The sequence below is a fragment of the Mesorhizobium sp. B263B2A genome, assembly GCF_020165775.1.
In the GTDB taxonomy this organism is placed as follows: domain Bacteria; phylum Pseudomonadota; class Alphaproteobacteria; order Rhizobiales; family Rhizobiaceae; genus Mesorhizobium; species Mesorhizobium opportunistum.
Genome location: NZ_JAIUIU010000006.1, coordinates 109,437 through 163,746, shown reverse-complemented (window position 1 = coordinate 163,746; position 54,310 = coordinate 109,437). Strand labels below are relative to the sequence as shown.

65 protein-coding genes (2 of these 65 only partly in view) are annotated in these 54,310 nt (G+C 62.8%); 36 read left to right on the top strand and 29 right to left on the bottom strand.

Going from position 1 to position 54,310, the window contains the following annotated elements; translation table 11 throughout:
* The 7 genes from sufB to sufA form a co-directional block, all read left to right on the top strand.
* Positions 1–445, top strand: partial view of a Fe-S cluster assembly protein SufB gene (gene sufB, locus LB568_RS13295; RefSeq protein WP_023776296.1) — the 3' end only. 1,073 nt of this gene lie to the left of the window's left edge; only the last 445 of its 1,518 coding nucleotides appear in the window; its start codon lies beyond the left edge, outside the window; the stop codon is at positions 443–445.
* 4 nt (positions 446–449) lie between these two features.
* Positions 450–740: a hypothetical protein gene (locus LB568_RS13290; RefSeq protein WP_224730373.1), complete on the top strand. Its 291-nt coding sequence runs from the start codon at positions 450–452 to the stop codon at positions 738–740.
* The gene (gene sufC / locus LB568_RS13285; protein ID WP_224730407.1) at positions 733–1,488 is read left to right on the top strand and encodes a Fe-S cluster assembly ATPase SufC; all 756 of its coding nucleotides are present in this window, start codon (positions 733–735) and stop codon (positions 1,486–1,488) included. The genes LB568_RS13290 and sufC overlap by 8 nt, the downstream gene beginning before the upstream one ends.
* 25 nt (positions 1,489–1,513) lie before the next feature.
* Positions 1,514–2,782 carry a Fe-S cluster assembly protein SufD gene (gene sufD / locus LB568_RS13280; RefSeq protein ID WP_224730372.1) on the top strand — a complete coding sequence of 423 codons (1,269 nt, stop codon included), beginning with the start codon at positions 1,514–1,516 and terminating at the stop codon, positions 2,780–2,782.
* A 5-nt stretch (positions 2,783–2,787) separates the two neighbouring features.
* A complete protein-coding gene (locus LB568_RS13275; RefSeq protein ID WP_224730371.1) occupies positions 2,788–4,032 on the top strand; it encodes a cysteine desulfurase in 1,245 nt (414 codons plus the stop codon).
* Between the two features lie 5 nt (positions 4,033–4,037).
* Positions 4,038–4,430, top strand: coding sequence for an SUF system Fe-S cluster assembly protein (locus LB568_RS13270; protein WP_023764153.1), 393 nt, complete (start codon positions 4,038–4,040; stop codon positions 4,428–4,430).
* 104 nt (positions 4,431–4,534) lie between these two features.
* The gene (gene sufA / locus LB568_RS13265) at positions 4,535–4,915 is read left to right on the top strand and encodes a Fe-S cluster assembly scaffold SufA (protein WP_140573411.1); all 381 of its coding nucleotides are present in this window, start codon (positions 4,535–4,537) and stop codon (positions 4,913–4,915) included.
* A gap of 134 nt (positions 4,916–5,049) precedes the next feature.
* Here the strand turns inward: sufA and LB568_RS13260 are convergent, their stop codons facing one another.
* Positions 5,050–5,547 (bottom strand): GFA family protein, encoded by a 498-nt coding sequence (locus tag LB568_RS13260; protein ID WP_140573412.1) that lies wholly within the window; start codon positions 5,545–5,547, stop codon positions 5,050–5,052.
* Between the two features lie 92 nt (positions 5,548–5,639).
* Between LB568_RS13260 and LB568_RS13255 the strand changes: the two genes are divergently transcribed.
* Positions 5,640–5,963 (top strand): TfoX/Sxy family protein, encoded by a 324-nt coding sequence (locus LB568_RS13255; protein ID WP_224730370.1) that lies wholly within the window; start codon positions 5,640–5,642, stop codon positions 5,961–5,963.
* A gap of 207 nt (positions 5,964–6,170) precedes the next feature.
* On the opposite strand, the gene LB568_RS13250 is transcribed toward LB568_RS13255, so the two are convergent.
* Both LB568_RS13250 and LB568_RS13245 read right to left on the bottom strand, forming a co-directional pair.
* Positions 6,171–7,088, bottom strand: a complete 918-nt coding sequence (locus tag LB568_RS13250) for a pseudouridine-5'-phosphate glycosidase (protein ID WP_224730369.1) — start codon at positions 7,086–7,088, stop codon at positions 6,171–6,173.
* Positions 7,089–7,161: 73 nt separating this feature from the next.
* Positions 7,162–8,106: a carbohydrate kinase family protein gene (locus LB568_RS13245; RefSeq protein ID WP_224730368.1), complete on the bottom strand. Its 945-nt coding sequence runs from the start codon at positions 8,104–8,106 to the stop codon at positions 7,162–7,164.
* Between the two features lie 280 nt (positions 8,107–8,386).
* On the opposite strand from LB568_RS13245, the gene recA reads away from it, so the two are divergent.
* Both recA and alaS read left to right on the top strand, forming a co-directional pair.
* Positions 8,387–9,487, top strand: a complete 1,101-nt coding sequence (recA, locus tag LB568_RS13240) for a recombinase RecA (RefSeq protein ID WP_013895892.1) — start codon at positions 8,387–8,389, stop codon at positions 9,485–9,487.
* A 275-nt stretch (positions 9,488–9,762) separates the two neighbouring features.
* Positions 9,763–12,429: an alanine--tRNA ligase gene (gene alaS, locus LB568_RS13235; RefSeq protein WP_224730367.1), complete on the top strand. Its 2,667-nt coding sequence runs from the start codon at positions 9,763–9,765 to the stop codon at positions 12,427–12,429.
* Positions 12,430–12,662: 233 nt separating this feature from the next.
* On the opposite strand, the gene LB568_RS13230 is transcribed toward alaS, so the two are convergent.
* On the bottom strand, positions 12,663–13,289 hold the full coding sequence (locus LB568_RS13230; RefSeq protein WP_224730366.1) for a glutathione S-transferase family protein: 627 nt from the start codon (positions 13,287–13,289) through the stop codon (positions 12,663–12,665).
* A 70-nt stretch (positions 13,290–13,359) separates the two neighbouring features.
* Positions 13,360–14,571, bottom strand: coding sequence for an NADP-dependent isocitrate dehydrogenase (locus LB568_RS13225; protein WP_013895889.1), 1,212 nt, complete (start codon positions 14,569–14,571; stop codon positions 13,360–13,362).
* Positions 14,572–14,784: 213 nt separating this feature from the next.
* Here LB568_RS13225 and LB568_RS13220 point away from each other — a divergent pair, with 213 nt between their 5' ends.
* The gene (locus LB568_RS13220; RefSeq protein ID WP_224730365.1) at positions 14,785–15,705 is read left to right on the top strand and encodes an RNA methyltransferase; all 921 of its coding nucleotides are present in this window, start codon (positions 14,785–14,787) and stop codon (positions 15,703–15,705) included.
* Positions 15,698–16,525 (top strand): glutamate racemase, encoded by an 828-nt coding sequence (gene murI, locus LB568_RS13215; RefSeq protein WP_013895887.1) that lies wholly within the window; start codon positions 15,698–15,700, stop codon positions 16,523–16,525. The genes LB568_RS13220 and murI overlap by 8 nt, the downstream gene beginning before the upstream one ends.
* On the opposite strand, the gene LB568_RS13210 is transcribed toward murI, so the two are convergent.
* Positions 16,495–17,874 carry an RNB domain-containing ribonuclease gene (locus LB568_RS13210; RefSeq protein ID WP_224730364.1) on the bottom strand — a complete coding sequence of 460 codons (1,380 nt, stop codon included), beginning with the start codon at positions 17,872–17,874 and terminating at the stop codon, positions 16,495–16,497. The genes murI and LB568_RS13210 overlap by 31 nt on opposite strands.
* Positions 17,875–17,988: 114 nt before the next feature.
* Between LB568_RS13210 and LB568_RS13205 the strand changes: the two genes are divergently transcribed.
* Complete coding sequence (locus tag LB568_RS13205; protein WP_224730363.1) at positions 17,989–18,177, top strand: DUF3008 family protein; 189 nt, start codon at positions 17,989–17,991, stop codon at positions 18,175–18,177.
* A 77-nt stretch (positions 18,178–18,254) separates the two neighbouring features.
* Here the strand turns inward: LB568_RS13205 and LB568_RS13200 are convergent, their stop codons facing one another.
* Positions 18,255–18,452: a hypothetical protein gene (locus LB568_RS13200; protein WP_013895884.1), complete on the bottom strand. Its 198-nt coding sequence runs from the start codon at positions 18,450–18,452 to the stop codon at positions 18,255–18,257.
* Positions 18,453–18,828: 376 nt separating this feature from the next.
* Between LB568_RS13200 and rpsD the strand changes: the two genes are divergently transcribed.
* The 5 genes from rpsD to LB568_RS13175 all read left to right on the top strand — a co-directional run bounded on the left by rpsD (position 18,829) and on the right by LB568_RS13175 (position 22,260).
* Positions 18,829–19,446, top strand: a complete 618-nt coding sequence (gene rpsD, locus LB568_RS13195; RefSeq protein WP_013895883.1) for a 30S ribosomal protein S4 — start codon at positions 18,829–18,831, stop codon at positions 19,444–19,446.
* Between the two features lie 133 nt (positions 19,447–19,579).
* Positions 19,580–20,455, top strand: a complete 876-nt coding sequence (gene ttcA / locus LB568_RS13190; protein ID WP_224730362.1) for a tRNA 2-thiocytidine(32) synthetase TtcA — start codon at positions 19,580–19,582, stop codon at positions 20,453–20,455.
* On the top strand, positions 20,445–21,272 hold the full coding sequence (locus LB568_RS13185) for an inositol monophosphatase family protein (protein ID WP_224730361.1): 828 nt from the start codon (positions 20,445–20,447) through the stop codon (positions 21,270–21,272). The genes ttcA and LB568_RS13185 overlap by 11 nt, the downstream gene beginning before the upstream one ends.
* A gap of 100 nt (positions 21,273–21,372) precedes the next feature.
* A complete protein-coding gene (locus LB568_RS13180; protein ID WP_224730360.1) occupies positions 21,373–21,756 on the top strand; it encodes a hypothetical protein in 384 nt (127 codons plus the stop codon).
* A 66-nt stretch (positions 21,757–21,822) separates the two neighbouring features.
* Positions 21,823–22,260 (top strand): VOC family protein, encoded by a 438-nt coding sequence (locus LB568_RS13175; protein ID WP_013895879.1) that lies wholly within the window; start codon positions 21,823–21,825, stop codon positions 22,258–22,260.
* Between the two features lie 63 nt (positions 22,261–22,323).
* Here LB568_RS13175 and LB568_RS13170 read toward each other — a convergent pair whose 3' ends face one another.
* The 5 genes from LB568_RS13170 to purL form a co-directional block, all read right to left on the bottom strand.
* A complete protein-coding gene (locus tag LB568_RS13170) occupies positions 22,324–23,592 on the bottom strand; it encodes a multidrug effflux MFS transporter (RefSeq protein WP_083833394.1) in 1,269 nt (422 codons plus the stop codon).
* A 207-nt stretch (positions 23,593–23,799) separates the two neighbouring features.
* On the bottom strand, positions 23,800–24,135 hold the full coding sequence (gene grxD, locus LB568_RS13165) for a Grx4 family monothiol glutaredoxin (protein WP_013895877.1): 336 nt from the start codon (positions 24,133–24,135) through the stop codon (positions 23,800–23,802).
* 152 nt (positions 24,136–24,287) lie between these two features.
* Positions 24,288–24,521, bottom strand: coding sequence for a BolA/IbaG family iron-sulfur metabolism protein (locus tag LB568_RS13160; protein ID WP_010909092.1), 234 nt, complete (start codon positions 24,519–24,521; stop codon positions 24,288–24,290).
* Between the two features lie 124 nt (positions 24,522–24,645).
* Positions 24,646–25,170 carry a hypothetical protein gene (locus LB568_RS13155; protein WP_224730359.1) on the bottom strand — a complete coding sequence of 175 codons (525 nt, stop codon included), beginning with the start codon at positions 25,168–25,170 and terminating at the stop codon, positions 24,646–24,648.
* Positions 25,167–27,398, bottom strand: coding sequence for a phosphoribosylformylglycinamidine synthase subunit PurL (gene purL / locus LB568_RS13150; protein WP_224730358.1), 2,232 nt, complete (start codon positions 27,396–27,398; stop codon positions 25,167–25,169). Before purL ends, LB568_RS13155 begins: the two co-directional genes overlap by 4 nt.
* A gap of 162 nt (positions 27,399–27,560) precedes the next feature.
* Here purL and LB568_RS13145 point away from each other — a divergent pair, with 162 nt between their 5' ends.
* The gene (locus LB568_RS13145) at positions 27,561–27,725 is read left to right on the top strand and encodes a hypothetical protein (protein ID WP_013895873.1); all 165 of its coding nucleotides are present in this window, start codon (positions 27,561–27,563) and stop codon (positions 27,723–27,725) included.
* A 57-nt stretch (positions 27,726–27,782) separates the two neighbouring features.
* Here the strand turns inward: LB568_RS13145 and LB568_RS13140 are convergent, their stop codons facing one another.
* A complete protein-coding gene (locus tag LB568_RS13140; protein ID WP_224730357.1) occupies positions 27,783–29,201 on the bottom strand; it encodes a PLP-dependent aminotransferase family protein in 1,419 nt (472 codons plus the stop codon).
* Positions 29,202–29,294: 93 nt separating this feature from the next.
* Here LB568_RS13140 and LB568_RS13135 point away from each other — a divergent pair, with 93 nt between their 5' ends.
* Positions 29,295–29,540, top strand: coding sequence for a DUF1127 domain-containing protein (locus tag LB568_RS13135; RefSeq protein WP_224730356.1), 246 nt, complete (start codon positions 29,295–29,297; stop codon positions 29,538–29,540).
* Between the two features lie 5 nt (positions 29,541–29,545).
* Here LB568_RS13135 and LB568_RS13130 read toward each other — a convergent pair whose 3' ends face one another.
* The 4 genes from LB568_RS13130 to purQ all read right to left on the bottom strand — a co-directional run bounded on the left by LB568_RS13130 (position 29,546) and on the right by purQ (position 31,998).
* The gene (locus LB568_RS13130) at positions 29,546–30,187 is read right to left on the bottom strand and encodes a Pr6Pr family membrane protein (protein WP_224730355.1); all 642 of its coding nucleotides are present in this window, start codon (positions 30,185–30,187) and stop codon (positions 29,546–29,548) included.
* Positions 30,188–30,189: 2 nt separating this feature from the next.
* The gene (locus tag LB568_RS13125) at positions 30,190–30,597 is read right to left on the bottom strand and encodes a hypothetical protein (RefSeq protein WP_023776274.1); all 408 of its coding nucleotides are present in this window, start codon (positions 30,595–30,597) and stop codon (positions 30,190–30,192) included.
* Complete coding sequence (locus LB568_RS13120) at positions 30,594–31,259, bottom strand: glutathione S-transferase family protein (protein WP_224730354.1); 666 nt, start codon at positions 31,257–31,259, stop codon at positions 30,594–30,596. The genes LB568_RS13125 and LB568_RS13120 overlap by 4 nt, the downstream gene beginning before the upstream one ends.
* A 70-nt stretch (positions 31,260–31,329) precedes the next feature.
* A complete protein-coding gene (purQ, locus tag LB568_RS13115; RefSeq protein ID WP_140573431.1) occupies positions 31,330–31,998 on the bottom strand; it encodes a phosphoribosylformylglycinamidine synthase subunit PurQ in 669 nt (222 codons plus the stop codon).
* Positions 31,999–32,117: 119 nt separating this feature from the next.
* On the opposite strand from purQ, the gene LB568_RS13110 reads away from it, so the two are divergent.
* Positions 32,118–32,858 (top strand): hypothetical protein, encoded by a 741-nt coding sequence (locus LB568_RS13110; protein ID WP_224730353.1) that lies wholly within the window; start codon positions 32,118–32,120, stop codon positions 32,856–32,858.
* On the opposite strand, the gene LB568_RS13105 is transcribed toward LB568_RS13110, so the two are convergent.
* From LB568_RS13105 to purC, 3 genes are read right to left on the bottom strand one after another with little or no spacing between them, the layout of a single operon-like run.
* Positions 32,841–33,062 carry a hypothetical protein gene (locus LB568_RS13105; protein ID WP_224730352.1) on the bottom strand — a complete coding sequence of 74 codons (222 nt, stop codon included), beginning with the start codon at positions 33,060–33,062 and terminating at the stop codon, positions 32,841–32,843. The genes LB568_RS13110 and LB568_RS13105 overlap by 18 nt on opposite strands.
* Positions 33,063–33,081: 19 nt before the next feature.
* Complete coding sequence (gene purS, locus LB568_RS13100; protein WP_013895864.1) at positions 33,082–33,324, bottom strand: phosphoribosylformylglycinamidine synthase subunit PurS; 243 nt, start codon at positions 33,322–33,324, stop codon at positions 33,082–33,084.
* Positions 33,325–33,353: 29 nt separating this feature from the next.
* Positions 33,354–34,148, bottom strand: coding sequence for a phosphoribosylaminoimidazolesuccinocarboxamide synthase (gene purC / locus LB568_RS13095; RefSeq protein WP_013532127.1), 795 nt, complete (start codon positions 34,146–34,148; stop codon positions 33,354–33,356).
* 276 nt (positions 34,149–34,424) lie between these two features.
* Between purC and LB568_RS13090 the strand changes: the two genes are divergently transcribed.
* On the top strand, positions 34,425–34,745 hold the full coding sequence (locus tag LB568_RS13090; RefSeq protein ID WP_013895863.1) for a DUF1476 domain-containing protein: 321 nt from the start codon (positions 34,425–34,427) through the stop codon (positions 34,743–34,745).
* A gap of 160 nt (positions 34,746–34,905) precedes the next feature.
* A complete protein-coding gene (locus tag LB568_RS13085; RefSeq protein ID WP_224730351.1) occupies positions 34,906–35,679 on the top strand; it encodes an HpcH/HpaI aldolase family protein in 774 nt (257 codons plus the stop codon).
* A 31-nt stretch (positions 35,680–35,710) separates the two neighbouring features.
* Here LB568_RS13085 and LB568_RS13080 read toward each other — a convergent pair whose 3' ends face one another.
* Positions 35,711–35,890, bottom strand: coding sequence for a hypothetical protein (locus tag LB568_RS13080; RefSeq protein ID WP_174324783.1), 180 nt, complete (start codon positions 35,888–35,890; stop codon positions 35,711–35,713).
* A gap of 142 nt (positions 35,891–36,032) precedes the next feature.
* Entirely contained in the window at positions 36,033–36,581 is a 549-nt protein-coding gene (locus tag LB568_RS13075) for an RBBP9/YdeN family alpha/beta hydrolase (protein WP_013895860.1), read from the bottom strand.
* 239 nt (positions 36,582–36,820) lie between these two features.
* On the opposite strand from LB568_RS13075, the gene LB568_RS13070 reads away from it, so the two are divergent.
* On the top strand, positions 36,821–37,633 hold the full coding sequence (locus tag LB568_RS13070) for a VOC family protein (RefSeq protein WP_224730350.1): 813 nt from the start codon (positions 36,821–36,823) through the stop codon (positions 37,631–37,633).
* Between the two features lie 197 nt (positions 37,634–37,830).
* Here the strand turns inward: LB568_RS13070 and purB are convergent, their stop codons facing one another.
* Genes purB through LB568_RS13055 form a run of 3 tightly spaced genes read right to left on the bottom strand, consistent with a single transcriptional unit; the run spans position 37,831 to position 40,432 of the window.
* A complete protein-coding gene (gene purB, locus LB568_RS13065) occupies positions 37,831–39,138 on the bottom strand; it encodes an adenylosuccinate lyase (protein ID WP_224730349.1) in 1,308 nt (435 codons plus the stop codon).
* 59 nt (positions 39,139–39,197) lie between these two features.
* Complete coding sequence (locus LB568_RS13060) at positions 39,198–39,710, bottom strand: hypothetical protein (protein ID WP_224730348.1); 513 nt, start codon at positions 39,708–39,710, stop codon at positions 39,198–39,200.
* Positions 39,707–40,432, bottom strand: a complete 726-nt coding sequence (locus LB568_RS13055) for a DUF2259 domain-containing protein (protein WP_224730347.1) — start codon at positions 40,430–40,432, stop codon at positions 39,707–39,709. The genes LB568_RS13060 and LB568_RS13055 overlap by 4 nt, the downstream gene beginning before the upstream one ends.
* A 134-nt stretch (positions 40,433–40,566) precedes the next feature.
* On the opposite strand from LB568_RS13055, the gene LB568_RS13050 reads away from it, so the two are divergent.
* The gene (locus tag LB568_RS13050) at positions 40,567–40,821 is read left to right on the top strand and encodes a DUF2171 domain-containing protein (RefSeq protein ID WP_224730346.1); all 255 of its coding nucleotides are present in this window, start codon (positions 40,567–40,569) and stop codon (positions 40,819–40,821) included.
* 9 nt (positions 40,822–40,830) lie between these two features.
* Here LB568_RS13050 and LB568_RS13045 read toward each other — a convergent pair whose 3' ends face one another.
* The gene (locus tag LB568_RS13045; protein WP_224730345.1) at positions 40,831–41,856 is read right to left on the bottom strand and encodes a P1 family peptidase; all 1,026 of its coding nucleotides are present in this window, start codon (positions 41,854–41,856) and stop codon (positions 40,831–40,833) included.
* Positions 41,856–42,923, bottom strand: coding sequence for a branched-chain amino acid ABC transporter substrate-binding protein (locus LB568_RS13040; protein ID WP_224730344.1), 1,068 nt, complete (start codon positions 42,921–42,923; stop codon positions 41,856–41,858). The genes LB568_RS13045 and LB568_RS13040 overlap by 1 nt, the downstream gene beginning before the upstream one ends.
* 180 nt (positions 42,924–43,103) lie before the next feature.
* Here LB568_RS13040 and LB568_RS13035 point away from each other — a divergent pair, with 180 nt between their 5' ends.
* The 7 genes from LB568_RS13035 (at position 43,104) to LB568_RS13005 (ending at position 49,594) form a co-directional block, all read left to right on the top strand.
* On the top strand, positions 43,104–43,631 hold the full coding sequence (locus tag LB568_RS13035; RefSeq protein ID WP_224730343.1) for a flavin reductase: 528 nt from the start codon (positions 43,104–43,106) through the stop codon (positions 43,629–43,631).
* A complete protein-coding gene (locus tag LB568_RS13030) occupies positions 43,628–44,557 on the top strand; it encodes an AAA family ATPase (protein WP_013895852.1) in 930 nt (309 codons plus the stop codon). Before LB568_RS13035 ends, LB568_RS13030 begins: the two co-directional genes overlap by 4 nt.
* Positions 44,558–44,560: 3 nt before the next feature.
* A complete protein-coding gene (locus LB568_RS13025) occupies positions 44,561–45,805 on the top strand; it encodes a vWA domain-containing protein (protein WP_224730342.1) in 1,245 nt (414 codons plus the stop codon).
* A gap of 50 nt (positions 45,806–45,855) precedes the next feature.
* Entirely contained in the window at positions 45,856–46,194 is a 339-nt protein-coding gene (locus LB568_RS13020) for an XdhC family protein (protein ID WP_023764193.1), read from the top strand.
* Between the two features lie 6 nt (positions 46,195–46,200).
* The gene (locus LB568_RS13015) at positions 46,201–46,905 is read left to right on the top strand and encodes an XdhC family protein (RefSeq protein ID WP_013895849.1); all 705 of its coding nucleotides are present in this window, start codon (positions 46,201–46,203) and stop codon (positions 46,903–46,905) included.
* The gene (locus tag LB568_RS13010) at positions 46,902–48,512 is read left to right on the top strand and encodes an NTP transferase domain-containing protein (protein ID WP_013895848.1); all 1,611 of its coding nucleotides are present in this window, start codon (positions 46,902–46,904) and stop codon (positions 48,510–48,512) included. The genes LB568_RS13015 and LB568_RS13010 overlap by 4 nt, the downstream gene beginning before the upstream one ends.
* 230 nt (positions 48,513–48,742) lie before the next feature.
* The gene (locus tag LB568_RS13005; protein WP_224730341.1) at positions 48,743–49,594 is read left to right on the top strand and encodes an alpha/beta hydrolase family protein; all 852 of its coding nucleotides are present in this window, start codon (positions 48,743–48,745) and stop codon (positions 49,592–49,594) included.
* A 29-nt stretch (positions 49,595–49,623) separates the two neighbouring features.
* Here the strand turns inward: LB568_RS13005 and LB568_RS13000 are convergent, their stop codons facing one another.
* On the bottom strand, positions 49,624–50,676 hold the full coding sequence (locus tag LB568_RS13000; RefSeq protein WP_224730340.1) for a DUF1176 domain-containing protein: 1,053 nt from the start codon (positions 50,674–50,676) through the stop codon (positions 49,624–49,626).
* A gap of 140 nt (positions 50,677–50,816) precedes the next feature.
* On the opposite strand from LB568_RS13000, the gene LB568_RS12995 reads away from it, so the two are divergent.
* A complete protein-coding gene (locus LB568_RS12995; RefSeq protein WP_224730339.1) occupies positions 50,817–51,323 on the top strand; it encodes a DUF1993 family protein in 507 nt (168 codons plus the stop codon).
* 54 nt (positions 51,324–51,377) lie between these two features.
* On the opposite strand, the gene LB568_RS12990 is transcribed toward LB568_RS12995, so the two are convergent.
* Complete coding sequence (locus tag LB568_RS12990; protein ID WP_013895844.1) at positions 51,378–51,542, bottom strand: hypothetical protein; 165 nt, start codon at positions 51,540–51,542, stop codon at positions 51,378–51,380.
* A gap of 395 nt (positions 51,543–51,937) precedes the next feature.
* Here LB568_RS12990 and LB568_RS12985 point away from each other — a divergent pair, with 395 nt between their 5' ends.
* The 3 genes from LB568_RS12985 to LB568_RS12975 all read left to right on the top strand — a co-directional run.
* Positions 51,938–52,405 (top strand): hypothetical protein, encoded by a 468-nt coding sequence (locus LB568_RS12985; RefSeq protein WP_049802390.1) that lies wholly within the window; start codon positions 51,938–51,940, stop codon positions 52,403–52,405.
* A gap of 121 nt (positions 52,406–52,526) precedes the next feature.
* Positions 52,527–53,594 carry an aldo/keto reductase gene (locus tag LB568_RS12980; protein WP_224730338.1) on the top strand — a complete coding sequence of 356 codons (1,068 nt, stop codon included), beginning with the start codon at positions 52,527–52,529 and terminating at the stop codon, positions 53,592–53,594.
* Between the two features lie 48 nt (positions 53,595–53,642).
* On the top strand, positions 53,643–54,310 hold the 5' portion of the coding sequence (locus LB568_RS12975; protein WP_224730337.1) for a cysteine desulfurase-like protein. It continues 601 nt past the right edge of the window; only the first 668 of its 1,269 coding nucleotides appear in the window; it begins with the start codon at positions 53,643–53,645; its stop codon lies beyond the right edge, outside the window.

Genomic DNA, 54,310 nt, shown 5'->3' with positions numbered 1-54,310 from the left:
GTCGAACGGCTACCAGCAGGTCGACTCTGGCACCAAGATGATCCATCTCGGCAAGAACACGTCGAGCCGCATCATCTCGAAGGGCATCGCAGCCGGCTTCTCGCAGAACACCTATCGCGGCCAGGTTTCGGCGCACCGCAAGGCGACCAATGCCCGCAACTTCACCAACTGCGACTCGCTGCTGATCGGCGACCAGTGCGGCGCGCACACCGTGCCCTACATGGAAGCCAAGAACTCGACGGCGCAGTTCGAGCACGAAGCGACGACCTCGAAGATTTCCGAGGACCAGAAATTCTACGTCATGCAGCGCGGCATTCCGGAGGAAGAGGCGATCGCACTGATCGTCAACGGCTTCGTCAAGGACGTCATCCAGCAACTGCCGATGGAATTCGCGGTCGAGGCGCAGAAGCTGATCGGCATCTCGCTCGAGGGGAGCGTGGGGTAGTTAGATGGAACGGCGCTCCTGGAAATTCTTCGAGCTAGTCGAGAGCGCGATTTTCATCGTTCTGATGCTCTCGCTGACGCTGGCTATTGGAGGTGCCGTAGTGGCTCTGATAGGCGCAATGCTTGGCTTGAGTTCGGTCAAGAATATTGGTGGTTCGATTGCGGGCCTAGGCACGGTGGGATTTTTCGGCTGGATCCTCGCTACTGGCAAGCTTGCAGGCGTGCTTTTAGGGAGATCACGTCGAGGCCTAAGCGTCGAGAACAACAAAAGCACGAAAGTAGAAAATGATGCTTGAGATCAAGAACCTGCACGCCCGCATCGTCGATGACGGCACCGAAATCATCCGCGGCCTGAACCTGACGGTGAAAGCCGGCGAGGTCGCCGCGATCATGGGACCGAATGGTTCGGGCAAATCGACGCTGTCCTACATCCTCGCCGGCCGTGAGGACTATGAGGTGACCGAGGGCGACATCCTCTACAACGGCCAGTCGATCCTCGAGATGGATCCGTCCGAGCGCGCCACGTCGGGCATCTTCCTCGCCTTCCAGTATCCGATGGAAATACCGGGCGTCGCGACCATGGAATTCCTGAAGGTGGCGATGAACGAGCAGCGCAAGGCGCGTGGCGAGGAACCGCTGAAGATCCCTGAATTCCTGAAGCGGGTGAAGGAAGCGGCAGCCTCGCTCAACATGGACATGGCGATGCTGAAGCGGCCGCTCAATGTCGGCTTCTCCGGCGGCGAGAAGAAGCGTGCCGAGATCCTGCAGATGAAGCTCCTGGAGCCGAAGCTCTGCGTGCTCGACGAGACCGATTCCGGCCTCGACATCGATGCGCTGAAGATCGTTTCCGACGGCGTCAACGCGCTGCGCGCGCCGGACCGGGCGTTCCTGGTCATCACTCATTACCAGCGCCTGCTCGAACACATCGTGCCCGATAGCGTGCACGTGCTCTACAAGGGCCAGGTCATCAAGTCCGGCGACAAATCGCTGGCGCTCGACCTCGAAGCCAACGGCTATGCCGGCGTAATCGGGCAAGCCGCGTGAGATGCCAGAAGGCAAGGTCAAACTGATGAATATTCACACACAACCCCAGCGGACACCGGCCGAGACGGCGTTGATCGACGCCTTCGGCGACCGGCTGTCGCTGCTGCCGGGCGACGGCGCGGTGATGCTGAAGCGCGACGACGCCATCGAAGCGATCAAGCACGGCCTGCCGACGCGGCGCATCGAATCCTGGCACTACACGGACCTTCGGCGGCTGCTGAACGCTGTGCCGGACTTCGATCCGGCTGCCGCCCCCAAGGCCGTCGCGCCGATCGTCGAAGGCTCGGCCGTATTGGCGATCCTGAACGGCAAGTCCGACGCGAAGGTGCCGGCGGTGGACGGCGTCACCGTTGAGCGCCTGTCGGAAAAGCTGACCAACGGCAGCATCGCGGCGGGCCTTGATCCCTATGGCAGCGACGATGCCATCGGGGCGCTGAACACGGCTTTCGTCGCCGATGGCTATTTTGTCGACATCGCCGACGGTGCCGAACTGGAAAAGCCGCTCGAATTGCAGAATTTGCAGGCCGGCGGCCAGACGCATGTACGCCTGCCGGTGCGTGTCGGCGCCGGCGCCAAGGCGGTCATCGTCGAACGCCAGGCCGGCGAGGGCGCGGCGTTGACCAGTTCGGTCAGCCAACTCGTGCTCGGCGAGGGCGCCGAGGTGACTTGGCTGATCGTCCAGGAACAGCCGGAAACGGCGACGCATCTGGCGCAGTTCAAGGCCCATATCGGCAAGGACGCGAAGCTGACCCTGTTCGTCATGAATGCCGGCGGCAGACTGGTGCGCCAGGAGATCGTGGTCAGGACGACCGGCGAAGGCGCCGATTTCAAGCTGCGCGGCATCAATCTGCTGGCTGGCGACACCCACACCGACGTGACCATGGTTCTCGACCACGCCGTGCCGCATACGACCTCGACCGAAATCGTTCGCAACGTGGTGACGGGCAAGGCGCGCGGCGTCTTCCAGGGCCGCATCAACGTCCATCAATATGCGCAGAAGACCAACGCCAAGATGGCCTGCAACACGCTGCTGTTGTCGGACGATGGCGAGTTCTCGACCAAGCCCGAGCTCGAAATCTTCGCCGACGACGTCGTCTGCGGCCACGGCGCGACCGTCACCGAGATCGACCACGACCATCTGTTTTACCTGATGGCGCGCGGTGTCGACGAGAAGAGTGCCCGGGGCCTTCTGGTCAAGGCATTCGTCGCCGAGGTGATCGAGGAACTGGATGACGAAGCGATCGTCGACGCGCTGGAAGCGCGGCTCGACAGCTGGTTCGTGGCACACGGGTGATCCTGATGAACGCTCCAGGCAAGATTGGAGATTTCTACGACGTCGAGGCGATCCGCCGCGATTTCCCGATCCTGTCGCGGGAAGTCTATGGCAAGCCGCTGGTCTATCTCGACAACGGCGCCTCGGCGCAGAAGCCGCAGGTGGTGCTGGATACAATCCAGCATGCCTATTCCCAGGAATATGCCAACGTCCATCGCGGCCTGCATTTCCTGTCCAATGCGGCCACCGACGCCTATGAGAAGGCGCGGGAAACGGTGCGTCGCTTCCTCAACGCACCGAGCACCGACAACATCGTCTTCACCTCCAACACGACGTCGGCCATCAACACGGTCGCCTATGGCTATGGGATGCCCAACATCGGCGAGGGCGACGAGATCGTGCTGTCGATCATGGAGCATCACTCCAACATCGTGCCCTGGCATTTCATCCGTGAGCGGCAGGGGGCCAAGCTGGTCTGGGTGCCGGTCGACGATCTCGGCGTCTTCCACATCGAGGAATTCGAGAAGCGCCTGACCGATCGCACCAAACTGGTCGCCATCACCCAGATGTCGAACGCGCTGGGCACGGTGACGCCGATCAAGGAAATCGTGCGCATTGCGCATGCGCGTGGAATTCCGGTGCTGGTCGATGGCAGCCAGAGCGCTGTCCATATGCCCATCGACGTCCAGGATCTCGACTGCGACTTCTTCGTCTTCACCGGCCACAAGGTCTATGGGCCCTCGGGCATCGGCGTGCTCTATGGCAAGAAGGACATTCTCCAGGGCATGCGCCCCTTCATGGGCGGCGGCGAGATGATCGAGGAGGTGACGGAAGACGTCGTCACCTACAACGAGCCGCCCCACCGCTTCGAGGCCGGCACACCACCGATCGTGCAGGCGATCGGGCTCGGTGCCGCGCTGGAGTATATGGAAAAGATCGGCCGCGAACGCATTGCCGCGCATGAGGAAGACCTCAAGATCTATGCTCATGAACGGCTGCGCGCCATCAATTCGCTGCGCATTTTCGGCGACGCGCCGGGCAAGGGCGCAATCATCTCCTTCGAACTGCAGGGTATTCATGCCCATGACGTGTCGATGGTGATAGACAGGCAAGGTGTCGCTGTCCGCGCCGGCACCCATTGCGCCCAGCCGCTGTTGAAACGCTTCGGCGTAACCTCCACATGCAGGGCATCGTTCGGCATGTATAATACCAGGGCCGAAGTCGACGCTTTGGCCGAGGCGCTTGAAAAAGCGCGCAAGTTCTTCGGATGACGATGATGGATGACGCGAGCACCACTGCCGAGACCACCGCGGAAACCGCCGCCAACGCCGTGGTTTCGGCGTCCACCATTCCCGCCGACGAACTGGCGCGGTTGACCGACGACATCGTTTCGGCGCTGAAGACGGTCTACGACCCGGAAATCCCCGCCGACATTTACGAGCTCGGCCTCGTCTACAAGATCGACATCGAGGACGACCGCTCGGTCAAGATCGACATGACGCTGACCGCCCCCGGCTGCCCGGTGGCCGGCGAAATGCCCGGCTGGGTCGAAAATGCTGTCGGCGCCGTCGAAGGCGTTTCCGGCGTCGAGGTCAACATGACCTTCGACCCGCCCTGGTCGCCCGACCGCATGTCGGAAGAGGCACAGGTGGCGGTGGGCTGGTATTAAGTGCAAGCGGAAGGCGCACTTGCGCCAGCGGTAAAACTTCACCATTTTAGGTGAGGAATCATTCGGCAGGCCTTGAACCTGCATGGAATGGAGAAGGAAAAAGAATGGGACGCTTTGCCGTCATCACCATGACCGAAAGGGCCGCCGACCGGGTGCGCGAGATCGTCGCCACGCGTGAGAACGCGCATGGCATCCGCCTCGGCATCAAGAAGGGCGGCTGCGCCGGCATGGAATACACGGTCGACCTGGTGACCGAGCCCAACACCAAGGACGACCACATCGAGCGCGACGGCGCCCATGTCTATGTGGCACCGGAGGCTGCGCTGTTCCTGTTCGGCACCGAGATGGATTTCGAGCAGACGACGCTGCGCACCGGCTTCACCTTCCACAACCCGAACCAGAGTTCGGCCTGCGGCTGCGGCGAATCCGTCGAGCTGAAGCCGGCCGACCTGAAGGCGCTGGCCGAGGCACGCGCTTCGGCCTGATCTTCCTTCGCCCCGTTCACGGGGAGAAGGTGGCCCGAAGGGCCGGATGAGGGGCCGCGCCAGCCTCTCCAGAGTTAGCTCCGCCCCTCATCTGCCTGCCGGCATCTTCTCCCCGTAAAACGGGGAGAAGGAACTCACTCCACCCACATCCCCGTCCGCTTGTGCCAGTCGGCGATCGATTCCTCGGGATAGACGTCAAAAGTCTTGTCGCCTTTGCCGACATCCGGCTCGACCCAGTTCGCCTTGTATTTCAGCATCAGATGCACCTTTTCAGGCGGTTTCGGCAGGTCGCTGTCGATCGCCGAGGCGAAGGGATGCACCAGCTCCGGCCAGGTCGGGTCGTAGAGCCAAAGTGCTGATCCACATTTCTTGCAGAAATTGCGCTCGCCGGTCGAGACTTCGCAATGCGGATGCTCGTCGTCCTCGATCTCCGCCCTGTAGACGCCAAGGCTTCGCTTGCCCCTTATGTTCAAGGTCTCGTTGTCGGCGCCGAGATTGATGGCGAAACCGCCGCCGCCCTGCTGCTTGCGGCAGATCGAGCAGTAGCACAGCATGAACGGCACCGGTGTGTGGCTTTCCACCTCGAAACGGATGGCATTGCAACGGCACGAGCCTTTGAGCAGGGCAGGCATGGCGGGAAACTCCGATCGATCCTCTTTCAACCTGTCAGCATGATTTTGGTTGCGGCGATGACAAGGCCTGACGCCGATGACATGATCGCGGCATGGACAACGAACGCATCGCCGAACTCTTCGAGGGCCTCGGCCCGGTCAGCATCCGCAAGCTGTTCGGCGGCAAGGGCATCTATTTCGATGGCGTCATCGTTGCCATCGTGCTGCGCGGCGAATTGCTGCTGAAGGCCGACGAACAAAGCGCGCCCGATTTCGAAGCCGCCGGCTGCAAGCAATGGACCTACACCGGCTCTCGCCACGGCAAGCTGGTCGCCATGCCCTATTGGAGCATTCCAGACAGTGCTTTCGATGATCCCGACGAGATGACGATGTGGGCACGCCGCGCGTATGAGGCGGGGCGAAGAGCTGGGAAGTGATGCCAACTTGCGGACGTTGCGGGACAGCCCCCCCTCTGGCCTGCCGGCCATCTCCCCCGCAAGGGGGGGAGATTGCTTGTCACTCCGGCCTTCGCCAATCGCAGACGTTGAAAGCGAGAGCCGGCAGGTGAGCTGCCAATCTCCCCCCTTGCGGGGGAGATGTCCGGCAGGACAGAGGGGGGTGCTGTCCCGCCGACATTGGCCGCCCTACAGCGCCTTCGCGATCCTCGCCGCCAGCCGCGCATTGTTCTCAACCAGCGCGATGTTGGTCTTCAAACTGCGGCCGCCGGTCAGTTCGAGGATTTTCGACAACAGGAACGGCGTCACCGCCTTGCCGGTGACGTTGAGGGCTTCGGCGGCCTTCTGAGCCGCCTCGATATAGCCGGCCATCTCCTCAGCCGGGATTTCGTGGTTTTCCGGTACTGGATTGGCGATCAGCATGCCGCCCTGCAAGCCCAGTGCAGCCCTGGTCCGGAAGAAATGCGCGATCTCTTCCGGCTTGTGCAGGGTCAGCGGCGCGCGGAAGGGCGACTGCCGCGACCAGAAGGCCGGCATCGTTTCGCAGCCGGCGCCGACGACCGGCACGCCGCGCGTCTCCAGCACCTCCAGCGTCTTTTCGATGTCGAGGATCGCCTTGGCGCCGGCCGAGACGACGATGACCGGCGTGCGCGCCAGTTCGTCGAGGTCGGCCGAGATATCGAAACTCTTTTCCGCCCCCTTATGCACGCCGCCGATGCCGCCGGTGGCGAACACTTTTATGCCGACCATGTGCGCCGCGATCATCGTGGCGGCGACCGTGGTGCCGCCGGTGCGCCCTTGGGCGACGGCGAAGCCGAGATCGGCGCGCGACAGCTTCATGGCATCGCCCGTCATGGCCAGCGATTCCCGCTCTCCATCCGAGAGGCCGATCTTGATGCGGCCGCCGACCACGGCGATCGTCGCCGGCACGGCGCCGCTGTCGCTGATGATCTTTTCCACGTCCGCCGCCATGGAACCATTGTCGGGGTAGGGCATGCCATGGGTGATGATGGTGCTTTCCAGCGCCACCACCGGTTGGCCGGCGGCGAGGGCCCGCGCCACCGGCGCGTGGACGTCGATGAAGGGGTGGGCGGTTTCCGGGTTCATCTGGATCTCCAAGCTGAAGCGCCCGCGTCTATCTCGACGCTGGCCGGCGCTGCGGACCATGAATTTGCCGATCTCATGCCATTTCCTGCGCATCCGGCACAAGGGCCAGTGCTTGCACGAAGGATGCCACGCTGAAATCGGGAACGGCATCGGCGCTTTCGATGGCCAGCGTCGCCGCCGCGACGCCGTCGCGCAAGGCCTCGCGAAAAGGCAGACCGCGCAGCAAGGCCGCGATCGTTGCGCCCGCCAATGCGTCGCCGGCTCCTGTGACATCGGCGATTTTTCTCGGGGCGGGCGGCAAGATCGAAAAGGCGCCTGCTTGGTCGAAACCCAGCACCGCGCCGCCACCTGCCGTGACCACACCGCTTCTGAGACCGCTGCAGCGCAGCCCGTCGACGACATCCTTATTCGTGGCATTTGCGTTGACGCCCGCCAGCACGATGGCCTCGCTCCGGTTCATGAAGACCAGCGCCAGCGCGCCGAGCACCGGCATCAGCCGCACCACCTTGGCCGGCGAAATGGCAATCGCGTACACCGGCTTGCCCGCGGCGAGTGCGACGAGCCGCTCCAGCGCCGAGGACGGCAAATTGGCGTCGCACAAGATAGCATCGGCGGCAGCGACCACCTCCCGCACCTTGGAACGCCTGATCTGTTTGGGAAACGCCAGGTCGTAGAGAGCCATGTCGGCAAAGCCGACGATCAGTTCGCCCTCGCGGTCGATCAGCGCCGTGTAGCTCGGCGTGGTTCGGTCGAGGAACACCGCCGACAGATCGGCGATGCCAGCTTCCGCTATGGCGCGCGAAACGGTGTCGCCCGCCGCATCGCCACCGCGCATCGACATCAGGGAGGCCGACACGCCGCGCCGCACTGTGCTGCGCAATGCATTGAAGACGCCGCCGCCGACATCCTCGCGCATCGTGCCGGGATTGGACGCGGCGGGCACATAGGCGCCGGACACCTGGCCACGCCGGTCGATATGGGCGCCGCCCACGGCCAGTATCTTTGCGGATTTCACCATGCCGGCGATATGCCCTTTGTTATTCCTGCCGCACAAGCGCTAGGCTGCGGATGGAGTTTCGCACGCAAGGCAGCGATTCGGCGAACCGAAACAATCGAGCTGTCTGGCCCAATGCGAGGTGCATTGCTGTTCGATCCCTTGGTACGAAAAAAGAACAAATCCGGATATCACTTGTTTTTCAGATATTTGATCCCTCTTGCCAAACGAGAACAAAAAAGGTACAAAATGGTAGGGATTACGGATTGTCCGGCCTTCATTGACGACCAAGGGGTGATGTATCATGGCTCAGAATTCTTTGCGGCTTGTAGAGGATAAGGCAGTGGACAAATCAAAGGCTCTGGATGCGGCGCTGTCGCAAATCGAGCGGGCTTTCGGCAAGGGCTCGATCATGCGGCTCGGCGCGAACGAGCAGGTCGTCGAGATCGAGACGGTGCCAACGGGCTCGCTCGGCCTCGACATCGCGCTTGGCGTCGGTGGCCTGCCGCGCGGCCGCATCATCGAGATCTACGGGCCGGAAAGCTCGGGCAAGACGACGCTGGCGCTGCACACGGTGGCGGAAGCCCAGAAGAAGGGCGGCATCTGCGCCTTCGTCGATGCCGAGCATGCGCTCGATCCGGTCTACGCTCGTAAGCTTGGCGTCGATCTCGAAAACCTCCTGATCTCGCAGCCCGACACCGGTGAGCAGGCGCTGGAAATCTGCGACACGCTGGTGCGTTCCGGCGCCATCGACGTGCTGGTGGTCGATTCGGTCGCGGCGCTGACGCCACGCGCCGAAATCGAAGGCGAGATGGGCGATTCGCTGCCCGGTCTACAGGCGCGTCTGATGAGCCAGGCGCTGCGCAAGCTCACCGCCTCGATCTCGCGCTCCAACACCATGGTCATCTTCATCAACCAGATCCGCATGAAGATCGGCGTCATGTTCGGCTCGCCCGAAACCACCACTGGCGGCAATGCGCTGAAGTTCTACGCTTCGGTGCGCCTCGACATCCGCCGCATCGGTTCGGTCAAGGACCGTGACGAGGTCGTCGGCAACCAGACACGCGTCAAGGTGGTCAAGAACAAGCTGGCGCCGCCCTTCAAGGTGGTCGAGTTCGACATCATGTACGGTGAAGGCGTGTCCAAAACCGGCGAACTGGTCGATCTCGGCGTCAAGGCCGGCGTGGTCGAGAAATCGGGCGCCTGGTTCTCCTACAATTCGCAGCGTCTCGGCCAGGGCCGCGAAAATGCAAAACTGTTCCTGCGCGACAATCCCGATACGGCGCGTGAGATCGAACTGGCGCTGCGGCAGAATGCCGGGCTGATCGCCGAGAAATTCCTCGAAAATGGCGGCTCTGAGGGCAATGGGGACGACGGTTTCGAGGATGAAGCCGGCGCAATGTAGGCCAATGGCCGGAGTTCGGCCATAATTCCTGCCTATGATCCAATGCTTATGTAATCGAGTTCTTTAGTACCGCGTCCAAAACCGCCGGCCTTCGAGCCGGCGGTTTTTGTTTTTGGGCTGCCGGCAAGCTGGTGGATTGACCCAATTCCGTGTTTCTGGACAGGGTGAAGCGTGCCCGCTAAAAGGCCCAATCTATCTCTGGAATCTATCTCTGCAAAAAGCAGAGCCCATTTCCGCCGGGTCGCCGGCGGTTTTCGCGAAAAAAGGCAGCAGTCATGAGTGGCGTGAACGAAATCCGGTCGACATTCCTCGACTATTTCCGCAGGGAGGGCCACGAGGTCGTCGCTTCGAGCCCGCTCGTGCCGCGCAACGACCCGACATTGATGTTCACCAACGCCGGCATGGTGCAGTTCAAGAACGTCTTCACCGGCCTGGAGAAGCGGCCCTATTCGCGCGCCACGACTGCTCAGAAGAGCGTTCGCGCCGGCGGCAAGCACAACGACCTCGACAATGTCGGCTATACCGCGCGCCACCTGACCTTCTTCGAGATGCTCGGCAATTTCTCCTTCGGCGATTACTTCAAGGAACGCGCCATCGAACTTGCCTGGAACCTGATCACCAAGGAGTTCGGGCTGAAGAAGGACAAGCTGCTGGTCACCGTCTATCACACCGACGATGAGGCCGCCGGCTTCTGGAAGAAGATCGCCGGTTTTTCGGACGACCGCATCATCCGCATCCCGACCTCGGACAATTTCTGGGCGATGGGCGACACCGGTCCTTGCGGCCCGTGCTCGGAAATCTTCATCGATCGTGGCGAGCACATCTGGGGTGGTCCTCCCGGCAGTCCCGAAGAGGATGGCGACCGTTTCCTCGAATTCTGGAACCTGGTGTTCATGCAGTATGAACAGGTGACGAAGGAGGAGCGGATCGACCTGCCGCGCCCGTCGATCGACACCGGCATGGGCCTGGAGCGTATGGCGTCCATCCTGCAGGGGGTGGAAAGCGTCTTTGAGACCGACCTGTTTCGGCACCTGATCGACGTGGCGTCCTCCGCACTCGGGCGCGCTCCCGATGCGGAAACCGTGGCGTCCTACCGCGTCATCGCCGATCACCTGCGCTCGTCCTCCTTCCTGGTCGCCGATGGCGTGCTGCCGTCGAACGAAGGCCGCGGCTATGTGTTGCGCCGCATCATGCGCCGTGCCATGCGCCATGCGCAGTTGCTCGGCGCGAACGAGCCGCTGATGTGGAAGCTGGTGCCGGCATTGGTGCGTGAGATGGGCCAGGCCTATCCCGAACTGCTGCGCGGCGAACAGTTGATCACGGAGACGCTGAAGCTCGAGGAGACGCGCTTCCGCAAAACGCTGGTGCGCGGCCTCGGCCTGCTCTCGGAGGCGACGGAAACACTCACGGCCGGCGACATGCTGGACGGCGAGACAGCCTTCAAGCTCTACGACACCTACGGCTTCCCGCTCGACCTGACGCAGGACGCGCTCCGCCAGCGCAGCATCTCGGTCGACCTTGCCGGCTTCACCAATGCGATGGAGCAGCAGAAGGCCGAGGCGCGCAAGCATTGGACCGGATCCGGCGAGGCCGCCACCGAGACGGTCTGGTTCTCCGTGCGTGAAAAGACCGGCGCCACCGAGTTCCTCGGCTACGAGACCGAGCAGGCGGAAGGCCTCGTCCAGGCGCTGGTCAAGGACGGCAAGACCGTCGACAGCGCCGGCAAGGGCGACGCCGTTGCGGTGGTCGTCAACCAGACGCCGTTCTATGGCGAGTCCGGCGGCCAGATGGGTGACACCGGCATCATCTCGGGCGAAGGGTTTTCGATCGAGATCTCCGACACGCAGAAAAAGGCCGACGGGCTGTTCGTGCATCTCGGCAAGGTGGCAAGCGGCACGGTCAAGATCGGCGCCGCCGTTGAACTCAAGGTGGATCACGCACGCCGCACTCGACTGCGAGCGAACCACTCCGCGACGCATCTGATCCACGAGGCGCTGCGCGAGGTGCTGGGCACCCATGTCGCGCAGAAGGGCTCGCTGGTCGCGCCCGAGCGCCTGCGTTTCGACATCTCGCACAACAAGCCGATCTCACCGGAGGACCTCGAAGAGGTCGAGCGCATGGCCAATGAGATCGTCGTCCAGAACGGCCCGGTGACCACGCGCCTGATGTCCGTCGACGACGCCATCGCCGAGGGCGCCATGGCGCTGTTCGGCGAGAAATACGGTGACGAGGTGCGCGTCGTCTCGATGGGCACCGGTGTGCACGGCGCCAAGGCCAACCGGCCCTATTCGGTCGAACTCTGCGGCGGCACCCATGTCCGGGCGACCGGCGATATTGGTTTGGTGCGTGTCGTGTCGGACAGCGCCGTCGCCGCCGGCGTGCGCCGCATCGAGGCATTGACGGGCGAAGCCGCGCGCAGACATCTCGACGAGCAAGACAGGCGTTTGAAGGCGACGGCAGCCGTGTTGAAGATTTCGCCGGCCGATGTGCCGGCGCGCGTCGAGACGCTGCTCGAAGAGCGCAAGAAGCTCGAGAAGGAATTGACCGAGGCGCGCAAGAAGCTGGCGCTGGGCGGCGGTGCCGCTGCCGGCGCGCCCTCTGAAAATGAAACGGTCGCGGGTGTAGGCTTCCTCGGCAAGACGGTCTCCGGTGTGTCGCCGAAGGACCTGAAGCCGCTGGCCGATGCCGGCAAGACGTCGCTCGGCTCCGGCGTCGTCGTCTTCGTCGGTGCTGGCGAAGACAACAAGGCGAGCGTCGTGGTCGCCGTCACCGACGATCTCGTCGGCCGTTTCAGCGCCGTCGACCTGGTCCGCGTCGCCTCGGCCGCGTTGGGCGGGCAGGGCGGTGGCGGACGGCCGGACATGGCCCAAGCCGGAGGCCCGGATGCTTCCAAGGCCGGTGATGCGATTGCGGCTGTGAAGGCGGCGCTCGAGGCGGTGTAGGCAAGTGGGCTGAATTTATTGCAATGGTTGGAAGGACAGCGCCCCCCTCTGTCCTGCCGGACATCTCCCCCACGAGTGGGGAGATCGGACGTCGCATCGGCTTTCGCCAATCTCCCACGTGGAAACACCGCGCCGGAATAGGCGCGCCAGCGGACGCTGCCAATCTCTCCCAAGTTGGGGAGATGTCCGGCAGGACAGAGGGGGGCACTGTCCCGCAGACGTCTCAACACTTGTCAGCCGACTTTTTCAGTCCGAACGAAGCTCGGCCACGCCGCAATGCGCGCATACCAGTCCCGGATATCCGCGAACCGCGCCAGCAGCTTTTGCCCCTCGCTGACCTTGACGAAATAGGCAATGATCGGCGCAGCATGCAGGTCGGCCAGTGTCAGCCGCTCGCCGAGCAACCATGGTCCCTCTGTCTTCAAAGAGGTCAGCACTTTCAACACCGTCTCCGCTTGCCGCAGCCCGCCGGCGATCAACGCCTCATCCGGCGCTTCCTTCTCCAGCCGCTCGACGGCGACGTCCCAGACCATCGCCCGGTAGCCATAGGCGTCGAGCATGCCGATGATCTGGTTCATCTGCGCCCGGCCGCGCGGATCCGTCGGTTGCAGCGACGGCCCGTCAAACGCCTCGTCGACGTAGCGGGCGATCGCGCTCGTCTCGAAAAGGCGGACCCCGTCCTGCTCGAAAGCCGGGATGCGGCCGAAAGGATGGTGCTCGAGATACCAGGCTGGGATGCCCTCGGCGGCGAAGATATCGACCGGCACGAGTTCGTAATCGACGCCTTTCTCCTCCAGCACCATCCGGGCGATGCGCACATAGACGCTGTAATCCGCGCCGTAGAGGATTGGCTTGGTCATGTTTTCGCTCTCGGTGGCCTAAAAAGCGAAAGCTCCTTTCGGAGCCTTCGCATCTAGAACTGCCGGTGTTTTACGCCATGGCCTTCTGCAAATTCTCGTCGATCTTGTCGAGGAAGCCGGTGGTCGAGAGCCAGGGCTGGTCGGGGCCGATCAAGAGCGACAGGTCCTTGGTCATGAAGCCGCTCTCGACGGTCTGGATGCAGACCTTCTCCAGCGTGTCGGCAAACCGCTTCAATTCTGCATTGTCGTCGAGCTTGGCGCGGTGGGCGAGGCCACGCGTCCAGGCGAAGATCGAGGCGATCGAGTTGGTCGAGGTTTCCTCGCCCTTCTGGTGCTGGCGATAGTGGCGGGTGACGGTGCCGTGCGCGGCTTCCGCTTCCACCGTCTTGCCGTCCGGCGTCATCAGCACCGAGGTCATCAGGCCGAGCGAACCGAAGCCCTGCGCCACCGTGTCGGACTGGACGTCGCCATCGTAGTTCTTGCAGGCCCAGACATAGCCGCCCGACCATTTCAGGGCGGAGGCCACCATGTCGTCGATCAGGCGGTGTTCGTACCACAGCTTCTTCGACTTGAACTCGGCCTCGAATTCGGCCTCGTAGACTTCCTGGAAAATGTCCTTGAAGCGGCCGTCATAGGCCTTGAGGATGGTGTTCTTGGTCGACAGGTAGACCGGATAGTTGCGCAGCAGGCCGTAGTTCAGCGAGGCGCGGGCGAACTCGCGGATGGATTCGTCGAGATTGTACATGGCCATGGCGACACCGGCGCCGGGCGCATCGTAGACATCGTGCTCGATCACCTGGCCGTCCTCGCCGACGAACTTGATGGTCAGCTTGCCCTTGCCGGGGAAGCGAAAATCGGTAGCGCGGTACTGGTCGCCGAAGGCGTGACGGCCGACGATGATCGGCTTGGTCCAGCCGGGCACCAAGCGCGGTACGTTCTTCATGATGATCGGCTCGCGGAAGATCGTGCCGCCGAGGATATTGCGGATGGTGCCGTTCGGCGACTTCCACATCTTCTTCAGCTTGAATTCCTCGACGCGCTGCTCGTCGGGCGTGATCGTCGCGCATTTCACGCCGACACCGTATTTCTTGATGGCGTTGGCCGAATCGATCGTCACCTGGTCGTTGGTAGCGTCGCGATGCTCGACGCCGAGGTCGTAATATTCAAGCTTGAGGTCGAGATAAGGGTGGATCAGCTTGTCCTTGATGAACTGCCAGATGATGCGGGTCATCTCGTCGCCGTCGAGTTCGACGACCGGGTTCGCCACCTTGATCTTCGCCATGGAAAGAATGCCTCGTTGCTGGGAATGGGACGGCCTTGCCCGCGTGGCGTTCGGCCGGGGATGCGCTCGTATATCAAAGCGTTTTTGGCCGCGCAAACGGCGATCGGTCACGAATGTGAGGCTGCCGCCGCGATCATTTGCGAATGCTTCATTTTCGCGGCCGAATATGGCAGGGGACGCTGAAATGCCGCAAACAGCAGTTCATTGACAATCATGCCCATCACCAAAGATCCCGACAACGCTTCAGCCGCCGGTCCGGCCATCATCCTCGTCGAGCCGCAGCTTGGCGAGAACATCGGCATGGTCGCGCGCGCCATGGCCAATTTCGGCCTGGCGGAGTTGCGCCTGGTCAACCCGCGCGATGGCTGGCCGAGCGAAAAGGCACGCGCGGCCGCCAGCCGTGCCGATCACGTCATCGATGCGGTCAAGGTGTTCGACGATCTCGCCTCGGCGCTTGCCGACCTGAATTTCGTTTTCGCCACCACGGCAAGGCAACGCGATGGCTTCAAGACCGTGCACGGCCCAGTCGAAGCGGGCAGGGTGCTGCGGGCCCGTCACGGAATGGGTCAGCGCACCGGCATCCTGTTCGGCCGCGAGCGCTTCGGCCTCTACAATGACGAGGTCGGCCTCGCCGACGAGATCGTCACCTTCCCGGTCGACCCCGATTTCTCCTCGCTCAACATCGCCCAGGCAGCGCTTCTGATGTCCTATGAGTGGATGAAGTCGGGCCTCGAGGACGAGACCAGGACGAATTTCTCCGGTCCGGACATGAAGCCGGCCAGCAAGGAAGAGTTGCACGGCCTGTTCGCCTATCTCGAAGGCGCGCTCGAGGCGCGCGGCTATTTCCGGCCGGCGCCGAAGAAGCCGAAGATGGTCGACAATCTGCGCGCCGTGTTGACGCGCGCCGGCTTTGCCGAGCCGGAGCTGAAAGTGCTGCGCGGCATCATCTCGTCACTCGACAGGTTCTCACCGGCAATGCCGCGCGGCGATGGTTCGCCGGGCGACGATCCACGGCGGTTGCCCGCGGCAGCCGCGCGTGCCCGCAAGGCGGATACGGCTGGCCAGGCACCGGACGCCAACGGCGATGACACGGACACGCCGCCGCTCGGCGGCAAGGGAACCGACAATGACTGACCAGCCGATCCTGATGTTCGATTCCGGCGTTGGCGGCCTGACCGTGTTGCGCGAGGCGCGCGTGCTGATGCCGGACCGCCGCTTCGTCTATGTTGCCGACGATGCGGCCTTTCCTTTCGGCGCCTGGGAAGAACCGGCGCTGCGCACCCATATATTGGAGCTGTTCGCCAGGCTGCTCGACCGGTTTTCGCCGGTCATTTCGGTCATCGCCTGCAACACTGCCTCGACGCTGGTCATCGATGCGCTGCGCGACAGATTTCCCGGCCATCCCTTTGTCGGCACTGTTCCGGCGGTCAAGCCGGCGGCCGAGCGCACGCGCTCGGGCCTGGTCTCGGTGCTGGCGACGCCGGGCACGGTCAAGCGGCAATACACGCGCGACCTGATCAGCAAGTGGGCGCAGAAATGCCATGTCCGCCTGGTCGGCAGCGACAGGTTGGCGGGGCTTGCCGAAGCCTATATGCGCGAGGGCTTCGTCGACGAGGAGGCCGTGCGCGCCGAGATCACCCCCTGTTTCATGGAGCATGACGGGCGCAGGACCGACATCGTCGTGCTGGCTTGCACCCATTATCCATTCCTGGTCAATCGCATGCGCAAGACCGCGCCCTGGCCAGTCGACTGGATCGATCCGGCCGAAGCGATCGCGCGGCGGGCGCTTTCCCTTCTGCCGCCTGTCGATGGGGCGCTGCCGCAAGGCGAGCCTGATATCGCCGTCTTCACGTCTGGCAAGGCGGATTTCGCCGTCAGCCGGCTGATGCAGGGCTTTGGACTGGTGGCGGAAGCGTCCGCTGTTCAGGCAGGTTCGAACACGATTCGGCGTTGATCCGGATCGGCCAGGACCAGCCTTAGCGTTAGGCCGTCACCCTGTCTGACCCCGGTCGCGTTCAGGTTGGAAACGATAGGCATGTCGGCAAGCTGGACGCGCACCCCATGGTTGACGTCGGTCACGACGGCCTTGAACGTCTCTCCCTCGCGTCCCCTGAGCATGACCGCCTCGGCAAGGTCGATGGCCGCATGGTTGATCTGCGAAGCGCGGGCACCCGCCCGTCCCATCACTTTCGGCAATCTGGTGAACGCATCGGTGACGGCCTGCGGTGCGGGCTGGCCGTTGGCGATTGCCAGCACGCAGCGCACGACGTAGCGATCTGCCAGTCGCCTGAGCGGCGCGGTTGCATGGGCATAGGTCGCCGCCATCGCCTCATGCCAGGGGACGACACCTTCCTGATAGGGTTGGTAAGACGCGCCGGGGCTCGCATGGCGGATTTCCAGCATCAGCGCCGCCTGTTGCGGATCGGCCGGGTCAAGGGTTCGCTGGTAGTCGTGCAAGCTGGTGGAGGCCGGCCAGGACAGCCCCAGAGCCAGTGCCGCGTTGCGCAGTCTTTGCACCTTGGAAGCATCCGGCTCCGACATCACACGGAACAACCCGGTATGGTGCGCAAGCATGCCGTCGGCAATCGCCATGTTGGCGGCCAGGGAAAGCGCGGCGTTGTCTTGCTCGGATTGCAGCAGCGGCCTGAACGAAAGCCGGAACGTGCCGTCGGCGAGCCTTTCCACCTCCTGCTCGGGCGGGTCGACGCGGGACGCGCCACGCCGCTTCTCGTTCATCGCCATGCGCCGTGCCATTTCGGCGAAGCCGGCCGGAAGATCGGAGGCCTGCACGCTGTCATAGGCGAGCTTGGCGCGGCTTTGAATGATTGCCCGCTCCGCGCCGTCCAATTTCACCAGACCATCGTCGGCGACCCGGACGGTGAAGACGACCGCCGGTCGCGGTCCATCCGGCAGCAGGCTCGCTGCGCCTTCGGCGAGTGCCGGCGGGTAGAGCCCGGCCTTGCCGTCCGGGAGGTAAAGCGTCTCGCCCCGCGTCCAAGCCTCGAGATCGATCGCGTCGCCGTCCTCGACGAACCAGGCTACGTCGGCAATGGCATAATGCAGCAGCAGATCGCCGCCGCTCGCCTCGATTGAAAACGCCTGATCAAGATCGGTGGAGCTTGCCGGATCGAGCGTGACGAAGGGCATCGCTGTTCGATCGGTGTGCTGGCTGGGCACGCGTTTGGCCGCCACCTCAGCGGCGGCCATTACGACTGCCGGAAATCCATCCGGCACGTGGAATTCGGTGCGGATTTTCGTCAAGCCCGTGGAGAGTGCTTGTGAGGGATCGGTCAGTGATTTCATGCCGCAGTCCTACACTGGCGCTCCGGACACGGGAAGGCGGGAACTGGGCGCCGCTGGCGACGGAACCGCCGCCGAGGCGCGGGCGTTTCTCCTGACAGCAAAGGAGTAACGGCCATGCCATCCACCTCGAAAGCCCAGCAGAAAGCCGCCGGCGCTGCCCTGTCGGCCAAACGCGGCGAGACGAAAAAGAGCGAACTCCAGGGCGCTTCCAAGGGCATGTATGAATCGATGAGCGAAAAGCAGCTTGAGGAATTCGCCGAGACGAAGCGCAAGGGACTGCCGGAGAAAAAATCCAAGGATTGAGCGCTTCGAGCCAGCCTGACTATTGAATGAAAAGGCCAGCGACGGTTCGCTGGCCTTGGATTGTTGCATTGGGCAGCTTACCAGCGGTGGCAGCGCCTCACCCTCTGTACGATCACCCGGCGATGGCCGTGCCGCCATACCACCCTTTTCTTGACGATAACGCGGCAGACCTGCTTGTGCCCGTGCCAATGACGGGCCATCGCCGGCTCCGGCGCAACCGCCATCGACCCGGCCAATACCGCGGCACCGGCCAAGGTAAGGAAGAACTTCTTCATGCTCATTGGACTCCTCTAGCTCCAGTCGCTTCCTGGTGCCGTTGGCGCAAACCTCCCGCCACAACCGGCATCGCATCTACGTCCCGGACGGTATAAGGTTGTGTTACGCCGCGCCACTCACAAGCTTGACATCGGTTAAATCTCGGTTTAACCAGCCGCCAACGCCGGGCAGCGATGTCCGGTGTTTGTTTTGTATGCGCAAGGTCGGCGACCCTGGTTGTTTCTGGTCTTGTTTGAACTGACGTGTCCCGTGGGCTTTCCGCCGCGTTGCGTGGGAAAACCCTGTCAGGCCTCGAAAACGGAGGCCAGAGGAGGGCGCGTTTCCTTCACCCGGACCATGAGGTGCCGGGTGTGTTGTTTTTGAAAAGGGAATGCGATGAGCAAGCGCGAATCTGCGAAATACAAGATCGACCGCCGTCTCGGCGAAAATATCTGGGGCCGCCCGAAGTCCCCGGTCAACAAGCGTGAATACGGCCCCGGCCAGCACGGCCAGCGCCGCAAGGGCAAGCTTTCCGACTTCGGCCTGCAGCTGCGCGCCAAGCAGAAGCTGAAGGGTCACTATGGCGACGTTTCGGAAAAGCAGTTCCGCAAGGTCTATGAAGAGGCGGACCGCCGCAAGGGCGACACCTCGGAGAACCTGATCGGCCTGCTCGAGTCGCGTCTCGACGCGGTCGTCTACCGCGCCAAGTTCGTGCCGACCATTTTCGCCGCCCGTCAGTTCGTCAACCACGGCCACGTCAACGTCAACGGCAAGCGCGTCAACATCGGTTCGTACCGCTGCAAGCCGGGCGACGTCGTGGAAGTGCGTGAAAAGTCGAAGCAGCTGGTGATCGTCCTGGAATCGGTCGGTCTCGCCGAGCGCGACGTTCCGGACTACATCGAAGCCGATCACAACAAGATGGTCGCGACCTTCTCGCGCATCCCCGGCCTGGCGGACGTTCCGTTCGCCGTGCAGATGGAGCCGAACCTGGTCGTCGAATTCTATTCGCGCTAAGCGAACGCTTTTTTGCGATATCGGAAAGGCCGCCCTCGAGGCGGCCTTTTTGTTTCGTGCATCCGCTTTGCCGTTTCGGTTTTCCGGCCGATGCGCTAATCCGGTCGGTAGTCACATACGGGGCCGTCGCGCCATGAACATGCAGCCAGACATCGAAACGCTTGAACGGATCGCCGAAGGCGGTTTCCACCCGCTGTTTACCGATGTGCCGTCCTCGGTCGAGTTCAACAAGCTGCGCAAGCGGCTGCTGCGGCTGACCCGCCAGGCGATCGAGGATTTCTCCATGGTCAGGCCCGGCGAGCGCTGGCTGGTCGCGCTGTCGGGCGGCAAGGATTCCTACGGCCTGCTTGCCGTGCTGCTGGATCTCAAATGGCGCGGGCTGCTGCAGGTCGACTTGCTGGCTTGCAATCTCGACCAGGGCCAGCCGAATTTTCCCAAGCACATCCTGCCGGATTATCTCAACGCCAACGGCATCGCGCATCGGATCGAATACCAGGACACCTATTCGGTCGTCACCGACAAGCTGCCGCAGGGCAGCACCTATTGCTCGCTGTGCTCGCGGCTGCGCCGCGGCCATCTCTACCGGATCGCGCGCGAGGAGGGGTGTTCGGCCCTGGTGCTTGGCCACCACCGCGAGGATATCCTCGAGACCTTCTTCATGAACCTGTTCCACGGCGGCCGCCTCGCCGCCATGCCGCCAAAGCTGCTCAACGACGACGGCGACGTCATGGTTTTGCGGCCGTTGAGCTACTGCGCCGAGATCGACCTCGAAAAATTCGCTGCCGCCATGCGGTTCCCGATCATTCCCTGCGACCTCTGCGGCAGCCAGGAGGGCCTCCAGCGCAATGCCATGAAGGCGATGCTGGACGACATCGAAAAGCGTATGCCTGGCCGCAAGGACAGCATGCTGCGTGCGCTGTCCAACACCAGGCCGTCGCATCTGCTGGACCGGAAACTGTTCGATTTTGCTGCCCTCAACGAAACCCACAGGCAAGCCGATGACATTTGACGATACCGCGATCGACTGGCTGGCCGGCCTGCTGGCTGAAGCAGCCGACACCGAAATCATGCCCCGCTTTCGCCGGCTGGGCGATGGCGACGTCAGGCAGAAGACTTCCGCCGCCGACCTGGTGACGGAAGCGGACGTCAATGCCGAACGGCTGATCACCGCCAGGCTTCGCCAACGCTATCCCGGCGCCATGGTCGTCGGCGAGGAGGCCTGTTCCGACAATCCGGCGCTGCTCGACGGTCTGGGCGACGCCGATCTTGCTTTCGTCATCGACCCGGTCGACGGCACCTTCAACTTCGCTTCCGGCGTGCCGCTGTTCGGCGTCATGCTTGGCGTGGTGGTCAAGGGCGAGACGGTCGCCGGCATCATCCACGATCCGGTCGGCAAGGACTGGCTGATCGGCGCCAGGGGGGCCGGCAGCCATATCCGTCATGCGCATGGCACGCTGGAGACAGTGCGGGTTGCCGCGAGCGTACCGATCTCTGAGATGACCGGCGCGGTCTCCTGGCAATACATGGCCGAGCCCGACCGCACGCGGCTGGCCTGCAACCAGACCAAAACGCTGTCGCAGTTCAATTACCGCTGTGCCGCCCACGAATATCGCTTGCTGGCCAGCGGCCACGGCCATTTCGTCGTCTACAACAAGCTGATGCCCTGGGATCATCTGGCCGGCGTGCTGATCCATGCCGAGGCCGGCGGCCATGCCGCGCGGTTTGACGGCACACCCTATCTGCCGTCGCATGTCGGCGGCGGTCTGCTGGTCGCGCCGGACCGGGAAAGCTGGCAGGAATTGCGCCGCGAACTGTGGTCGCAATAGAGGCAGATTTTCCGCAGGCGGCGACCGGGCCGCCGGCTTTTACCGGCGAAGACTGATGCGACCACCTGCAAACCCAAAGACCCGGCGAATATTGTGTGCGATGGTCGTGGCGGCCATCGCCTTGTTTGCGGGCTCCAATGAGGCCGGGGCAGGGCAACGCGGCTGCCGCAGCCCTGATCCCATCGACACCATCGAGGAAATGTCCGAGGCTATCTTCGCGTGTTGGAAGCCGCCGGCTGGAACCGCCGGCATGTCCCTGACATTGCAATTCTCGCTTCGCCGAAACGGCACACTGATAGGCAAGCCTCGGGCCACCTATTCCGATCTCGGGGCTGACGCCCAGCTTAGCCGGGCCTTCGTGGCTTCCATCCTCAAGGCTCTCGATGATGCCTTGCCATTGCCCTTTTCGGACAGCATGGGCGGGGCAATCGCCGGGCGTATGCTGACCCCTCGCTTCACGGCAACTCTTGAAGATGCATCCTAAGGTACGCGGCGGTTTTGGGGCAGTTTTATGAGTTGCGGCCTCGACGGTACCTTGTAGATTGGACGCATGGCGCTCAAGCGGATGGACAACATAGGAATCGTCGTCGATGACCTCGAAGAGACGATCGATTTCTTTCGCGAGCTCGGCCTTGAGCTCGAAGGGCGGGCCGCGATCGAAGGAGAATGGGCCGGGCGTGTCACTGGACTGGGCGATCAGCATGTCGAAATCGCCATGATGCGCACGCCGGACGGCCATAGCCGGCTCGAACTTTCCCGCTTCCTCGCGCCGCCTGTCGTCGCGGATCACCGCAACGCCCCGGTCAACGCCCTGGGCTACCTCCGCGCCATGTTCGCCGTGGACGACCTCGACGAGACGCTTGAAAGGCTCCGCAAGCACGGCGCGCGGCTCGTAGGCGAAGTCGTCCAGTATAAGGACGTGTATCGGCTCTGCTACATCCGCGGGCCTGGAGGGCTTCTCATCGGACTCGCCCAGGAACTCGGCTGAGCGCAATACGACGACGATAGCGAAGGCCGACCAATGTCAGCGTCCCACCAAGGTTGGACCAGGCTAATGCAGGTCGGTAACGTGCCCTGAAACCGGCGGGTTGTGCGGCTGGAACATCTTGCCGCGCTCGGCGATGAGGATCATCAGCAGCGCTGCGACCGAAACGCTGCAGAAGCCGGCGGCAAGCGGCGTTACCGTGCCGTTGAAGGCCTGGCCGATCAACGTGCCGAGAATGCCGCCGAGAAAAGTCTGCATGAAACCCAGGATCGATGACGCCGTGCCGGCCAGTTGCCCGAGCGGCTCCATGGCCAACGCATTGAAATTGGCGCCGAGCGCACCGAACGGCAGCATGGCGGCGGCAAAGAAGGTGACGAACAGCCACAGCGGCATCTTCAATTCCAGCGACACGACCAGCCATGCGAGACTGATGGTCAAGAATAGCAGCAGCGCGCTTTGCGAGAGGCGGCGCATGCCGATGCGGCCGACGAGGCGCGAGTTCAGGAAGTTCGAGAACGCGAGCACGCCCGCAACCCCGGCGAAGATGAGCGGGAACATCTCGCCGACGTTGAATATGTCGACATAGATCTGCTGCGCCGAGGCGATGAAGCCGAACATGGCGGCGAAGATGAAGGTGCTGGCGAAGGCATAGCAGAGCGCGACGCGGTTGGTGAGCACGATGCGGAAGCCGCCAAGGATGGATGATGCCGTCAGCGGCCTGCGATGTTCGGGACGCAGCGTTTCAGGCAGGCGCAGCAGTGACCACGCCGACACCAGCAGCGCCCCGACGGCCATGGTGATGAAGATCCAATGCCAGGTGGCAAACAGCATGATGAACTGGCCGATCCCCGGCGCAATGACCGGTATCGCCATGAACACCATGAAGATCAACGACATCACCTCGGCCATGCGTCGGCCTTCGAATGTATCGCGCACGATCGAGACGGCGATAACGCGGGTAGCCGCGGCCCCGACGCCTTGCACGACGCGGCATAGCAAAAGTGTTTCAAAGCTGGGTGCGATGGCTGCCGCGCCCGCCGCCGCCACGTAGATGATCAAGCCGGCGACCAATGGCGCGCGACGCCCGAACCGGTCCGAGATCGGCCCGAAGAAAAGTTGGCCGCCGCCGAAGCCGAGCATATAGGCGACCACGACATATTGCCGGTGGTTTTCGTTCTCGACGCCGAGCGAGGCGCCGATCTGCTGCAGCGCGGGCAGCATGATGTCGATGGCCAGCGAATTCAGCGCCATCAGCGCCGCGCACAGCGCGATGAATTCCCAGCGCGGAATAGACAGTTTGCTTGCCGATTGCGGCGCTATCGATTGCTGGTCCACGGCAAGTCCGATCTCTAAAAACGAAAACGCGCCGGCGGGCCGGCGCATTGGCTCGTCCTGGTCCCGATATCAGGGGGTCCCGATATCAGGGGGTCCCGATATCAGGGGGGCCCGACATCAGGGACGTAAAATTGCCGAGGTGGGGCCGCCCCGGTGCCCACAAACAGAAGTCAGGCATGTCGACAGCGACATGCCCAAAGACTGGAATCAGGCGGCGCCTTTGACGCTCACGCCTTTTTCGACCAGGAAGGTCTGCAACTCGCCGGCCTGGAACATCTCGCGGATGATGTCGCAGCCGCCGACGAACTCGCCCTTGACGTAGAGCTGCGGGATGGTCGGCCAGTTGGAATAGTCCTTGATGCCCTGGCGCAGTTCGGCCGAGTCCAGAACATTCACGCCTTTGTAGTCGGCGCCGATATAGTCGAGGATCTGGACGACCTGGCCGGAAAACCCGCACTGCGGGAAACCGGGCGTGCCCTTCATGAAAAGGACGACGTCGTTGCCCTTCACTTCGTTGTCAATGTAGTCGTTGATACCGCTCATGGAATATCCTTTCACGCCTGTGGGAGTCAGGCTCGAAGCATGCCTTTCAAATAAACCCATAGGTTGCCCGAAACAAGAGTTTAGCCAAGCCATCGGCCAAATGGCGCAAAGGATGGGGCGTTTTGGGCCAAGCGGGTCTGAGGCTGTATGCCTCAGTCGGGAACGCTGGTCTGCAGCGCAAGTGCGTGCAGCACCCCGCCCATATTGCCCTTCAGCGCGTCATAGACCATCTGATGCTGCTGGACGCGGCTCTTTCCCCGAAAGCTTTCGGCCACGACCTCGGCCGCGTAGTGGTCGCCGTCGCCGGCGAGGTCGCGGATCGTCACCTTTGCATCCGGAATGCCGTCCTTGATCAGTTTTTCGATGTCGTGGGCGTCCATTGCCATGAAAGAAATTCCTGTTTTCGGGCGGGCGGCGACGTGGCTGCCGGTGCGATGAGAGTCGGGATAAACCTAGAGCCTTTCCGGCCGGGATTGAAGCCGTTCCGTCCAGCACCGTCGCGATTGTGGCCTACGGCGCATTCTCATCCGGATGGACCGCATCGGCTGGAGGATCGTCCTCGCGCATCGAGAAGGTGCGGCCGAGGCCGAAGACCAGCACATAAAGCGGGATATTGATCGCCAGGTTGGCAATCGGCAGATAGCTGGTCATCCGCCAGGCGGGCGAGAAGAACGGCTGGCCGTAGCCATCGCAGACAAGCGAAGAGCCGTACTCCCACAGCGCCCCCAGGATGGCCGCCACGGCGAAAAGCTTGATGCAGGTGACGATGTGCCTGGTCCGCGCCTGGTCCGGCAAGAGCCGGCTCCACAGCACCAGGCAGATGAGCGGAACCGCATAGATGAGGTTCTGCAGCACCAGCATCGGAAGCGTGCCATTGGCCGCGGCGAGGAACTCGGCGCGCGTTTCCAGCCTGGGGCAAACCTCGCTGGAGGTCGTCGACAGCAGGAAGAAGACGAACGGCCCGAGGCACCAGAAGAAGAACAGCGACGGCCAGAAAACGACTGCGAGCAGCGCCCGGGCAGCCAGTCTGCTCAACTGGCCTGATCCATGAAGCGCGGGAACCAGCCTTCGTGAGCGGCGGTCAGATCGCTGACCGGGATCGCCCTGGCGTCGCCGAGTTTCAGCGTCTTGCCGCCTGTCGAGCCGATCCACGGCGCGAAGATGCCGAGTTCGCCCTGTTGCTTGCGGATCGCATCCCATTCATCGCCATGCGGATCGATCGACAGCGTCAGGAGGTAGCGCCCTTGATCCTCGCCGAACCAGACGGGAATGGGATCGGTGCCGACGAGGCCGGGAACGGTCGCGCCGATGCCCGACGCCATCGCCATCTCGGCCAAGGCGACAGCGATGCCACCGTCCGAAACGTCATGCGCCGCGGTGACGATGCCGGACGCGATCAGCGAGCGCACATGGTCGCCGACGCGCTTCTCGTGCTCGAGGTCGACCGGCGGCGGTGGACCGTCGGAACGGCCGTGGATGTCCCTGAGATAGACCGACTGGCCAAGATGCGTTCCCCAGGAAGCGGGTGCGCCGACCAGAAGGATCATCTGAGATTCGGCGTCAAAGCCGGTTCGCACCATTTTCGACCAATCGGCGATCAGGCCGACGCCGCCAATGGTCGGTGTCGGCAGGATGCCCCGGCCGTTGGTCTCGTTGTAGAGCGAGACATTGCCCGACACGATCGGGAAGCCGAGCGCGCGGCAGGCATCGCCGATGCCTTTCACCGCGCCGACCAGCTGGCCCATGATCTCGGGCCGTTCCGGATTGCCGAAATTGAGATTGTCGGTGGCGGCGAGCGGCAAGGCGCCTGTGGCGGTCAGGTTACGCCAGCATTCGGCCACCGCCTGCTTGCCGCCTTCATAAGGGTCGGCCTCGCAATAGCGCGGCGTGACATCGGAGGAGAAGGCGAGTGCCTTGGTCGGATGGCCCTCGACGCGCACCACGCCGGCATCGCCGCCGGGAAGCTGCAGCGAGTTGCCCTGGATCAGCGTGTCGTATTGCTCCCACACCCAGCGGCGCGAGGAGAGATCCGGTCCGCCGAGCAGCTTCAGCAGCGCATCGGCGACATCGGCCTGCGGAACGTCGTCGGCGGCAAGCGGCGCCGGCTTGTTCGGCTCGACCCACGGCCGGTCGTACTCCGGAGCCTTGTCGCCGAGATCCTTGATCGGCAGGTCGGCGACCTGGTCGCCCTGGTGCAGCACACGGAAGCGCAGGTCGTCGGTGGTCTTGCCGACGATGGCGAAGTCGAGCCCCCATTTGTGGAAGATCGCCTCGGCTTCCTTTTCCTTCTCGGGGCGCAGCACCATCAGCATGCGCTCCTGGCTTTCCGACAGCATCATCTCGTAGGCGCTCATGCGCTCCTCGCGCACCGGCACCTTGTCGAGATCGAGCTCGATGCCGAGGTCGCCCTTGGCGCCCATCTCGACCGCCGAGCAGGTGAGGCCGGCCGCGCCCATGTCCTGGATGGCGATGACCGCGCCGGAAGCCATCAGTTCAAGGCTAGCCTCCAGCAGACATTTCTCGGTGAAGGGATCGCCGACCTGCACGGTCGGGCGCTTCTCGTCGATCTTGTCGTCGAATTCGGCCGAGGCCATGGTGGCGCCGCCGACGCCGTCGCGGCCGGTCTTGGCGCCGAGATAGACGACCGGCAGGCCGACGCCCTTGGCCTCCGACAGGAAGATCGCATCGGTCTTGGCCAGGCCCGCGGCAAAGGCGTTGACCAGGATGTTGCCGTTGTAGCGGGCGTCGAAATTGACCTCACCGCCGACCGTCGGCACGCCGAAGGCGTTGCCGTAGCCGCCGACGCCGGAAACCACGCCTGAGACGAGGTGCCTGGTCTTGGGATGGTCGGGTGCGCCGAAGCGCAGCGCGTTCATTGCCGCGATCGGACGCGCGCCCATGGTGAAGACGTCGCGCAAGATGCCGCCGACGCCGGTCGCCGCACCCTGGTAGGGCTCGATGTAGGAGGGGTGGTTGTGACTCTCCATCTTGAAGACGACGCAGTCGCCGTCACCAATGTCGACCACGCCGGCGTTTTCGCCTGGGCCCTGGATGACCTGCGGCCCGGTGGTCGGCAGCGTGCGCAGCCATTTCTTCGAGGATTTGTACGAACAATGCTCGTTCCACATCGCCGAGAAGATGCCGAGCTCCGTAAAGCTCGGCTCGCGTCCGACAAGATCGAGGATGCGCTGATACTCGTCGGGCTTTAGCCCATGCGCGGCAATGAGCTCTGGGGTGATCGGCACGGAATTGGAAATGGTCATGGGCGGCGGTTGATGTCCATGGGAGCGGGGATTTTGAGTCCCCTCTTATCGCAAGCTTTGCGGCCGATACACCCGTCGATCGAGGAAAAAGACAGAAAGCAACCTTGGGAACGCTAAGGGTGTCCCGCCGTTAGGGTCTCAACCACTGAGGAGACTCGCACCATGGCTGACAAGCAAGGCAAGAACGACAATCGCCTCTCGGACAAGGAGGCCATCCATATCGCGGAGACCACCGACGTTTCGCCCCGGCAAGCCAAGGAACTGGCTGAGAAGCACGGCAAGGAGAAGGCCAAGAAGGAAGCCAAGAACTTCAAGGCGGAGGGCTGACCCGAGATCAGGCTTCCGAGCGGCAGTTTCGCAAGCCGGCCTGCGTGGTGCAACGGCTCAGGAGAAACTGTCGTAGCCGGCGCGGCCCTCGTCGAGGAGACGCCGGATAACCGCAACGCCGTCGGCGACGTCCCCGCGCTGTCTCGGCTGTGAAACGCCGAAGCGGATGCCGTGGAAAACCTGCTCGGAGCGCCCGGCCTTGAACTGGTCCTCATCATTGATCAGCACGCCGTGCTCAAGGCAGGCATTCTTGAAGGTGCCGGAAAGCCACGGGTCTGGCAGTGTAAGCCAGACAAAGGGCACCTTCTCGTGCGACTTGAACGCGAAGCCGCCCAAAGTCTCGCGCACGATGGCGATGCGGGCGCTAATTTCAGCGATGCTGCGCTTGCGGATATCGCTGGCCTGACCGGAAAGCACCAGCCGCGCATTCACCTCCGCCAGAAGGAAGGGCATGCCGCCGGTCATCATCTTGTGGGCGACACGGATGCGGTGGCGATAGGCAGGCGGACAGGAGAGCCAGCCGCCGCGAACGCCGGCCGCGACCGACTTCGACAGGCCGCCAGCGACAATGGTGCGTTCAGGGGCATATTCAGCGAGCAACGGTGTCGGATCGTCGGTCAGATGACCATAAAGATCGTCCTCGATCAGGATGACATTGTATTCGCGCGCAACCCGCGCGATCGCCTCGCGACGCGCCGCCGACAAGGTCGCCAGCGTCGGGTTCTGCACCGTCGGCATCAGGAAGATCATCTTGGGATGTTTTTGCGCGCAGACGCGCTCGAAATCATCGGGGTCGAGGCCTTCATCGTCCGATGCCACCAACGCCGTCCGTCGGCCGATCAGGCTGGCGCTGCGGGAAATCTGTGAATAGGTGAGGTGCTCGAAGGCGACATAATCGCCAGGGGTGGTCAGCGCGGCGATCGCTGACATCACCGCGGCAAGCGTGCCGAGCGTCGGGACAACGGCGTCGGCATTTGGGTGGAAAGAATTGCGTGACAGCCAGCGGGCACCGGCCTCGTACCAGCGGTCGGGAAAATCGCGCGTGTAGCTTGATATCTCATGGGGATGGTCCTGCGCCACGCGCGACAGGACATCGGCGACATCAGCGCCCTGGCCGATGTCGGGCGCCGCCATGCTGTCGAAACGCAGTTCGCCGCGCGGCGCGTCGATAGTGCGTGTGCCTTCACCACCGACGTCCGGAGCCAGGAAGTCCGGTTTTGCGCCATCGGCGCGCTGGCCGACCACATAGGTTCCGCGCCCGACTTCGCCGCTCACCAGCCCCCGTTCGCGCAACAATTGATACGCCCGGCCGACCGTGCCAACCGTTGTGCCGATGTCATAGGCGAGGTCGCGCTGTGGCGGCAGTTTTGCGCCAGCATCGATCACGCCACGGTCGATGTCCATTTCGATGGAATCCGCAAGCCTTTGGTATAGCGGGCCCGAGCCGGCGGTCAGGTCTGGAAGCCAATTTGTCATGGTGACAATTTTCTATATTGCACCGAATTATGAGTCAATACATATCAGCCATGCGCTAAAAAAGGTGCAATTTAGACCATTGGCAGAAAGAAAATGGATACAATCGCGACAATACGTCATTCGAGAACCGAGGGCCAGATCATGCGCCCGTCCGGCCGGCGCGGTTTCGTCGGCCGTCTGGCGCGGGTGGCCAGGTCGCTGGCGAGGTGGATCGACTATCTGCTGGATCGCCGGCGCAGCCGACTGGCATTGCTGGAAATGACAGACGACCAACTCAAGGATATCGGCATCTCCCGCTGCGACGCCCATCGCGAGGGCATCAGGCCGATCTGGGAATAGACGCCCTAGCGGGCGGTTTTGGTCCGCAGGCGAGCAACTCCCTGGTCTGCGAGAACGGCGACGACGCATATCACCAGGAACAGCCCGGTGATGGCCAAAGACGCCATGGCGACGCTGCCCCAGCCGTTCTTGGCGACATCGAGGAACGAGTAGGGCACCTCGCCGGCGAGCGGCGCCCGCGCCAGTGCATAAATCAGATAGGCGATGGGGTAGAGCACCCACCAGGAGATGTCGCTCCAACGCGTCCTGCCGTCGGCGCCCGACATCAGCCACCACAGCACGAACAGCACCGGCGTCACATAGTGCAGCAGGATATCGCAGAGCAGGAACAGGCCCTGCGGCTGCCAGAGGTGTGCCAGCACCGTGGCATAGACGATCAAGACCAGGGCGATCGAAACGGCGACACCCGCACGCATCCGTCGCCCGGCGAAGGCGGGCAGCCATGCGTAGCCGGTGGGCGACAGCAGCGAGGCGTGCACCAGCACCGCGCCGATGTTGGTCAGGATGGTGAAGAAGCTTAGATAGAAGATGACCGAGCCGAGCAGGCCACGGCCAGCCCCCATCGACGCCGGGACGGTGATGCAGAACTGCAGGACAAGTCCGGCCAGACCGATGATCAGACCGGCGACCTGCAGAAAGCGCCCCATGGTCAGGCGGTTGCTCCGCAGGCCGTATTGCCTGTCTGCCAGCGGGCAATGTCCGAACCGATGCGCGCGCCGAGCGGATCGTTCATCAGCGGTCCGAAGACGTCGACGCGGCTCGAATTGCCTTGCGCCTGCACGACCAGCAGGGGCTTGCCGCCATAATGCTTGGCTGGCACCAAAAGGAAACGCGGCGTGCCGCTGAACGAATTCAGTTCATTGGCCATCTGATATTGCTTGAAGGCCGGATCCTTGCTGGCGATCCAGCATTTGTGGGCTGCTATCGCCACTTGCTCCATGGCCAGCAGCGCGGCACTCTTGCCGGAAGGAACAGGCGTGCTCTTGGGGGTGGATTGGCAGGAAGCAAGGGCGAAGCCTGCCGCCGCAACCAGGGCGATCGTCCTGTTTTTGATCAAGCGGCACCCATCTCGAGTTCGGACAAAAAGAGCTCCAGGCCATCGGTCATCTCGCCCCATACCCGCGACAACGCCGGATGCTGCAGCGCGATCTGCTCATAAGCATCGAATTTGGGATAGGCGTCGAGCAGGTTGTTGCGGCCTGTCATGGCGCGGAAATTGTTGAAGATGAACCGCGTTGGAGTCAGCCAGGCATCGGCGAAGCTGATGTCGTTGCCGAGCGCGAAGGGGCCTTGCGCCATGCGCGCCTCGATCGCCGCCAGCCCATGGTGCAGGCGGGCGAATTGGGCGTCGATCTCGGCGCTGTTGCGCTTCGGCACGGAATGCAGTTCGAAAAGCTTCATCATCGGCGTCAGCACGTCGAGATCGGTGATGCGCGCGAACATGCGCACCAGTGCGCGGTCCTTGGAATCGGGTGGCAGCAGCGCCGGCTCCGGAAAGCGCTCCTCGAGATATTCGGCGATGACGACCGATTCGACGATCGTTTCACCCGAGCCGGTGATCAGCACCGGTATCCGGTTCATCGGCGAGATGGCGCGAAATCCTTCAGGGATCGGAAAACCCGGCGGCGGCGCGATGATCTTGATCGGTACGTCCTTGACGTAGGCGAGCGCCCGCACGATCGACGAGTAGGGCGACAACGGCCGCGAATAGAGTTTCATGACCGTCTCTCTCCCCGGAGCAATGGACTTGATGTCCTTGTAAACTTTAGCGCATTCTCGGCTGAAATCGTCAAGCGGCGATGCCGAGCGCGCTCTCGAACAGCGCGCGGCCGTCGCTGCCGCCATGGGCGGCTTCGATCAGGTTTTCAGGATGCGGCATCAGGCCGAGCACATTGCCCCGGTCGTTGACGATGCCGGCGATGTCGTTGATCGAACCGTTGGGATTGGTGCCCTCGGCATAACGGAACACCACCTGTCCTTCGCCTTCGAGGCGCGCAAGTGTGCCGGCATCGGCAAAATAGTTGCCGTCATGATGCGCTACCGGCGAGCGGATGATCTGGCCCGGTTTGTAGCGGCTTGTGAACATGGTGTTGGCATTGGTGATTTCGAGCTTCACCTGCCGGCAGACGAATTTCAGCGAGGTGTTGCGCATCAAGGCGCCAGGCAAGAGACCGGCCTCGACCAGGATCTGGAAACCGTTGCAAACGCCGATGACCGTCACGCCCTTGGCCGCCTTTTCGGCGACCGCCCGCATGACCGGCATGCGCGCCGCGATCGCGCCGCAACGCAGATAGTCACCGAACGAGAAGCCGCCGGGGATGGCGATCAGGTCGACATCGGGGATTTCAGTGTCGGTCTGCCAGACCGTAACCGGCGGTTTTCCCGAAATCTTGGTCAGCGCCGCGATCATGTCGCGGTCGCGGTTAAGGCCGGGAAGGAGGACGACGGCTGATTTCATGACATGTCCAACTGATTCAAGAGGCATATCCGGAACTGGCGTATCGGCAGCGTATTTGCGGGTCAAGCGCCAGTTAAGGCTTTTAAGCTATTTTGCGGTTGCAAACTGGGCAGGCAAATTTGAAGAGCGGCTGGGAACTCAAATTCGAAGACCAACGTTGGGCATCTGGCGTTTCCGGTGCGACGGTGCTGCTTTTGTCGGCATTCATTTATGCGTTTTTCTCTCAGGCCGACGCCAATTTCGCTACGGCGTTTTCGAGAATTTTTTCGCTTAAAGTCGATCTTGGACTTTGCTCTTCATCCTTTGCCAATTTAATCATGGCCCAGATTGCCTATGCGCTGGCGATTTGCCTCGTCCTGCTAGGATTTGTATTCGCCCTTGGCGTCGCAGCCATTGCTGATGCTACAAGCAGGATGCGGTATCTCAAGCTTGCGCTAGGAACGTTAGTATTGCTGCTCATCTTTCTGGCGTTGGCCATGAAGGATGACGGCCTTTGGCTTGACTCCACCACCCGTAGGTCTATTTCGGCACATTTAAGTATAGTGGATGCATGCACGCAAAGTCACAGTACCGATTTCCTTCGCGTCTACGTCATGAGCGCGTGGCTTTTTGTTGGATCATGGATAGCCATCATCATATTCTTTAAAATTATATACTTTAAGAGAAACTACAGCGATCTACCGAAGGATCCAGCGTTTCGTGCCGAAATATTGGCGATCCACGCCAAATACGGTGCCGTTCATCGGCCGATACAAAAGCCGCCATGGACATTTTCCCTGATGGCTTTTGTAGGTTTCTTGCTATTCATAGCGGTGCATAGCCTATACAAGTTGGCCGCCGTTTTAGGCGTCATCCTTTAGGCGGAATTCGATGCGCTCAAGCCGGGCATCCCGACGAGCCAGCACGCCATAGATATTCTTCATGTCGCTCTCGGTGGCGATGAGATGACCGCGAATGGAGCTAAGCTCGGACTTCACGTCGGAAAAGTCCTGGCAAAGCTCACCGAGTCGATGATCTAGGCGCTTCAGAAGCTCGTACATCAGTTCATTCGTGACTTCAGGCATTCGTGCCTCCGGCACAACCTTAGGTAAGCGTCACACTATAATTCTCAATCACCGTGTTCGCCAGCAGCTTGTCGCACATGGCTTTCAGGTCTGCCTCGGCCTTGGCCTTGTCGCTTTCCGCCAGCTCGACGTCGAACACCTTGCCCTGCCGCACTGCGCCTACGCCATCAAAGCCCAGTCCGGACAGCGCGTGTTCGATCGCCTTGCCTTGCGGGTCGAGCACGCCATTCTTGAGGGTAACGGTAATGCGGGCCTTGATCACGCTGGACATGCTCCTGTTCGAACTCTTGGTTAGTGCGGCTTGCCTTTGAGGCCGTCGGTCGAGGCGACAAGCACCGGGCCGGTCGGGCGCGGCGGTTCGTTCTCGTTCATAATGCCGAGGCGGCGGGCGACTTCCTGGTAGGCTTCGACCAGGCCGCCCATGTCGCGGCGGAAACGGTCTTTGTCGAGCTTGTCTTGCGTTGCCACGTCCCACAGGCGGCAGGAGTCCGGCGAAATCTCGTCGGCGACGACGATGCGCATCATGTCGCCTTCGAACAGGCGCCCGCATTCGATCTTGAAGTCGACGAGCTGGATGCCGACACCCATGAACAGGCCGGAGAGGAAGTCGTTGACGCGGATGGCCAGCGCCATCACGTCGTCGATCTCCTGCGGGCTTGCCCAGCCGAACGCCGTGATGTGCTCTTCCGACACCATCGGATCGTCGAGCGCATCGGCCTTGTAATAGAATTCGATGATCGAGCGCGGCAGAACGGTGCCTTCCTCGATGCCGAGGCGCTTGGACAGCGAGCCGGCGGCGACATTGCGCACGACCACTTCCAGCGGAATGATCTCGACTTCCTTGATCAGCTGCTCGCGCATGTTGAGCCGGCGGATGAAGTGGGTCGGAATGCCCATGCGGTTCAGGTGATTGAAGATATATTCGGAAATGCGGTTGTTGAGCACGCCCTTGCCGTCGATGACCTCGTGCTTCTTCTTGTTGAACGCGGTTGCATCGTCCTTGAAGAACTGGATCAGCGTGCCCGGCTCGGGTCCCTCATAGAGGATCTTGGCCTTGCCTTCATAAATGCGGCGGCGATTTTTCATCTGAATTTTTCTCTGGATTTGCGGGCAGGCGGCAAGCGACCAGTTCCTGTCCGTCTGCCTAAATTAGTGTGGCGACGGTTGGGTTCAATGCCGGGTCTATCCCAATCACATCGTTTGCTCAATCGGCAAATCCCCCCAATCAACCGCTTTCGGGACCGAAATGCCGCAGCGCAGCATGCGACGAAGCGTATTGACCGGCCCGCGACCTTTTGGTTTGTGCTTTGGCAACACACATATCCTTTTGCAAACGAATCGCATTTGACCCGGAGGGACGCCATGAGCAGCATGAAAGACCGCGAAGAGGGCTTCGAACGCAAATTCGCATTCGACGAGGAGCTTCGGTTCAAGGCCTCCGCCCGCCGCAACAAGGCGCTCGGCCTTTGGGCCGCCGAAAAGCTCGGAAAGTCGGGCGCTGACGCCGATGTCTATGCCAAGGAAGTGGTGGTTTCCGACATCGAGGAAGCCGGCGACCACGACGTGTTCCGCAAGATCCGCAAGGATTTCGATGCCGCTGGCGTCGACCAGTCCGACCATCAGATCCGCCGCACCATGGACGAGCTGATGGCGCAAGCGATCGAGCAGATCAAGAACACCTGATCCGGCCGAATCTGGTTCCGCAAAAGTGTCCCACGGTTTTGCGACGGAGCCTGCGACAGAATAACTGGACCAATCGACCGCCCGGTCCAGCCGGGCGGTTTTTCTTTGCCTTTGCCATGGTTTCCGGCTGAAACTGCGATCGTTAACAAGGAAAGTGTCCATGTCCCTGAAGTCCCGTCTCGCCGCCGATGAAACGCTGGTCACCGCATGGTCGGGCGTGCCCGACGCACTGACCGTCGAGATCCTCGCCAAGCAGGGCTTCGATGCCGTGACGCTGGACATGCAGCATGGCGGCCATCACGAGGACAGCGTCCTGCGCGGTCTGGTGCCGGTGCTCGCCGCGAATAAACCCGCGCTGGTGCGCATACCGGTCGGCCGTTTCGACATGGCGAGCCGGGCGCTCGATTTCGGCGCCGAGGCGGTCATCGCCCCGATGGTGAACTCGGTGGCCGACGCAAGGCTGTTCGCAGCGGCGATGAAATATCCGCCGCTCGGCGAGCGTTCGTGGGGTCCGACCTATGCTTTTCCACGCCATGGCAAAGGCGACCAAGCCGAATGGCTGCGCGACACCAATCAACGTACCATGGCCTTCGCCATGGTCGAGACGCGCGCCGCGCTCGACGCGCTCGACGGCATTCTCGACACGCCGGGCATCGACGGCATTTTCCTCGGTCCGTCGGATTTCTCGATCGCCTGGACCAACGGCACTACGGTCAATTCCACGCTGGAGAGCATGATGGAGACGGTGGCGTCGGTTGCCGAGCGCACCCGCAAGGCCGGCAAGCATGCGGCGATCTATGTCGTCGAACCGGCAATAGCCGGTCGTGTCGTGTCGATGGGTTATCGTCTGCTGGCCACTGGCTCGGAGCATGCGCTGATTTCGCTGGGCGCAAAGACCCTGCTCAAGAGCATCAAGGATTCGATCGGATCCTGAACCCGAACCGGCTGCCGCAAGCGTCGCGTGGTCAGGCCTTGGCTGCCGCGGGCGCCGCTGCGGAGGGCCTGCTGCGTCCGACTTTGTCGAACAAGGCGCCGAGCGCTTGAACCCAGCGGTTGTTGAAGGCCATCAGCGGCAAGGCCACGAGAATCGAACCTGCTATGGCGGCAGCGGCGGCGAATGCGGTCGAACCGCTGGCCAGCACCACGCCCTCCGCCAATGGCGCGAAAGCACGCAAACAATGCTCATTCAGAACAACGAGTGCGGCGACTCCTCTCAACAATTCGAGTGAAGCATACTTGCGCGATGGCCTGCCGAGCAGCTTCGTGTTCAGGCTTTGACCGTATATATTACAGGTCCGTCAGGAACTTGGCGAAGGTCATGGAGCCTTCGGGCCAAGGGCCGAATCCTGAATCTTCGCTGAGATGCCCGGTCTCGCCGGCGTCGATGAACAGCGAGCCCCAGGCGCCGGCAATGTCCTCGGCGACATCGAAGGCGCAGAACGGGTCGTTACGGCTGGCGATCACGATCGAAGGAAAAGGCAGCGGTTCGCGCGGGTAGGGGCCGAAGGTCATCAGGTGCCTTGGCTTGATCTTTGGATTGGCGACATCGGGCGGCGCCACGAAAAAGGCCCCGGCGACCGGCTTCTGGAACCGCGGAATGGCTTGCACCGCCGCGGCGACCCCCAGCGAGTGGGCGACGATGACAACCGGCCTCTCGGCTTCATTGACCGCTTTGGCCACGCTCGCCGTCCAGTCCTCGCGCACCGGCTTTGACCATTCCGCCTGCTCGACCCGCCGCGCCGTCGACAATTTCGATTGCCAGCGGGTCTGCCAATGCTCAGGCCCGGAATTGGTGTAGCCCGGAACGATCAGAATATCTGCGTCTTTGACTTTCATGGCGCTGAGATAGCGAGAGCGCTTATCTCATGCAACCGCTGATGGGCGCCCCTCGTAATGGTGAACACGATGTTCGCTTTTCGCTGTCTTGTGTGAACGATCGCGATCGACGATTTGTCGTTGGGAAAGAAACAGCCGTGAAGGACCGGATTTTGGCGCTGACACGACGTAGGATGATCGGCGGCGCAGGGCTCTTGGCTTTGGGAGTTCCGTGGAGCGTGGCCGCAACGGAGACAATGATGAGCGAACTGCCATTTGCCGCCACCACGCCGGTGAGCGTAGCCCGCGTCGGGCTGAAGGCGCGCGATGCCGAAGGCCTCGCAGCCTATTACCGCAGGGTCGTCGGCCTGCAGGAGTTGAGCCGCGCCGACGGCGCGATCACGCTTGGCGCCGGCAGCCGTCCGTTGCTGGTCCTCGAACCGGATGCTTCCGCCAAGCCGGACGATCCGCGCAGCGCCGGCCTGTTCCATACGGCTTTCCTGCTGCCCAGCCGCGCCGATCTCGGCCGCTGGATAAACCATGCTATCGCCGACAAGATCGCCATCGAGGGCGCTTCCGACCATCTGGTCAGCGAAGCGCTGTACCTGACCGATCCCGAAGGCAACGGCATCGAGATCTATGCCGACCGCCGTCCGCAGGACTGGAAATGGAATGGCGACAAGATCGCCATGGCGACCGAACGGCTGAACATTCCTTCCGTCGTCGCCGAAGTGCCGGCCGGCGATGCCGGCTGGCAAGGCGCGCCGGAAAACAGCATTGTCGGCCACGTTCACCTGCGCGTCGGCAGGCCGGAAGAAGCCGAAGCCTGGTGGAACCAGGAGTTCGGCTTCGACACGATGGCCAGATATGGCGGCCAGGCGGTGTTTCTGTCGTCCGGCGGCTACCACCACCACATCGGCGCCAATGCCTGGCAGAGCTCCGGTGCGGGTCGTCGCGACGCGTCGCGATCGGGTCTCGCCTGGGTCGAGATGCGTTCGGACAATGTGAGCAGCGAAATGACCCGTGAGGACCCTTGGGGCACAGTGATCAGGACCGTGCCTGGCAAGGCTTGATTGCCGCGAGAGCGTCTTTCTCCCCGTCACTATACGGGGAGAAATGCCCGGCAGGGCAATGAGGGGCGGCGCCGAGGTCTCGCGATTGTCGTTTTGACAAAGCGCGATGGGGCACGATCATTGCCTAAGTCAGTGCTGCCCCTCATCCGCCTGCCGGCACCTTCTCCCGTATAGTGACGGGGAGAAGGGAACTCGCCTCAAGCCTCGCCGAACACCCGCTTGAAAATCGTGTCGACATGCTTGGTGTGGTAGCCCAGGTCGAATTTCTCGCGGATCTGCGCCTCGGGCAGCGCTGCGGTCACTTCCTTGTCGGACAAAAGTTCCTCAAGAAAATCAGCGCCTTGTTCCCATACTTTCATGGCGTTGCGCTGCACTAGCCGGTAGGAGTCCTCGCGTGACAGGCCGGCCTGCGTCAACGCCAGCATGACGCGCTGGGAATGCACAAGACCGCGGAACTTGTTCATGTTCTTCAACATGTTCTCCGGATAGACGACCAGCTTGTCGACGACGCTGGTCAGCCGCGACAGCGCGAAATCGAGCGTCACCGTGGCATCCGGACCGATCATCCGCTCGACCGAGGAATGCGAGATGTCGCGCTCGTGCCAGAGCGCCACATTCTCCATCGCCGGCAATGCCATGGAGCGCACCATGCGGGCAAGGCCGGTGAGGTTTTCCGTCAGCACCGGGTTGCGCTTGTGCGGCATGGCCGACGAGCCTTTCTGGCCGGGCGAGAAAAACTCTTCCGCTTCCAGCACTTCGGTGCGCTGCAGATGCCGGACCTCGATCGCCAGCCGCTCGATCGACGAGGCGATGACGCCGAGCGTGGCGAAGAACATGGCGTGGCGGTCACGCGGGATCACCTGCGTCGACACCGGCTCCGGTTTCAGCCCGAGTTTTGCCGCCACATGCTCCTCGACATAGGGTTCTATGTTGGCGAAGGTGCCGACCGCACCCGAAATGGCGCAGGTGGCGATATCCTCCCGCGCATGCACCAGCCGCTCGCGGCAGCGAGAGAATTCGGCATAGGCCTGCGCCAGCTTGATGCCGAAGGTCGTCGGCTCGGCATGGATGCCGTGGCTGCGGCCGATGGTGACGGTGTCCTTATGCTCGAAGGCACGGCGCTTGAGCGCAGCGAGCAGCCCGTCGATATCGGCGAGCAGGATGTCGCTGGCGCGGGTCAACTGCACGGCAAAACAGGTGTCGAGAACATCCGAAGACGTCATGCCCTGGTGGATGAAGCGGGCGTCCGGCCCGACGAATTCGGCGAGATGGGTCAGGAACGCGATGACGTCATGCTTGGTGACGCGCTCGATTTCGTCGATCTTCTCGACATCGAATTTCGCGGCACCGCCCTTTTCCCAGATGGTTTTCGCGGCTGCCTTAGGGATGACGCCGAGTTCGGCCAGCGCGTCGCAGGCATGGGCTTCGATCTCGAACCAGATGCGGAACCGGGTTTCGGGCGACCAGATGGCGACCATTTCCGGCCGGGAATAGCGTGGGATCATCGGTCAGTCCTGACATATAGAGAGGTTTGCCCGCGTCCTAACAGAGGCGGACAAAATGCTCAACGCCGCTGCCGCGCAAACCATACGCTCGCCGCGAACAAGGCGATGAAACCGAGCGGAAAGTAAAGCCGGATGCCCAGAACCACGAACTGGTAGAATGCGATCAAGGTCGTGAAGACGAGCTGGAGAGCCCAGGTGTGGGTGAGGGCAGGCGCATGCCACTCGGCATAGTAGGAGCGGTATTGCAGGGCGTAGAGCCCGCCGGTCAAGCCGATCGTCGCTGCGGCGAGGCACACGAACGCTGCCGCGAAGGCAACTTCCCTGCGCCTTCCGAGAGACAGCAACTGCGCCGCAAACAGGCCAAACGGAAAGGCCAGGGTTCCACCCATCGCAAAGAGCAGCGACACGGTGCGTATCTTCTCCGGCGTCTCCCAATCGTCCAGCAGCAGATTGAGAAGCGCGCTGCCGCCCATCATCACGGCCCACACCAGGGCGCCGAGAAACGCCGTCCGCCACCCCGGCAAGGCGCGGCGGACATAGTTCGGGCCGGGGCTGGCGGCGTGCGGTGTCACAGGCGGCCCGTCACGGCGATCCAGCGATAGTCCGGCCCCTCGAAACCGTACTGGCGCACCGCGATCACCACCGCATAGGCGCTGAGGCTGTCCATCGAGAACGTCTGGACCGCACCGATGCTGTAGCCGTTCGGGCAGCCGCGGCTTTTGGGAATCGACTTGTCCTCGTGCAGCAGCCTGGTGGTGCCGCCGTCCCGAGCCTCGACGCGCAGCAGCCGGAAGCCGTTGATCTCGCCCTGGCTCTCGCAGCCTTCGGTGCTGTTCATGCCCAGCTCGTCCAGCCGGAATTCGAGCGGCTGGTCGACCGGCGAGAAGATCGGGCGAGGGTTGACCACCATGCGGTGCGGATCGGCCGAAAGTTCGGTCACCGGATTGAAACCGGCGGTGATGCCGCGGTTGGCGCTCAACTCGGCCTGGCTGACAATGGCCTCGCCCTTCTGCCGGGCTTGCAGGCGCGCTGCCTCGATCGTGGCGGTCTCGTCGTCCAGCCGCACTCGGATCGGCGTTCCCTTGAGAAAGCTGTCATCATTGGTGTCGATATAATAGCGATTGGCGTAGGGGAAACCCGACCCATCCTGGACGCCATATTCCTCGAAGGCGAACACGCCGCCGTCCTTGGTGAATCCCAGGATTTCGAGCTCGGCGACATCGCCGGCACGGGCCACGATCGGTGTCGTGACCTGTGCTAACAGGCAAACGGCAAACAACAAAAGAATCCGCATCGTCTTTCACCCCCGGTGTTCGTGATCGTCTAGTCCCCTAGCATGATGGGATCAAAACGTCGTGCTGCCTGAAAGCCGATGCATCCAATCGGCCGGTCGTTTGTTATTGTCGGCAGTCCCAATGGAGAACCACCATGACCGACACCAGCAAAATTCGTGAGCATATGGAAGTCGTTGGCGCCGATGGCGTGCATATCGGCACCGTCGACAAGATCGACGGCCAACGCATCAAGCTGACCAAGGCCGACAGCGGCGAGGGCGCTCACAAGGGCCATCACCATTACGTCCCTCTGGCGCTGGTTGCCGAGGTCGACGGCAAGAAGGTTTGGCTGTCGGCGAATTCCGATGTCGCGGTGACCTTCGAGGAAGAAAGATCCGATCGTGTGTGATCGACCGGTTCAGCCGGGGCGCGACGACCAGGCCGGGAAAAGATCGTTTTCGGCGGGTGTTGCGGCGAACACGCCGCGGCTGATGGCGCGCGCCATGGTGGCGCCGGCCGCGGCATAGAGGTCGATTGCCGCGTCGGCTTCGAGCCGGATGCCGCTCTTGCCGGTCGCCAGCGCGAACACCAGGTCGCCATCGGCCGGCGTGTGCGTCGGCCAGATGGCGCGCACGAAGCCGTCATGTGCCGATATCGCCAGGCGCTTTGCAGCAGCCTTGGTCAGAACGGCATCGGTGGCAATGACGGCGATGGTCGTGTTGCCGCCGGTCTCCATCTGCCCCCCGGCATGCTTGTCGCGGTATTTCAGCAAGATCCTCTTCGCATCGTCCGGCATCGGCGAGGGATAGCCGAGCCCGCCGAATTCGTCGCCGATTTCGAAAGGTGCCGCCCAGAAATGGCGCGTGCGGCCAACGGTCACCGAGCCGGTCGGGTTGACGGCCGCCAGCGCACCGATGGTGACGCCATTGTCCAACAGCGTTGAGGCGGAACCCAGCCCGCCCTTCAGCCCTGCGGTCAGCGCACCGGTGCCGGCGCCGGCCGTACCGAGCTGGAAATCCAGTGCCGCGGTTTGCGCTGCCTCATAGCCGAGGTCGCGGTAGGGCGGATAACGGCCCCAGTCCTTGTCGCCGCCATTGCGCAGGTCGAACAGGATCGCCGCCGGCACGATCGGCACGCGAAAGCCGCCCACCTCGAAGCCGATACCGCGCTCGCGCAATGCCGCCTGCACGCCGGACGCCGCGTCGAGGCCGAAAGCCGAACCGCCCGACAGCACCACGGCATGCACCGCCTCGACCGAATTGTGCGGTTCGAGCAAGTCCGTCTCGCGGGTACCCGGCGCGCCGCCCAGGATTTGCACGCCGGCGATCGCCGGCTCGTCGCAAAGGACGGTCGTCACCCCGGACTTCAACAGGGCGTCGGTCGCATTGCCGACGCGGAGGCCGGCGACATCGGTGATCAGGTTGCGCGGGCCGGTGCGGAACATCAGTTGCCTTCCAGGGGCACGAAGCGCGTGCCGTCGAAGCGGAACACGCGGTAGGGGCTCTGGCTGAGGTCGCCCTTGGCGTCGAAGCGGATCGGCCCGATCGCCGTGGTGAAATCATGCCCGGTCAGCACCTCGGTCAGCGGCATGCCCGAGGACAATGCCGACGCCGCCTTGGCGACTTCGATCGCCGCATAGGCCGGCAGCGTGTAGCCGTCCGGCACGATCTTTTGCGCGGCGAAGCTTTCCAGCACCTTTGGATCGGCGACATCGGCCCATTCGGGCGGCGCGATCATCAGCGTGCCCGTCGCATAGGGCACGTCGCCGGGCGGCGTGCGCAGGTTTTCACCGCCGGCAAAGACGATGCCCGCCTGGAGCTGTGCGGCATCGCGGCCCATGATGGCGATGTCGTCGCCATCGCCGCCTGCAAAAACGTGCGTGGCGCCGGCCTTCTTCAGCCGGCCGATCAGGCCGATCTGGTTGTCGAGCTGCGGCCGGAACGTGTCGACGAAGACGGGTTTCAGCGCCGCTTGCTCCGCCGCGGCGCGAAACGTCTCGGCCATCTCGCGGCCATAGATGGTGCCGTCGTCGATGATGGCGAACAGCTCGTTCTGCCACAGGCGGGTGAGGGTGGAGGCAACGGCGTTGCGCTCATCGTCGCCACGCGGCCCCAGGCGATAGACCGGCCATCCGGTCTTGGCGCGGCGGTCGGTCAAGCTTTCGGTTCGCACGCCAACGGTGATGACCGCGATGTTGGCGTCCCTCAGGATCGGCATCGCCGCCTCGATCGCGTCTGTGCAGAGGAAGCCGACGACGATATTGACTTTGGCTGCCACGAAGTCCCTGGCCGCGGCTGCCCCGCCATCGGCGGTACAGGCGTCATCCACGGTCTTGAGTTCGACACCGTTTGCTTCCGCCGCGAGCCCGGCACCGGCCTCGACCTGCTTGCCGAGAATGGCCGATGGTCCCGACAGAGGCGCGGCAACGCCGATCGTGAGCGTCTGGGCGTTGGCGGCGCCGGCCAGCAGCAGCCAGGCCAGCGCGGCGGATATCGTTGCCCGGGATCGCATCCTGCCGAAGTGTTCCTCCAAGCCCGCGACATCGCGCAGGCACCAGCTCCCGCCAAGACCTAAAGGCTGCCCGGCCTTGGTGCAACACGCGAATTTGGCGATATGGGCCAAGCACTTCGCTTGTGGCATGTCATGTCTAGCCATATATAGCGGTGAGGTTTCTGGCTGTGGAAAATTCTGGTGCTGAAGAAGAATGACATTGGACCTCAGGCCTATCGCGACGCGATGAGCCATTTTGCCGGTCACGTCCATGTGGTTACCACCAACGGGCCAGCCGGCAAACGCGGCGCGACGGTGATCGCGGCCTGCTCGGTGTCGGACACGCCGCCGACCATTCTGGTCTGCCTCAACCGTGAGAATCCCAAGAATGAGCCGTTCGTGAAGAACGGCCGATTTGCTCTGAACACACTGGCTTCGCACCAGGAGCCGCTGTCGGTCGGGTTTTCAGGCATCACCGGCCTGCCGGTCGAGGAGCGTTTCGCGCTCGGCGAATGGGACGTGATTTCCACCGGCGCGCCGACCTTGAAAGGCGCGCTCGCCGTTTTCGACTGTGAGTTGATCGACACCAAGGACCTTGCCACCCATCGTGTGCTTTTTGGCAAGGTGACAGGCCTGCGCATGGGCGATAATTTGCGGCCGCTGATCTACCACGCCCGCGGCTACCACGTTCTGGAAAGCGGAGCAGCGGCGTTCACGGAGAAAGAATGAACGAGCTGAAACCGCGAGCCGTGCCGCGGACGATCGATGAAACACTCGATCTCCTGACTGGCGCGGACTATGTAGCGGACCGGTCGCTGGCGACCGTGCTTTTCCTGTCGCTGCGCATGAAACGGCCATTGTTCCTCGAGGGCGAGGCCGGCGTCGGCAAGACCGAGATCGCCAAGGTGTTGGCGCAGGCGCTTGGCCGCCGGCTGATCCGCCTGCAGTGCTATGAGGGGCTCGATGTCTCCTCGGCGGTCTACGAGTGGAACTACGCCGCGCAGATGATCGAGATCCGCATGGAGGAGGCCGCCGGAAAGGTCGACCGCTCCGCCATGGAACGCAACGTGTTCTCGGAAAAGTACCTGATCCGCCGCCCGGTGCTCGACGCGCTGACCGGCAAGGCGGGTGCGTCCCCGGTCTTCCTGATCGACGAGCTCGACCGCACCGACGAAGCCTTCGAGGCCTTCCTGCTCGAAATCCTCTCCGACTTCCAGGTGACGGTGCCAGAACTCGGCACCATCAAGGCGGAAGAGCCGCCGATCGTCATCATCACCACCAACCGCACCCGCGAGATCCACGACGCGCTGAAGCGGCGCTGCCTCTATCACTGGGTCGACTATCCCAATGCCGAGCGTGAGCTTGAGATCGTGCACCGCAAGGTGCCGCAGGCCAACCAGCGGCTCTCGGCCGAGGTGGTCTCCTTCATCCAGAAACTGCGCCAGATCGAGCTGTTCAAGGTGCCTGGCGTTGCCGAAACCATCGACTGGGCCGGTGCGCTGACCGAACTCGACAAGGTCGCGCTCGATCCGGAGACTGTATCCGACACGATCGGCGTGCTGTTGAAATACCAGGACGACATAGCCCGCATCGAACAGGGTGAAGGCCGGCGCATCCTCAACGAGGTGAAGGCCGAGCTTTCGGCGGCGGAGTAGGGGATGCTGCGCCCCGAACCGAAAGAGGCGACAGCGGATGGCCGGATCGCCGACAACATCGTCTATTTCGCCCGCACCTTGCGCAAGGCCGGCATGCGTGTCGGGCCAGCCTCGGTCAAGGACGCCATCGAGGCGGTGCTGGTCGCCGGTATCGGTTCGCGCGATGATTTCTACTGGACGCTGCACGCCGTGCTGGTCTCGCGGCACGAGGATCACGTCATCTTCGACGAAGCTTTCCGGCTGTTCTGGAAATCGCGCGAGTTGATCGAGAAGATGCTGGCGATGTTTTCGCCTGTGGCGCCCGACGCCAGGGAGAAGCAGAAGCCGCGCGCGGCCGAGAACCGCGTCAGCCAGGCGATGTTCGAAGGCCACCAGAAGAACCAGCCGCCGCAGGAAATCCCCGAGATCGAGGTCGATGCCCGTTTCACTTTTTCCGGCAACGAGGTTTTGCGGGGCAAGGATTTCGCTCAGATGAACGCCGCCGAGATCGCCGACGCCAGGAAGGCGATCGCCGGGCTGCGTCTGCCGGTCGACATGGTGCGGATCAGGCGCTTCAAGGCCGATGCGTATGGCCGCCGTATCGACCCGCGCGCCATGATGCGTTCGGCCGCGCGCACCGGCGGCGAACTGATCTTGCCGAAATTCCGCTCGGCCCGTGAAGTCCATCCGCCGCTGGTGGTGCTGGCCGACATATCGGGCTCGATGAGCCAGTACACCCGCATCTTCCTGCATTTCCTGCATGCGTTGACCGAAAAGCGCCGGCGCGTGCACACTTTCGTTTTCGGCACCCGGCTGACCAATCTGACCCGGCAGATGCGCCACCGCGATCCCGATGCGGCACTTGCCGACTGTTCGGCGGCGGTCAAGGACTGGTCGGGCGGCACGCGCATTGGCGATACGCTGGCCGAGTTCAACCTGATTTGGTCGCGGCGCGTGCTGGGGCAGGGCGCGGTGGTGCTTTTGATCACTGACGGGCTGGAGCGCGACGATGTCGCCGGGCTTTCGGAGGAGATGGAGCGGCTGCACAAATCCTGCCGGCGGCTGATCTGGCTGAACCCGTTGCTGCGCTTTGACGGTTTTCAGGCGCGCGCCCGCGGCGTCAAGGCGATGCTGCCGCATGTCGACGAATTCCGTTCGGTGCACAATCTCGAGGCGCTCGCCGACCTCTGCGCCTCGCTGGATAAGAAATCGGCACTGTCGGTCGATCCGCGGCGATGGATGGATGCTGGCGAGAGGCATGCCGCATAACCATATGTTTTCCCTGTTCCCTGGAAAAACAGACCCTGAGAGAAGCAACCATGAGCGACAGTCTTTATCTCGATGAAGCCCGCGATCCGCTGATCATCGCCGAAGGTTGGATGAAGGACGGCAAGGATGTCGCTATCGCGACGGTGGTCGAGACCTGGGGGTCGGCACCGAGACCGGTCGGCAGCCACCTTGTCATCGATGCCGAAGGTAATTTCCACGGTTCGGTTTCCGGTGGCTGCGTCGAGGGCGCCGTGGTGACCGAGGCGATCGACGTCATCGGCTCCGGAAAGGCCAGGATGCTGGAATTCGGTGTTGCCGACGAGGCTGCCTGGCAGGTCGGCCTGTCCTGTGGCGGCCGCATCAAGGTGTATGTCGAGCGATTAGGCTGATCTCAGATGGATCCATATACCCTAAAAACCTTGAATGCCGAGCGCCGCGCCCGCCGTGCGGCGATCCTCGTCACCGATCTCGGTGACGGCCGCGATCGTATCGTGCGCGAGGGCGACCACGTCGCCGGCGATCTCGGAACGGCGATCGCCAAGGCCTTTCGATCGGGCAATTCCGGTTCCGTCGAGGCGGAGGGGCGGACCTTCTTTCTCAACGCGCATCTGCCGCAGCCGCGCCTGCTGGTCATTGGCGCCGTCCACATCAGCCAGGCGCTCGCCCCGATGGCACGCATCGCCGGCTATCCCCTGGAGATTATCGATCCGCGCACCGCCTTTGCCACGCCTGACCGCTTTCCCGATGTCGCCTTGCATGCCGAATGGCCCGAGGATGTGCTGACGCGCCAGCCGCTCGACAGCTATACGGCGCTCGCCGCCGTCACCCATGACCCCAAGATCGACGATTTCGCGCTGAAGGCCGCACTCGACGCCAAATGCTTCTATGTCGGGGCGCTTGGCAGCCGCAAGACCCACGCCAAGCGCGTCGAACGCCTGCTGGCGCTGGGCGCGAGCGCCGACCAGATCGCCCGCATCCATGCGCCGATCGGCCTCGATATCGGTGCCGCGAGCCCCGCCGAGATCGCCGTCGCCATTCTGGCGCAGACCATCCTTGCCTTCCGCTCGCGCGGCCTTAATGCAAAAGGCGCGGCAGCGTGAAATTCGGTCCAATTCCGATCGACGCGGCCGAAGGCGCGGTGCTGGCGCATGCCACCACCGCCGGCGAACGGCGGTTTCGCAAGGCGCACAGGCTGACCGCCGAAGACATCTCCATACTCAAGGGGGCCGGGATTTCGCAGGTCGTCGCGGCCGTGCTGGCCCCGGACGATCTGGGCGAGGACGCCGCGGCGCAAAGAATTGCCGAGTGCATGACATTCAGCGGCATCGAGGCGAGGCCCGCCGCCACCGGCCGGGTCAATCTCCATGCCAAGGCGGCCGGCATCTTCACGGTCGATGCCGCTGTCATCGACGCCATCAACGCCGTCGATCCCGCCATCACCATCGCCACCCTGGCCCAGCACGCACCGGTCGAGAAAGGGCAGATGGTCGCGACGGTCAAGATCATCCCCTTCGCCGTCGCCTCCATGCTGGTCGACACGGTGACCAAACTCTGTGCCGGCGGCGAGATCTTTGCCGTCAACGTCTACCAGCCGGTGCGCGTCGGCGTCATCCAGACGGTCTTGCCGGGCACTAAGCCTGGCGTGCTCGACAAGACGCTGCGTGTCACCGAAGCGCGGTTGGCGCGCTCGGGCGGCAGGTTGACGGCGGAGCGCCGCACGCCGCATGAGATTGCGCCCGTGGCGGAGGCCGCGGCCGCGCTGGCGCGCGACAACGATATGGTGGTGATCTTCGGCGCCTCCGCGATGAGCGATTTCGCCGATGTCGTGCCGGCGGCGATCGAAAGGGCCGGCGGTACCGTGATCCGCGCGGGCATGCCGGTCGATCCCGGCAATCTGCTGGTGCTCGGCACGCTCGGTGGCAAGCGCGTCATCGGCGCGCCCGGCTGCGCCCGCAGCCCCAAGGAAAACGGCTTCGACTGGGTGCTCGATCGGTTGGTTGCCGGCCTCGATGTCACCGCGCGCGACATCGCCGGCATGGGCGTCGGCGGGCTGCTGATGGAAATCCCGACGCGGCCGCAGCCGCGCGAACCGGTGCCGGCCAAGAACCAGCTCAAGGTCGCGACCGTGCTCCTGGCGGCAGGCCGGTCGAGCCGCATGGGCGGGCCGAACAAGCTGCTGGCGCTGTTCGACGGCAAGCCGCTGGTGCGCCGCACCACCGAGCGCGCTCTCGCCTCGAAGGCCGCGGGCACGATTGTCGTCACCGGCCATCAGCGCGAACGGGTGCGCGCGGCATTGTCGGGCCTGGATGTCACCTTCGCCGACAATCCAGATTTTGCCGATGGCCTGTCCACGTCGTTGAAAGCCGGGATTGCCTATCTGCCGCAAGACACCGCCGGCGTGATGATCGTTCTCGGAGACATGCCGGGTGTCGCGTCCAACGATCTCGACCGGCTGATCGACGCATTCCGTCGGGCCGGAGGCAATTCCGTGGTCCGCGCCTCGCATCTTGGGAAGCGCGGCAACCCGGTGCTTCTGCCTCGCTCGCTATTCCCCGCCGTCGCCCATCTCGAAGGCGATACCGGCGCACGCCATCTGGTCGAAGCCGAAGGGCTCGACGTCGTCGACGTCGAGATCGGCGAGGGCGCATCCGTCGATGTCGATACCCGCGAGGCGCTGGAAGGCGCCGGCGGGGTGCTGCAGGATTGACAAACCCGAACTGAATTAAGCATGGCTTGGGGATGGCTATTCGTACCGTCGCACCCCCCTCTGGCCTGCCGGCCATCTCCCCCTCAAGAGGGGAGATTGGCAGCTTCCGCATCGACACTCTTTCTCCAGCGGCGGTGATTGGCGAAAGCCGTGATGACATCCGATCTTCCCCCTTGAGGGGGAGATGGCCGGCAGGCCAGAGGGGGGCGTGCCGCGCTGTCCTAGCTGCCTTGCTTTTCTTGTTTTCTTCGGCCGCCAACGCCGACACTTTGTCCCTAAAACCCTTCAAGGACGATCTCTTCGCCTATCCGGCTGCGCTTTCCTCCGACACCAACGGTGCCTACACGGTCATCGACTATCGCGAAATGCGCGACATCAACCAGCGCGACGAGGTGCCGGAAAAGCGTGTGCATGCGCAGTATACCGACACCGGCGTGCGCAAGGTGCAGCAGGATCTGCTCCTGAGGACCGATGCCGGCGACGTCAGGCATGTCGCCGTCGGCAAGACGGAGGGTGCCGGCATTCTCGTGCTTTACCTGCACGGGCAGGGTGGCAGCCGCAAGCAAGGCGTCGACGACTTCACGTTCGGCGGCAATTTCAACCGCCTCAAGAACCTGATGGCCGCCAATGGCGGCCTCTATCTCAGTCCTGATTTTCCCGATTTCGGCGACAAGGGCGCGGCACAGCTGGCGGCGCTGATCGATCATTACGCCGAACAGTCGCCTGGCGCGAAGATCTTCGTCGCCTGCGGCTCGATGGGCGGTGCGCTGTGCTGGAAACTCGCCGCCCGCAAGGACACCGGCGGCCGCATCAATGGCCTGCTGCTGCTCGGCTCGCTGTGGGACGACAGCTTTTTCGCCAGCCCTGCCTTCAAGCGCCGCGTGCCGGTCTTTTTCGGCCAGGGCAGCCATGACGTGGTCTTTCCCGTGGCAAGCCAGGAGGCCTTCTTCCGTTCCATCATCGCCAAATCGAAAGCCTATCCGACCCGGTTCGTCCGCTTCGAGACCGGCACGCATGGCACGCCGATCCGCATGGTCGACTGGCGCGAAACGCTCAACTGGATGCTGTCGAAGGCGCCCTGATCGACGCGGGCTTGAAGCAGAGCGGCGCTCTACGGCGCGGTGTTGTAGTCGACGACCGTCTGCGGGTTCTCCTCGCCGTCATAGGACGCGTCGACGTCGTACTGGACCAGCGAGAAATTACCGTTGCGGAACAGATAGGTTCCGGCGTCCGACGCATCGCCGACGCCGCGCCATTTGTTGAACGTGGTGATCGTATGGGTATCCGGGTCATAGTCGGAATTGACCGCCCAGCCGCTCGTCTCGAAGCCGACGATGCTCATGCCCAGCAATTTGCCATTGCTGTCATTGTTCTCGTAGCGGATGTCCATCTTGGGTTCGGCGAACTGCAATTGCTGCACGGCCGATAGTTCGTCGGTCATGTAGTAGACCGAGCTTTCATTGTAGGCGGCCGCCGAGCAGGAAAAATGGAACAGCCGCGTCTCCTTGTCGGGATCTCCGGGCTGGGCATCCTTGGCCTTGTACTTGATCGAAAAGACCTCCGGCTCATTGGCCACGAGATCCTTGTCGCACTGGTCGCCATAGGTCGCCAGAAAAGCTTTCTTGGCCTGCTCAAGTGCGGTGTCCTTCTTTGGTGGCGGCGGCCCGTCGCCGCAGCTTGGCGGCACCGCCTCCTCGAAATCGGCGGTGGAGGGCTTCAGCGCGCCTTTTTCGATGTGGATCGGATCGAAAGGCGGCGCGGCCTGGATCTGGGCATTGACCTGGCGCAGCGTGTAGCAGCCGGCGAAAACCTTTTCGCCGCCGGTCTTGTCGGTGGCGCGGATGGCGACGGGAACGTTGTAGAAAATGCTGCCCGCGGCACCTTCGTCCGAGATAGCGCCGGTCTCGACCTCGACCTTTGCGGTGCCGTCATAGCCCTTGACGAAGCTGTCAAGATCCTTTGCCGGCTTTGTATCGCCGAAATAACTCCAGGCGCGGGCGAATTCGTGCCGGTTGATGGCGCTGTAGAGCGAATGGATGACCGCCTCGGCGCTCGAACGATCATCGACATAGGGCGCTTCGGGGGCATCATCGGCGGCCAGGGCCGTTTGGCCAGTCGTGGCAAGGGAGAGAAGGGCAGTCGCTGCGAGAAGGGCGCGTCTCATCGGGAATCTCCGCTCGATAACGAAGATTCTACCATGGCGATTGCGGCGGCGTGGTGACGCTGCGTCGCCGGCGCTTGAAGAATCGAGCGCGAAGGCGCTACCTCCCGACCGCCGGCGTTCGGCCGGACGGGAGATTTGACGTGACGATATCGATGTATGAGGCATCCGCGCCCGTGTTTTCAGCTCGGCTGAAAGCACTTTCCAATGTGCTGGCATCAGCCGAACAGAATGCGCTTGACCGCAAGATCGACCCGCAGGTGTTTTTGACGGCTCGCCTCGCGCCCGACATGTTCGCGCTGACCCGGCAGGTGCAGATCGCCACCGACCATGCCAAGGGCGCGCCGTCGCGGCTCGCCGGCCGCGAAGTGCCGAAATATGAGGACAATGAGGCAAGCTTTGCCGATCTCGAGGCGCGGATCGCCAAGACGCTCGCGCTTCTGGCAACGTTCTCGGCTGCCGATATCGATGGTTCGGACGACAAGATGATCGAGTTGAAGCTCGGCGGGCGCGAAACCACATTGGGCGGCATGCAGTATCTGCTGCATGTTGCCATGCCCAACTTCTATTTCCACCTCACCACCGCTTACGACATTCTTCGCCACAATGGCGTGCCGCTGGGCAAGTCGACATTCCTCGGATCCCGCTGAGGAATTGGACGTCGAGATGTCCCGGACCGATCCGGGACATCTCGCAATATGCATTTAGCGAATAGACATTTCGCGGGCGATGCGCGGAAAATCGGCGGGCTTGACGCCGATGTCGGCACGGTCGGCATTGCTCATCGAATGAAGCAGCGCGAGAGCCGCGCGATATCTCAGATGTTCCTGCGGGCGCGGCCGGGCGAACATTTCAGTGAAGAAACCCATGACTCAGGCTCCTGGTTGGTCCTCCACAACCAGCAATATAGATGAATCGTGACAATTGTGCAGTGCAGCATTTGCATGCCTGCCATGTCTGAATGATTTGCATAAAATTTTTTTGGGCCCGTGAAATTTTTGGGCCGCAGGACCCGTAGGCTTGAACGCCGGCACATGGCCAGTTTTTCCTCGCCACTCCTGGCGAATTTCCGGGCTGCATGAAAGTGCAGTCCGGCTTTTGTTTGAGGAGCTTTGGGTGCTCGGGCGGCAATCCTCGCAACGGCTAAATTCGTTAACATCGGTGGCATGTATTTTTAACGAGCCGGTTCTATGGTCTGTAACCCAGACAGTCGGGCAAGTGGGAGGCTGACATCGCTACCAGCGCCAAGCGCGATTTCGCTTCGCTGCTCGACGACCTCTTCGTTGCGTCTGACGGCATCGGGGGCGACGGCATCGAGGGCGACGGGGCCGGTGCGCGTCCGTCCATTCCGTTCGATTATCTGTCCGTTGCCGATGAACTCCATTCCGGCCGTATCAAGGTATCCGCGGCCGAATATCGTGAGGCGGGTACCGACTTGGCCAGCGAATTCGCTGCCTTGCTCGAACACGCCAAGCTCGCTCTGGCCGGCGAAGAACCAAAGCCCGAGGAGATATTGCCGCCGATCGATCCTGAATCGATCGCGGTCGAACTGGGACTGGATCAGCCAAAGAGCACCGCCGATTTCGGCCGCGTGCGTCGCCGCTTTGCCTTCGCCAACCATCCGGACCGCGTCGCCCCGCATCTGCGCCAGCGCGCCATGATCCGCATGCAGGTGGCCAATATGCTGATCGACGAAGCCAAGCGCCGCGCGGTGGCCGGCGCTCGCCGCTAAACAACACCAGTTCACGCAAAAGTCGGCTTGCCGAGGCTTGGAGAGCACCGCCGCTTTCCCTATAGATGCTGACCTCATTCCCGCGCAGCCGCGCACGCTTTCCCTCCGGAGCAGAAATTCCATGCACAAACGCCGTCTCGGTCGGACCGATCTCCTTGTTACCCAGATTTGCCTGGGTTCAATGACCTGGGGTCAGCAGAACACGGAGGCCGAAGGCCACGCGCAGATGGACCTGGCGTTTTCGCGCGGCGTCAATTTCATCGACACCGCTGAACTCTATCCGATCCCGCCGAAGGCAGAGACGCAAGGGCGGACCGAAAAGATCATCGGTAGCTGGATGAAGGCCAAGGGCAACCGCGACAAGGTGATCCTTGCCTCCAAGGTCGTCGGCCGCACCGCCAACAGCTGGTTTCGCGGCGACAGACCCTCGCAATTGGTGCGCGCCGATATTCTTGACGCCATCGACAAATCGCTGGCCAAGCTCGGCACCGATTATCTGGACCTTTATCAAATTCATTGGCCGGAAAGGGACATTCCCTGGGGCGCCAACCCGACACGCGTCGGCGCCGTAGCGCGGCGTCCCGATGCGATCGGCGCGCCGGCGGGCGAAACGCCGATAGAAGAGACGCTTGCCGTCTTCGAGGAACTGGTGAAGGCGGGAAAGATCCGCCATTTCGGCCTCTCGAACGAGAGTTCCTGGGGTGTGATGCGTTTCTTGGCAGAGGCCGACAAGAGCGTTGGTCCGCGCGTCGCGTCGATCCAGAATGCCTACAATCTCGTCAACCGCACCTTCGAGGTCAATCTCGCCGAGGTCTGCGAACGCGAGGAGGTGTCGTTGCTCGCCTATTCGCCGCTGGCGCAGGGCTATCTCACCGGCAAATACGACCATGGCGCCCGCCCGCAAGGGTCGCGCTCGCAGCTGTTCAATCGCGGCCAGCGCTACGAGACGCCCAATGCCGCGGAGGTGCAACTCGAATACAACGAGTTGGCGCGCTCGTTTGGGCTGGAGCCGGCGCTGTTTGCCAATGCCTATGTATCGAGCCGTCCGTTCGTCACCTCGAGCATCGTCGGCGCCACGACTATTTCGCAGTTGGAAATGGCGTTGTCCTCGGTGGATGTCGTCTGGACCGAAGAGATGCAGAAGGCGGTGGACGCGATCCATCAGCGGGTCGGCAATCCTTGTCCTTGATTGGTGCAAGGCACGGAATTAATCAGGAATAACAAAAGGGTGGAGACAATGGCGGACTTTCCGATCGAGGCGGTGCGAGCAAGATTCCCGGCTCTGTCCCTGACCGACAAAGGGCGTCGCCGCATCTATCTCGACAACCCCGCGGGCACGCAGGTGTCGCAGGCCGTCGCCGATGCCGTGTCGCGCTGCCTGCTCACCACCAATGCCAATCTCGGCGGCTATTTCGAAACGACGATAGCCGCTCAACAAGTCGTCGATGACGCGCATCAGGCAATGGCCGATTTCCTCGGCGCGGAGAGCCGCGAGGAAATCATCATCGGCGCCAACATGACGACGCTAACCTATCACATTTCGCGCACGCTCGGCCGCACCATGAAGCCCGGCGACGAGATCATCCTCACCCGCATGGACCATGAGGGCAATGTCTCGCCCTGGCTGCAGCTGGCCGAGGATCTTGGCCTTGTGGTGCGCTGGCTGCCCTTCGACGAAAAGAGCTGGCAGGTCGAGGAGGCAACGCTGGCCGACCTGCTATCCGACAAGACGCGGCTGGTCGCCTTGAACTATGCCAGCAACCTCACCGGTTCGATCAACCGGGTTAAGTCCCTGACTGCCATTGCAAAACAGGCCGGCGCGCTGGTCTATGTCGACGCCGTCCAGTTCGCGCCGCACGGCCTGATCGACGTGCAGGAACTCGGCTGCGATTTCCTGATCTGCTC

Bases quoted from the DNA above. Each gene is read 5' to 3' on its own strand.
- LB568_RS13075 (WP_013895860.1), bottom strand. From the start codon at position 36,581: ATGAAAGTCAAAGACGCAGATATTCTGATCGTTCCGGGCTACACCAAT.
- LB568_RS13055 (WP_224730347.1), bottom strand. From the start codon at position 40,432: ATGCGGATTCTTTTGTTGTTTGCCGTTTGCCTGTTAGCACAGGTCACG.
- LB568_RS13250 (WP_224730369.1), bottom strand. From the start codon at position 7,088: ATGAACCCGGAAACCGCCCACCCCTTCATCGACGTCCACGCGCCGGTG.
- LB568_RS13135 (WP_224730356.1), top strand. From the start codon at position 29,295: ATGGATACAATCGCGACAATACGTCATTCGAGAACCGAGGGCCAGATC.
- purC (WP_013532127.1), bottom strand. From the start codon at position 34,148: ATGAAAAATCGCCGCCGCATTTATGAAGGCAAGGCCAAGATCCTCTAT.
- murI (WP_013895887.1), top strand. From the start codon at position 15,698: ATGACTGACCAGCCGATCCTGATGTTCGATTCCGGCGTTGGCGGCCTG.
- LB568_RS12980 (WP_224730338.1), top strand. From the start codon at position 52,527: ATGCACAAACGCCGTCTCGGTCGGACCGATCTCCTTGTTACCCAGATT.
- LB568_RS13290 (WP_224730373.1), top strand. From the start codon at position 450: ATGGAACGGCGCTCCTGGAAATTCTTCGAGCTAGTCGAGAGCGCGATT.
- LB568_RS12990 (WP_013895844.1), bottom strand. From the start codon at position 51,542: ATGGGTTTCTTCACTGAAATGTTCGCCCGGCCGCGCCCGCAGGAACAT.
- LB568_RS13040 (WP_224730344.1), bottom strand. From the start codon at position 42,923: ATGCGATCCCGGGCAACGATATCCGCCGCGCTGGCCTGGCTGCTGCTG.
- LB568_RS13145 (WP_013895873.1), top strand. From the start codon at position 27,561: ATGGCTGACAAGCAAGGCAAGAACGACAATCGCCTCTCGGACAAGGAG.
- LB568_RS13245 (WP_224730368.1), bottom strand. From the start codon at position 8,106: ATGGTGAAATCCGCAAAGATACTGGCCGTGGGCGGCGCCCATATCGAC.
- grxD (WP_013895877.1), bottom strand. From the start codon at position 24,135: ATGAGCGGTATCAACGACTACATTGACAACGAAGTGAAGGGCAACGAC.
- LB568_RS13200 (WP_013895884.1), bottom strand. From the start codon at position 18,452: ATGAAGAAGTTCTTCCTTACCTTGGCCGGTGCCGCGGTATTGGCCGGG.
- LB568_RS13205 (WP_224730363.1), top strand. From the start codon at position 17,989: ATGCCATCCACCTCGAAAGCCCAGCAGAAAGCCGCCGGCGCTGCCCTG.
- alaS (WP_224730367.1), top strand. From the start codon at position 9,763: ATGAGTGGCGTGAACGAAATCCGGTCGACATTCCTCGACTATTTCCGC.
- LB568_RS13130 (WP_224730355.1), bottom strand. From the start codon at position 30,187: ATGGGGCGCTTTCTGCAGGTCGCCGGTCTGATCATCGGTCTGGCCGGA.
- LB568_RS13275 (WP_224730371.1), top strand. From the start codon at position 2,788: ATGAACGCTCCAGGCAAGATTGGAGATTTCTACGACGTCGAGGCGATC.
- LB568_RS13260 (WP_140573412.1), bottom strand. From the start codon at position 5,547: ATGCCTGCCCTGCTCAAAGGCTCGTGCCGTTGCAATGCCATCCGTTTC.
- ttcA (WP_224730362.1), top strand. From the start codon at position 19,580: ATGAACATGCAGCCAGACATCGAAACGCTTGAACGGATCGCCGAAGGC.
- LB568_RS13030 (WP_013895852.1), top strand. From the start codon at position 43,628: ATGAACGAGCTGAAACCGCGAGCCGTGCCGCGGACGATCGATGAAACA.
- LB568_RS13070 (WP_224730350.1), top strand. From the start codon at position 36,821: ATGAGCGAACTGCCATTTGCCGCCACCACGCCGGTGAGCGTAGCCCGC.
- purB (WP_224730349.1), bottom strand. From the start codon at position 39,138: ATGATCCCACGCTATTCCCGGCCGGAAATGGTCGCCATCTGGTCGCCC.
- purQ (WP_140573431.1), bottom strand. From the start codon at position 31,998: ATGAAATCAGCCGTCGTCCTCCTTCCCGGCCTTAACCGCGACCGCGAC.
- LB568_RS13090 (WP_013895863.1), top strand. From the start codon at position 34,425: ATGAGCAGCATGAAAGACCGCGAAGAGGGCTTCGAACGCAAATTCGCA.
- LB568_RS13255 (WP_224730370.1), top strand. From the start codon at position 5,640: ATGGACAACGAACGCATCGCCGAACTCTTCGAGGGCCTCGGCCCGGTC.
- sufC (WP_224730407.1), top strand. From the start codon at position 733: ATGCTTGAGATCAAGAACCTGCACGCCCGCATCGTCGATGACGGCACC.
- LB568_RS13270 (WP_023764153.1), top strand. From the start codon at position 4,038: ATGGATGACGCGAGCACCACTGCCGAGACCACCGCGGAAACCGCCGCC.
- sufA (WP_140573411.1), top strand. From the start codon at position 4,535: ATGGGACGCTTTGCCGTCATCACCATGACCGAAAGGGCCGCCGACCGG.
- LB568_RS13210 (WP_224730364.1), bottom strand. From the start codon at position 17,874: ATGAAATCACTGACCGATCCCTCACAAGCACTCTCCACGGGCTTGACG.
- LB568_RS13050 (WP_224730346.1), top strand. From the start codon at position 40,567: ATGACCGACACCAGCAAAATTCGTGAGCATATGGAAGTCGTTGGCGCC.
- sufD (WP_224730372.1), top strand. From the start codon at position 1,514: ATGAATATTCACACACAACCCCAGCGGACACCGGCCGAGACGGCGTTG.
- LB568_RS13020 (WP_023764193.1), top strand. From the start codon at position 45,856: ATGAGCGACAGTCTTTATCTCGATGAAGCCCGCGATCCGCTGATCATC.
- rpsD (WP_013895883.1), top strand. From the start codon at position 18,829: ATGAGCAAGCGCGAATCTGCGAAATACAAGATCGACCGCCGTCTCGGC.
- LB568_RS13140 (WP_224730357.1), bottom strand. From the start codon at position 29,201: ATGACAAATTGGCTTCCAGACCTGACCGCCGGCTCGGGCCCGCTATAC.
- LB568_RS13025 (WP_224730342.1), top strand. From the start codon at position 44,561: ATGCTGCGCCCCGAACCGAAAGAGGCGACAGCGGATGGCCGGATCGCC.
- LB568_RS13175 (WP_013895879.1), top strand. From the start codon at position 21,823: ATGGCGCTCAAGCGGATGGACAACATAGGAATCGTCGTCGATGACCTC.
- LB568_RS13230 (WP_224730366.1), bottom strand. From the start codon at position 13,289: ATGACCAAGCCAATCCTCTACGGCGCGGATTACAGCGTCTATGTGCGC.
- LB568_RS13045 (WP_224730345.1), bottom strand. From the start codon at position 41,856: ATGTTCCGCACCGGCCCGCGCAACCTGATCACCGATGTCGCCGGCCTC.
- LB568_RS13160 (WP_010909092.1), bottom strand. From the start codon at position 24,521: ATGGCAATGGACGCCCACGACATCGAAAAACTGATCAAGGACGGCATT.
- LB568_RS13225 (WP_013895889.1), bottom strand. From the start codon at position 14,571: ATGGCGAAGATCAAGGTGGCGAACCCGGTCGTCGAACTCGACGGCGAC.
- LB568_RS13180 (WP_224730360.1), top strand. From the start codon at position 21,373: ATGGTCGTGGCGGCCATCGCCTTGTTTGCGGGCTCCAATGAGGCCGGG.
- LB568_RS13085 (WP_224730351.1), top strand. From the start codon at position 34,906: ATGTCCCTGAAGTCCCGTCTCGCCGCCGATGAAACGCTGGTCACCGCA.
- LB568_RS13105 (WP_224730352.1), bottom strand. From the start codon at position 33,062: ATGCCTGAAGTCACGAATGAACTGATGTACGAGCTTCTGAAGCGCCTA.
- purL (WP_224730358.1), bottom strand. From the start codon at position 27,398: ATGACCATTTCCAATTCCGTGCCGATCACCCCAGAGCTCATTGCCGCG.
- recA (WP_013895892.1), top strand. From the start codon at position 8,387: ATGGCTCAGAATTCTTTGCGGCTTGTAGAGGATAAGGCAGTGGACAAA.
- LB568_RS13000 (WP_224730340.1), bottom strand. From the start codon at position 50,676: ATGAGACGCGCCCTTCTCGCAGCGACTGCCCTTCTCTCCCTTGCCACG.
- LB568_RS13015 (WP_013895849.1), top strand. From the start codon at position 46,201: ATGGATCCATATACCCTAAAAACCTTGAATGCCGAGCGCCGCGCCCGC.
- LB568_RS13185 (WP_224730361.1), top strand. From the start codon at position 20,445: ATGACATTTGACGATACCGCGATCGACTGGCTGGCCGGCCTGCTGGCT.
- LB568_RS13220 (WP_224730365.1), top strand. From the start codon at position 14,785: ATGCCCATCACCAAAGATCCCGACAACGCTTCAGCCGCCGGTCCGGCC.
- LB568_RS13120 (WP_224730354.1), bottom strand. From the start codon at position 31,259: ATGAAACTCTATTCGCGGCCGTTGTCGCCCTACTCGTCGATCGTGCGG.